This is a genomic window from Pseudomonas sp. NFR16 (genome assembly GCF_900108875.1).
Lineage (GTDB): Bacteria > Pseudomonadota > Gammaproteobacteria > Pseudomonadales > Pseudomonadaceae > Aquipseudomonas.
In genome coordinates, this window is the sequence record NZ_FNYJ01000001.1 from 1625574 (window position 1) to 1683244 (window position 57671).

General features: G+C 61.8%; 43 protein-coding genes and 2 pseudogenes (2 of these 45 cut by a window edge). 25 read left to right on the forward strand and 20 right to left on the reverse strand.

Annotated elements, in window-relative coordinates:
- Window positions 1-988: the 5' portion of a Si-specific NAD(P)(+) transhydrogenase gene (gene sthA / locus BMZ10_RS07280; protein WP_093459313.1), read on the reverse strand. 407 nt of this gene lie to the left of the window's left edge; the window shows 988 of its 1395 coding nt (coding positions 1-988); the start codon lies at window positions 986-988; the stop codon falls past the left edge of the window.
- A 400-nt stretch (window positions 989-1388) separates the two neighbouring features.
- A complete protein-coding gene (locus BMZ10_RS07285) occupies window positions 1389-5945 on the reverse strand; it encodes a dermonecrotic toxin domain-containing protein (protein WP_093459314.1) in 4557 nt (1518 codons plus the stop codon).
- A 289-nt stretch (window positions 5946-6234) separates the two neighbouring features.
- Here BMZ10_RS07285 and BMZ10_RS07290 point away from each other — a divergent pair, with 289 nt between their 5' ends.
- Window positions 6235-7524, forward strand: a complete 1290-nt coding sequence (locus tag BMZ10_RS07290; protein WP_093459315.1) for an MFS transporter — start codon at window positions 6235-6237, stop codon at window positions 7522-7524.
- 251 nt (window positions 7525-7775) lie between these two features.
- On the opposite strand, the gene BMZ10_RS07295 is transcribed toward BMZ10_RS07290, so the two are convergent.
- Entirely contained in the window at window positions 7776-9239 is a 1464-nt protein-coding gene (locus BMZ10_RS07295) for a glyceraldehyde-3-phosphate dehydrogenase (RefSeq protein WP_093459316.1), read from the reverse strand.
- 169 nt (window positions 9240-9408) lie between these two features.
- On the opposite strand from BMZ10_RS07295, the gene mfd reads away from it, so the two are divergent.
- Genes mfd through BMZ10_RS07310 form a run of 3 tightly spaced genes read left to right on the forward strand, consistent with a single transcriptional unit; the run spans window position 9409 to window position 16135 of the window.
- Window positions 9409-12870, forward strand: a complete 3462-nt coding sequence (gene mfd, locus BMZ10_RS07300; RefSeq protein WP_093459317.1) for a transcription-repair coupling factor — start codon at window positions 9409-9411, stop codon at window positions 12868-12870.
- Window positions 12871-12879: 9 nt separating this feature from the next.
- Window positions 12880-13416, forward strand: a complete 537-nt coding sequence (locus BMZ10_RS07305) for a CsiV family protein (protein WP_093459318.1) — start codon at window positions 12880-12882, stop codon at window positions 13414-13416.
- Between the two features lie 13 nt (window positions 13417-13429).
- Entirely contained in the window at window positions 13430-16135 is a 2706-nt protein-coding gene (locus BMZ10_RS07310; RefSeq protein WP_093459319.1) for a DEAD/DEAH box helicase, read from the forward strand.
- A gap of 251 nt (window positions 16136-16386) precedes the next feature.
- On the opposite strand, the pseudogene BMZ10_RS07315 reads toward BMZ10_RS07310, so the two are convergent.
- A pseudogene (locus tag BMZ10_RS07315) lies at window positions 16387-18060 on the reverse strand (VRR-NUC domain-containing protein); the annotation flags it as partial.
- A 153-nt stretch (window positions 18061-18213) separates the two neighbouring features.
- Here BMZ10_RS07315 and BMZ10_RS07320 point away from each other — a divergent pair.
- On the forward strand, window positions 18214-18735 hold the full coding sequence (locus tag BMZ10_RS07320) for a nucleoside 2-deoxyribosyltransferase (RefSeq protein ID WP_093459320.1): 522 nt from the start codon (window positions 18214-18216) through the stop codon (window positions 18733-18735).
- 83 nt (window positions 18736-18818) lie between these two features.
- Here BMZ10_RS07320 and BMZ10_RS07325 read toward each other — a convergent pair whose 3' ends face one another.
- Together BMZ10_RS07325 and BMZ10_RS07330 are read right to left on the reverse strand one after the other, a co-directional pair.
- On the reverse strand, window positions 18819-19031 hold the full coding sequence (locus tag BMZ10_RS07325; RefSeq protein WP_093459321.1) for a hypothetical protein: 213 nt from the start codon (window positions 19029-19031) through the stop codon (window positions 18819-18821).
- A 67-nt stretch (window positions 19032-19098) separates the two neighbouring features.
- Entirely contained in the window at window positions 19099-20001 is a 903-nt protein-coding gene (locus BMZ10_RS07330; protein WP_093459322.1) for a LysR family transcriptional regulator, read from the reverse strand.
- A gap of 104 nt (window positions 20002-20105) precedes the next feature.
- On the opposite strand from BMZ10_RS07330, the gene BMZ10_RS07335 reads away from it, so the two are divergent.
- Together BMZ10_RS07335 and BMZ10_RS07340 are read left to right on the forward strand one after the other, a co-directional pair.
- Window positions 20106-21203 (forward strand): AbrB family transcriptional regulator, encoded by a 1098-nt coding sequence (locus BMZ10_RS07335; RefSeq protein WP_093459323.1) that lies wholly within the window; start codon window positions 20106-20108, stop codon window positions 21201-21203.
- 129 nt (window positions 21204-21332) lie between these two features.
- Window positions 21333-22115 carry an exodeoxyribonuclease III gene (locus tag BMZ10_RS07340; protein WP_093459324.1) on the forward strand — a complete coding sequence of 261 codons (783 nt, stop codon included), beginning with the start codon at window positions 21333-21335 and terminating at the stop codon, window positions 22113-22115.
- An 11-nt stretch (window positions 22116-22126) separates the two neighbouring features.
- Here the strand turns inward: BMZ10_RS07340 and BMZ10_RS07345 are convergent, their stop codons facing one another.
- From BMZ10_RS07345 to BMZ10_RS28260, 3 genes and pseudogenes are all read right to left on the reverse strand, one after another.
- Window positions 22127-23371, reverse strand: coding sequence for a D-mannose isomerase (locus BMZ10_RS07345; RefSeq protein WP_093459325.1), 1245 nt, complete (start codon window positions 23369-23371; stop codon window positions 22127-22129).
- A 151-nt stretch (window positions 23372-23522) separates the two neighbouring features.
- Window positions 23523-24386 carry a methyl-accepting chemotaxis protein gene (locus BMZ10_RS28255; protein WP_371265952.1) on the reverse strand — a complete coding sequence of 288 codons (864 nt, stop codon included), beginning with the start codon at window positions 24384-24386 and terminating at the stop codon, window positions 23523-23525.
- Window positions 24381-25148: pseudogene (locus BMZ10_RS28260) on the reverse strand (MCP four helix bundle domain-containing protein); the annotation flags it as partial. The gene BMZ10_RS28255 and the pseudogene BMZ10_RS28260, both read right to left, overlap by 6 nt.
- A gap of 193 nt (window positions 25149-25341) precedes the next feature.
- Here BMZ10_RS28260 and BMZ10_RS07355 point away from each other — a divergent pair.
- From BMZ10_RS07355 to BMZ10_RS27700, 3 genes are all read left to right on the forward strand, one after another.
- Window positions 25342-25830, forward strand: a complete 489-nt coding sequence (locus tag BMZ10_RS07355) for a GFA family protein (RefSeq protein WP_093459327.1) — start codon at window positions 25342-25344, stop codon at window positions 25828-25830.
- A 95-nt stretch (window positions 25831-25925) separates the two neighbouring features.
- On the forward strand, window positions 25926-27473 hold the full coding sequence (locus BMZ10_RS07360) for an FAD-dependent oxidoreductase (RefSeq protein WP_093459328.1): 1548 nt from the start codon (window positions 25926-25928) through the stop codon (window positions 27471-27473).
- Between the two features lie 43 nt (window positions 27474-27516).
- On the forward strand, window positions 27517-27672 hold the full coding sequence (locus BMZ10_RS27700) for a hypothetical protein (protein ID WP_093459329.1): 156 nt from the start codon (window positions 27517-27519) through the stop codon (window positions 27670-27672).
- Window positions 27673-27714: 42 nt separating this feature from the next.
- Here the strand turns inward: BMZ10_RS27700 and BMZ10_RS07370 are convergent, their stop codons facing one another.
- On the reverse strand, window positions 27715-28851 hold the full coding sequence (locus tag BMZ10_RS07370; RefSeq protein ID WP_093459330.1) for an MBL fold metallo-hydrolase: 1137 nt from the start codon (window positions 28849-28851) through the stop codon (window positions 27715-27717).
- Window positions 28852-29079: 228 nt separating this feature from the next.
- Here BMZ10_RS07370 and BMZ10_RS07375 point away from each other — a divergent pair, with 228 nt between their 5' ends.
- Complete coding sequence (locus BMZ10_RS07375) at window positions 29080-29706, forward strand: TetR/AcrR family transcriptional regulator (RefSeq protein WP_093459331.1); 627 nt, start codon at window positions 29080-29082, stop codon at window positions 29704-29706.
- Here the strand turns inward: BMZ10_RS07375 and BMZ10_RS07380 are convergent.
- Window positions 29703-30380 (reverse strand): DJ-1/PfpI family protein, encoded by a 678-nt coding sequence (locus BMZ10_RS07380; RefSeq protein ID WP_093459332.1) that lies wholly within the window; start codon window positions 30378-30380, stop codon window positions 29703-29705. The genes BMZ10_RS07375 and BMZ10_RS07380 overlap by 4 nt on opposite strands.
- A 147-nt stretch (window positions 30381-30527) precedes the next feature.
- Here BMZ10_RS07380 and BMZ10_RS07385 point away from each other — a divergent pair, with 147 nt between their 5' ends.
- The 4 genes from BMZ10_RS07385 (at window position 30528) to BMZ10_RS07400 (ending at window position 35584) form a co-directional block, all read left to right on the forward strand.
- Window positions 30528-31508 carry a GlxA family transcriptional regulator gene (locus tag BMZ10_RS07385; protein WP_093459333.1) on the forward strand — a complete coding sequence of 327 codons (981 nt, stop codon included), beginning with the start codon at window positions 30528-30530 and terminating at the stop codon, window positions 31506-31508.
- 392 nt (window positions 31509-31900) lie between these two features.
- Entirely contained in the window at window positions 31901-33250 is a 1350-nt protein-coding gene (locus BMZ10_RS07390; RefSeq protein WP_093459334.1) for a GntT/GntP/DsdX family permease, read from the forward strand.
- Window positions 33251-34111, forward strand: coding sequence for a MurR/RpiR family transcriptional regulator (locus BMZ10_RS07395; protein ID WP_093459335.1), 861 nt, complete (start codon window positions 33251-33253; stop codon window positions 34109-34111).
- A 3-nt stretch (window positions 34112-34114) separates the two neighbouring features.
- On the forward strand, window positions 34115-35584 hold the full coding sequence (locus tag BMZ10_RS07400; protein ID WP_093459336.1) for an N-acyl-D-amino-acid deacylase family protein: 1470 nt from the start codon (window positions 34115-34117) through the stop codon (window positions 35582-35584).
- Between the two features lie 160 nt (window positions 35585-35744).
- Here the strand turns inward: BMZ10_RS07400 and fahA are convergent, their stop codons facing one another.
- Both fahA and hmgA read right to left on the reverse strand, forming a co-directional pair.
- Window positions 35745-37043, reverse strand: a complete 1299-nt coding sequence (gene fahA, locus BMZ10_RS07405; RefSeq protein WP_093459337.1) for a fumarylacetoacetase — start codon at window positions 37041-37043, stop codon at window positions 35745-35747.
- Complete coding sequence (gene hmgA / locus BMZ10_RS07410; RefSeq protein WP_093459338.1) at window positions 37040-38356, reverse strand: homogentisate 1,2-dioxygenase; 1317 nt, start codon at window positions 38354-38356, stop codon at window positions 37040-37042. Before hmgA ends, fahA begins: the two co-directional genes overlap by 4 nt.
- Before the next feature lie 110 nt (window positions 38357-38466).
- Between hmgA and BMZ10_RS07415 the strand changes: the two genes are divergently transcribed.
- A complete protein-coding gene (locus BMZ10_RS07415; protein ID WP_093459339.1) occupies window positions 38467-39258 on the forward strand; it encodes an IclR family transcriptional regulator in 792 nt (263 codons plus the stop codon).
- A gap of 101 nt (window positions 39259-39359) precedes the next feature.
- Here the strand turns inward: BMZ10_RS07415 and hppD are convergent, their stop codons facing one another.
- The 3 genes from hppD to glcC form a co-directional block, all read right to left on the reverse strand.
- The gene (gene hppD / locus BMZ10_RS07420; RefSeq protein ID WP_093459340.1) at window positions 39360-40436 is read right to left on the reverse strand and encodes a 4-hydroxyphenylpyruvate dioxygenase; all 1077 of its coding nucleotides are present in this window, start codon (window positions 40434-40436) and stop codon (window positions 39360-39362) included.
- A gap of 142 nt (window positions 40437-40578) precedes the next feature.
- Entirely contained in the window at window positions 40579-41211 is a 633-nt protein-coding gene (maiA, locus tag BMZ10_RS07425) for a maleylacetoacetate isomerase (protein ID WP_093459341.1), read from the reverse strand.
- A gap of 80 nt (window positions 41212-41291) precedes the next feature.
- Window positions 41292-42065, reverse strand: a complete 774-nt coding sequence (gene glcC, locus BMZ10_RS07430) for a transcriptional regulator GlcC (protein ID WP_093459342.1) — start codon at window positions 42063-42065, stop codon at window positions 41292-41294.
- A 299-nt stretch (window positions 42066-42364) separates the two neighbouring features.
- Here glcC and glcD point away from each other — a divergent pair, with 299 nt between their 5' ends.
- The 5 genes from glcD to BMZ10_RS07455 all read left to right on the forward strand — a co-directional run bounded on the left by glcD (window position 42365) and on the right by BMZ10_RS07455 (window position 48963).
- Window positions 42365-43864, forward strand: coding sequence for a glycolate oxidase subunit GlcD (gene glcD / locus BMZ10_RS07435; RefSeq protein ID WP_093459343.1), 1500 nt, complete (start codon window positions 42365-42367; stop codon window positions 43862-43864).
- Complete coding sequence (gene glcE, locus BMZ10_RS07440) at window positions 43864-44961, forward strand: glycolate oxidase subunit GlcE (RefSeq protein ID WP_093459344.1); 1098 nt, start codon at window positions 43864-43866, stop codon at window positions 44959-44961. Before glcD ends, glcE begins: the two co-directional genes overlap by 1 nt.
- A gap of 2 nt (window positions 44962-44963) precedes the next feature.
- Window positions 44964-46187 carry a glycolate oxidase subunit GlcF gene (gene glcF, locus BMZ10_RS07445; protein WP_093459345.1) on the forward strand — a complete coding sequence of 408 codons (1224 nt, stop codon included), beginning with the start codon at window positions 44964-44966 and terminating at the stop codon, window positions 46185-46187.
- Window positions 46188-46236: 49 nt separating this feature from the next.
- The gene (locus tag BMZ10_RS07450) at window positions 46237-46644 is read left to right on the forward strand and encodes a heme-binding protein (protein WP_093459346.1); all 408 of its coding nucleotides are present in this window, start codon (window positions 46237-46239) and stop codon (window positions 46642-46644) included.
- 141 nt (window positions 46645-46785) lie between these two features.
- Window positions 46786-48963: a malate synthase G gene (locus tag BMZ10_RS07455; protein WP_093459347.1), complete on the forward strand. Its 2178-nt coding sequence runs from the start codon at window positions 46786-46788 to the stop codon at window positions 48961-48963.
- Between the two features lie 266 nt (window positions 48964-49229).
- On the opposite strand, the gene BMZ10_RS07460 is transcribed toward BMZ10_RS07455, so the two are convergent.
- Window positions 49230-50246, reverse strand: a complete 1017-nt coding sequence (locus BMZ10_RS07460; RefSeq protein ID WP_093459348.1) for an HTH-type transcriptional regulator GntR — start codon at window positions 50244-50246, stop codon at window positions 49230-49232.
- Between the two features lie 273 nt (window positions 50247-50519).
- On the opposite strand from BMZ10_RS07460, the gene BMZ10_RS07465 reads away from it, so the two are divergent.
- The 3 genes from BMZ10_RS07465 to csrA all read left to right on the forward strand — a co-directional run bounded on the left by BMZ10_RS07465 (window position 50520) and on the right by csrA (window position 53265).
- Window positions 50520-51035, forward strand: coding sequence for a gluconokinase (locus BMZ10_RS07465; RefSeq protein ID WP_177182083.1), 516 nt, complete (start codon window positions 50520-50522; stop codon window positions 51033-51035).
- Window positions 51036-51149: 114 nt separating this feature from the next.
- Window positions 51150-52502, forward strand: a complete 1353-nt coding sequence (locus BMZ10_RS07470) for a GntP family permease (protein ID WP_093459350.1) — start codon at window positions 51150-51152, stop codon at window positions 52500-52502.
- Window positions 52503-53076: 574 nt separating this feature from the next.
- Window positions 53077-53265 carry a carbon storage regulator CsrA gene (gene csrA, locus BMZ10_RS07475; RefSeq protein ID WP_093460134.1) on the forward strand — a complete coding sequence of 63 codons (189 nt, stop codon included), beginning with the start codon at window positions 53077-53079 and terminating at the stop codon, window positions 53263-53265.
- A 292-nt stretch (window positions 53266-53557) separates the two neighbouring features.
- On the opposite strand, the gene BMZ10_RS07480 is transcribed toward csrA, so the two are convergent.
- Window positions 53558-53800 (reverse strand): DUF465 domain-containing protein, encoded by a 243-nt coding sequence (locus tag BMZ10_RS07480; protein ID WP_093459351.1) that lies wholly within the window; start codon window positions 53798-53800, stop codon window positions 53558-53560.
- A gap of 202 nt (window positions 53801-54002) precedes the next feature.
- Here BMZ10_RS07480 and BMZ10_RS07485 point away from each other — a divergent pair, with 202 nt between their 5' ends.
- Entirely contained in the window at window positions 54003-55250 is a 1248-nt protein-coding gene (locus BMZ10_RS07485) for a M20/M25/M40 family metallo-hydrolase (RefSeq protein WP_093459352.1), read from the forward strand.
- Between the two features lie 123 nt (window positions 55251-55373).
- Here the strand turns inward: BMZ10_RS07485 and BMZ10_RS07490 are convergent, their stop codons facing one another.
- A complete protein-coding gene (locus BMZ10_RS07490) occupies window positions 55374-56315 on the reverse strand; it encodes a ketopantoate reductase family protein (protein ID WP_093459353.1) in 942 nt (313 codons plus the stop codon).
- Window positions 56316-56489: 174 nt separating this feature from the next.
- On the reverse strand, window positions 56490-57671 hold the 3' portion of the coding sequence (locus BMZ10_RS07495; RefSeq protein WP_093459354.1) for a pyridine nucleotide-disulfide oxidoreductase. 255 nt of this gene lie beyond the right edge of the window; the window shows 1182 of its 1437 coding nt (coding positions 256-1437); its start codon lies beyond the right edge, outside the window — the gene reads right to left on this strand; it ends in the stop codon at window positions 56490-56492.

The window sequence follows — 57671 nt, forward strand, 5'->3', positions numbered from 1 at the left end:
CCGACGCCGAACGCCCCTGGTCATACGCGGCACTGGCCAGACTCGGCCAGCCGATCACGTCGCCGGCGCCATAAATATTCGGCTTGCTGGTGCGGTAGGTTTCATCGACCTCGATCTGCCCACGGCCATTGGCCTTGATGCCGACGTTTTCCAGGCCGAGCTTGTCGGTGTTGCCGGTGCGGCCGTTGCACCACAGCAAGGCGTCGGCCTTGACCTTCTTGCCCGACTTGAGGTGCAGGATCACGCCGTTTTCCAGGCATTCGACGCGCTCGTATTCCTCGTTGTGCCGCACCATCACGTTGTTGTTGCTGAAGTGATAGCTCAAGCCCTGGGAGATTTCAGAGTCGAGGAAACTCAGCAACTGGTCGCGGTTGTCGATCAGCTCGATGTCCACACCCAGGCCACTGAAGATCGACGCATATTCGCAGCCGATCACGCCAGCGCCGTAGATGATGAGCTTACGCGGAGTGTGGTTGAGGCTGAGAATGGTGTCGCTGTCGTAGATGCGCTTGTGGGAAAAGTCGATATCGGCAGGACGATAAGGACGCGAGCCGGTGGCGATGATGATCTGATTGGCGACCAGTTTTTCCACGACGCCGGTGTTGCAGACCACGTCGATGGTGCGCTCGTCGGCAAAGCTGCCGGTGCCGAAGAACACGTCGACGCGATTGCGGGCGTAGTAACCGGTGCGCGAGGCCACCTGCTTGTTGATGACCTTCTCGGCGTTCTTCAGCACGTCAGGGAAGGAAAACCAGCGCGGCTCGCCAATGGCCCGGAACATCGGGTTGGTGTTGAACTGGATGATCTGCTTGACCGAGTGACGCAGCGCCTTGGACGGAATCGTGCCTAGGTGAGTGCAGTTGCCGCCGACCTGCCGGCGGCTGTCGACCATGGCCACCTTGCGCCCAGCCTTGGCGGCGTTCATTGCCGCGCCTTCACCTGCCGGACCCGAACCCAGCACCACTACGTCGTAGTTGTAGACAGCCATGCGTACTCCTCAGAACAGGCCGAGACACCACTCTGGCGTCTCCGGCTAACTCACACCGCAGCCGGCGGCATGAAGAATCGATATTCGCGGCGCAGTCTAAACGCCCGGCGGCGGAGCGAACATTAACCCTTGGTCGCGTCCCGGGCCAAACGTGTGTGCGCCACAGTGCGCGGAACGCTGGAAAAGCCGTCGCGCGACAAACTGCAGCGGATGATAAATCCGTTGGCGTGACGGCGCATGAAAAAAGCTGAGAATTTGTGCGATTGCGCGAAAACCCGTGCGTTTTTTCGCCCATGACAAAAACCGCCAGCCCGATCAGGGGCTGGCGGTCTTGCCTGCGGCGAGCCTCGAACTGCACGGCTGCGGAATGCAACAGGCTGCGGCTCAACCCTGCCGACGCTTAGTCGTTGGGCTGCACCGGACTTCCGGCCGGCTGCAGAAACAGGCGCGTGGCCAGGTCCTTGCCGATCGCGCTGCGATAAATGCTGACCACCTCTTTATTGTCTCTGGCGGCCTTCACCAGCGCCTTGTAGCCGAGAAAGCGCTGGTCGGGCAGTTTCAGGTGCGCCGCCGTAAACGCAACGTCCGCGTCGGCCTCACTGGCATAGTGAAAGTGCGCCCACCACAGCACGCTGTGATCCTTGTCGCGAATGACGTACTCCTGCATGAAGTCATTACGTCGAGCCCCCGACATGTTTTTGCGTCCGTCGACACGGGCGATGTCGACTTCCCGCTGCCGGTACAGGTAATTGACCCGCGCCGCGGTCGGCGGCTGACGCTTGATCATGGCGATGCGCAGACTGCGGCCCTGTTCACGCAGTCGCGCCTCACCGGCCCGCAAATCCTTCAATACAGTCGCGAGAGTGGCACGGGTTTCGTCGGTCAGTTGCTCATCCCCCTCATGCATGCCCAGCCTGCCGGCCAGATCCCGCAGCCTGTCGGCCTTCTGCACAAGAATGTCTTCCATGTCTTCAGGCTCGCTGACACGCTTGGCCTGACGCTGAGCGCTGGCGATATCAGGCTCCACGCGTTCGAGCAGCGCCCGGCCGCGACGCAGAAGCTCCGAGAGCGCTACAACGCTTTCCTTCACGGCGGGCAGCGGACGCTGTGTCTCGAGTTCGACCCATTCGCCTTCGGCATGTTGGTGATAGGAACCGATGACCCGCTTGCCGACCGTATCCTTGACCTCGACCACTTCGCCGTGCAGCGGCTCCTCACCCTCACGCAGACGACCGATCAACGTCCGCTGGCCCTGCGTTTTGATCACCCGGCGGCATGGCTGCTTGACCCGCGGGGCGTATTCCGATGGTTTCAGCGCCGGCTCCTGCGTTTCACGAATCAGGTCCGACAGGCGTGCCTCGGCGTTATCGCTGATGGCGCTGAGATCGTCCAGAAAGGCGCTGAAACGGGCTTTCTCGACCGCAGCAGGCTCGCTCTCGAAGACCGACATGGCGATGATCGACGCGCGGTTGTATTCCCTGAGCGAACTTTCGAGCACGCCGATCTGCTCGTCGATCGAATAGTCGTTGGGCTTCTCCAGCTCCACGTGCGACGTCAGCGCGGCATGCAATGGCTCGTCGAGCCGCAGGGCTTTCAGGGCGAGCGCCTCGCGTCGCTGCAGAATGCTTTCTCGACTGAAACACAGCTCAAGGTACGACCACATGCGGCTGATTTTCCATTCCAGCGCGGTGAACATGTTGCTGTCGTGCAGCTCAATGACCTCCTCGCGCCAGTAGGCCTCGCCGACCTTGGGCACTTCACGCAGTTGCTGCCAGAGCTTTTCCCGGACGCCGGACCAGTGCACGCCGTTCTCCTGCAGTGCCAGCACTTTCTCGAACAGGCCCAGGTAGATGTCGACGTTACTGGCGGTGACCGAATCGCCAGACATCGCGCTCATGCGCTCCGAATCTTCTCGGGCTGACTCAAGCATGTCGTTCAGCAGGATGCCTTCAAACAGGCACACCCGACGGCTGATGCCTTGCAGGTCCTTGCCGTAGGCCTTCTCGCCCATTCGGTCCGCCGGCCTGAGCTCCTGGTCCAGCGCCTGTTTTTTCTCGATGATCTCGATGGTTTCGCGCAGCGCCGCTTCGAACATCGTGGTCACTTGCCCGCGCATCGGCGCGGGGACGGTTTGCAGGGACTTGTCGTAGTCGGCGATCTCTTTGATCAGTGCCGCCTGACGTTTCACCAACGCGGTTTTCTGCGCAACGACGCGCTTGAGGGTGGCAGCGTTGTCCAAAGCCATCTGGCGTACATTGCGCTTGGGCGCGCCGCCACGCAGGCGCAGTGAAAGATCAAGGCGCCACGCGGCGCCGTCGCGCACCAGGCGCGGACCGGTTACCTTTGCGTCCAGGGGATCGACGACGAACAGCTCTTCACCACGCCTGTGAACCTGAAAAAGATCGTCGCCCACCGACGCATACCAGGCGTCGGCACCACGACAAAGGCCCTCGAATTCCGGCGCGTCGGAAGGCGGCTCAAGCGCGGGACGATCCGTGACTTTGAATCGCTGCAGGGCCGCAGACTGGGACGGGGTCAGCCTGTTGTTCATGCTGGTCCAGGAAAAATCGAGCACCGTCCCCGCTGTTGTCGGCTCGAACTGAGCGACGGGATGCGCAACGACTGGCGTGCGCTGAGTTTCACCCTGTGGTCGTCGAACGACAGGCGTACGGGCGCCTGGCGACAGGCCTTGATGCAGCAGGATCATGGAGAGGCTTAGCAGCAATTCGCCCATTTGCACCGAGCGCTGATGACCGTCATCGCCTGGCGCCTGGGCCAGCACCGCTTGCACATCGCTCATCAGCTGCACCAGCCAGAGCGCCGTGCCCGCTGTCCCGGAGATGAACGGCATGACGGCGTTCAACGCCAGCCATCCGCCGCGTTTGAGCATTGTCCAGCGACTTTCCGAATCGGACACCGACTGCCGGTCTGCGAGCTCCACCAGTGCTTGTGCATTGGCGTCATACAAAATCGTCATCAGGTCACCGGCAACTGCCTCGTGCACCAGTTGCGCTGGCTGGGGCGTTTCGATTGGTGCGAAGTCCGAGCCCAGGCCGAAGCGCAGCAGATGCGGCTCGTCGAATCCGCCGTTGGCATAGATCGACCGTGCCTGCTCGCTCATCCACGCCAGCACTTCATTTTGCAGGTCGCCCGGCGCTGCAATCGCCGCTCGCAGGGCGCCCCAGGATTCGAACTCGGTCAGGCCGTGGCTCGACAAGGGTCGATACAGCACCACCGGGCCCACGGTGGGATCACGGTCCGCGATCACGAACATATCGACGACCCTGTCGGCAGCACGCCCGGCCGAGGCACGAAATGCCAGCGGCATGACCACGGTATGCCGCGATTCGCTGTCGCGCTGACCGACCGTTTGCATGATGGCCGCGACGCGGCGATAGCCTTTCTTGCTGATGCCCTCGCCGCGCAGCTTTTGTTCCAGCGCTTTGAGCGGCAGTTGGATGCTCAACTGGCGAGCGAACAATGCCTGACGACGCGTACGCTGTGCCTGATCGTCAATCAACACACGCTGAACCAGCGCAGGATAGGTGCGGCCGATGTCGACATGGCAGACCAGCAATTTCAGGTAATCGGACGTGAACCAGTCCGGCACCTGCGAGCCGTCACGGCTCACCACCGAAAGCGTGCCGCTCGGTAGGCTGGACAGGTTGCCGAGGGCGAACTCGGCCACGCTCGTTCGCTCCGGCTCGACGCGGCCAAGCGCAACGACTTGTCCGCCGGACGCCACGGCAGCGCCTGTCACCTTATTGATCAGCACATCCAGACTGGCGACCGACAGGTCGCGGCCCTCTGGATGGTCGAGGTCGATTTTCTTCTGCAGTTGCTCGTTGGCATAGGCCAGCAACGACGGCAGACCGTCGCTGAAACTTTGCCCGCCGCTCTGCGCCTGAGCACTGGCGAGCGCAGCGGTTCTGCGACTGAATTCCAGCCGGTCGCCCGGGCGTGCATCACGCAACCACTGGGGCAGATGCTGCCACTGGGCGACACCCGGCTGCCGGGCATACAGCACGTGGGTGATGTCCAGAATGCTGCTCAGACGCAGTTCGAGTTCCGCAGCGGTGTTGGCTTGCGCAAGATCAACGCTGCGCAGTGCCTGCAACTGGTTCTCCAAAACCACCTGGGCGAGCACATCGAAGATGTCATCTTCGGTTTCGCGCAGGCAACCGCCCGGGGCTTGCCCAGTCTCGGCAGCGGTCAGGCTCAGGGCGTCTTCAAGCGCGAGCAGCGAAGCATGAGTTTGCAAATCGCCAGCGGGTTGCCAGCTCATAAACACCTCCACGCCTTGCCACTTCCCGGTCACCGCCAGCCACGGCGCCGGCAGCTGCCAGGGTTGCGGCTGCGGCGCGCGATCGACAACACAGGCACGGATGACATCGCCCTGACCCTTGTCAGTGATCTTGAGCATGAAATCTCGCTGACTTTTCTCGCCAAACGAGGTAATCGCGGTTATCAGTGCGCGCTGTGCGTCGCTCAGAACAGGATGGCTCGACACAGTGCTCGCCAGATTTTGTCTGAGCGTGGCGGACACAAGCGCCCAAGGGCTTTTCCCGCCCGCTTGCGACCGACGCCAGAATTCCACCATTGCCCGCTCGAAATCGTCAGCCAGCGCCAGTGCAACACTGTCCACAATGACCCCGAGCTGCTCGAAGTCGATCGGGATCACGACCGGCACAGTCGCCGATGGATTGACCACTAACTGGTTTTTTTCGCTGCTCCAGCGCGGCGTGCGCTTTTTCGCGAAGACGTACAGCAAGTTGGCCAGCAGCGTCTCAGACTTTTTCTCGCCATCTGCCGCTGTTCGGGTAATCACGCAGACGTCAGGAAGCAGGCCTTTGCCGGGAAATCGTTGATCGAGGGCCGCGGACAGGCGCTCGAGCGCCACACTTGAAACGGTTGGACGCAGTGAAAAGGCGTCGATCAGGTCAAACTTTGTACTCATTTTGGATTCAACTCGCAGTTATTGCTCATTTTTCTCACCCATAGGGCAGTGAGAATCAGTAGCGGCGAGTTAATGCATGAGCCGGCTGACAGGTGGGATACATAAATATTGTTTCCGACGACACGGGGCGAACGGTGCAATGGCCGCGATGGTCTTCTGATTGCCAACCCACTTGTTTACACATATCGTTACAAATCTGCGCTGCGCGAGATGACCGGCGAGCCGCGCAGCAGAGGACGCATAAATACAACGGATCCCCAAGCTAGACAGCCTAAGTGAGTAATTCCAGATGGCCTCGACCACAGGCAAAGGCAAGGCGATTTTTCGCGTTGTCAGCGGTAACTTTCTTGAAATGTTCGACTTTATGGTCTATGGCTTCTACGCCACGGCCATCGCCAAAACCTTCTTTCCTGCCGACAGCGAATTCGCCTCACTGATGCTGTCGCTGGCCACCTTCGGTGCCGGCTTCCTCATGCGCCCGCTGGGTGCGATTTTCCTCGGCGCGTACATCGACCACCACGGCCGTAAAAAAGGCCTGATCATTACCCTGGCCATGATGGCGATGGGTACGATCCTGATTGCCTGCGTGCCGGGCTACGCCACGCTGGGCGTCGCTGCGCCGCTGCTGGTGCTGATCGGCCGATTGCTGCAAGGCTTCTCCGCGGGCGTGGAACTGGGCGGCGTTTCGGTGTATCTCGCTGAAATCTCCACGCCGGGCCGTAAAGGCTTCTTCGTCAGCTGGCAGTCCGCCAGTCAGCAGGCCGCAGTAGTCTTCGCCGGTCTGCTGGGCGTTGCGCTCAACCATTGGCTGAGTCCTGAAGACATGGGTCAGTGGGGCTGGCGCGTTCCGTTCCTGGTCGGCTGCATGATCGTTCCGGCAATCTTCGTCATCCGCCGCTCGCTGGAAGAAACCCCAGAGTTCGAAGCCCGCGCCCAGCATCACCGCCCGAGCCTGGGCGAAGTGGTCAAGTCCATCGGCCAGAACTTCGGCCTGGTCATCGCGGGTATGGCGCTGGTGGTGATGACCACGGTGTCGTTCTACCTGATCACGGCGTACACCCCGACGTTCGGTAAAAACGAGCTGCACTTGTCCGATCTGGACAGCTTGCTGGTGACCGTATGCGTGGGTATTTCGAACTTCATCTGGCTGCCGGTGATGGGCGCGGTGTCTGACAAGATCGGTCGCAAACCCTTGCTGCTGGCGGCGACCATTCTCGCAATCGTCACGGCTTACCCTGCCCTGTCCTGGCTGACCTCGAACCCGAGCTTCGCCAACTTGCTGATGGTCGAGCTGTGGTTGTCGTTTCTTTATGGCTCCTACAACGGCGCAATGGTTGTCTCGCTGACTGAGATCATGCCGGTTGAAGTGCGCACGACAGGGTTCTCGCTGGCTTATAGCCTGGCAACCGCAACGTTCGGTGGTTTTACCCCGGCGGCCTGTACGTATCTGATTCATGTGCTGGATAACAAGGCAGCGCCGGGCATCTGGCTCAGCGGCGCGGCGGTGCTGGGTCTGATCGCGACGCTGGTGCTGTTCCGCAAAGGTGGTCAGGCACGGATGGAAGCAGTCGCCGGCTAAGGGCTAGACGCTTCACACTGGATACGCGAAAACGCCTCGACATAGTCGGGGCGTTTTTTGTTGTCCCACGCCTGCGGCAGCATCGACAGCAAACGCCCGCGTCGTTCACGGCAGGCGAGACGAGTCCGGCACCCACCAGCACTCGATTTCCACTCGATAGAGCCCCCCCAAAAAAAACGCCCCGAACCATCGGAGCGTTTCTTTCGACACAGCGTGCGGCGTGCGGCCAATCGCCTGCTTGCGCGTCTACCTTACTTCGGGAAAGCCGGTGGGTTCACGCCCGCCATGTCTTCCATCACGCGAACCACCTGACAGCTGTAACCGAACTCGTTGTCGTACCAGACATACAGCACGACGCGGTTGTCGTTGCAGATGGTCGCTTCGGCGTCGACCACACCCGCGTGACGGGAGCCCACGAAGTCGGTGGACACCACTTCCTGGGAGTTCACGAAATCGATCTGCTTGTGCAGGTCCGAGTACAGCGCGGTGTGGCGCAGGTATTCGTTGATTTCTTCGCGGGTGGTCGCGGTGCCCAGGTTCAGGTTGAGGATCGCCATCGACACGTTCGGCGTCGGAACGCGGATCGCGTTACCGGTCAGCTTGCCGGCCAGTTCCGGCAACGCCTTGGCAGCAGCGGTGGCCGCGCCGGTTTCGGTGATGACCATGTTCAACGCAGCGCTACGGCCACGGCGATCGCCCTTGTGGAAGTTGTCGATCAGGTTCTGGTCGTTGGTGTACGAGTGCACCGTTTCGACGTGACCGTTGACGATACCGAATTTGTCGTTGACGGCCTTGAGCACCGGCACGATGGCGTTGGTGGTGCAGGACGCCGCCGAGATGATCTTGTCATCGGACGTGATGTCCTGATGGTTGATACCGTGAACGATGTTCTTCAGCTTGCCCTTGCCCGGCGCGGTCAGCACCACGCGGTCGACGCCAGGACACTGCAGGTGCTGGCCCAGACCGTCGGCATCGCGCCAGACACCGGTGTTGTCGACCAGCAGCGCGTCCTTGATACCGTACTGGGTGTAATCCACCTCGGTCGGGTTCTTGGCGTAGATCACCTGAATCAGGTTGCCGTTGGCGCTGATGGTGTTGTTCGCTTCGTCGATGGTGATGGTGCCGTCGAACGGGCCGTGGACTGAGTCGCGGCGCAGCAGGCTGGCGCGCTTGACGAGGTCGTTTTCAGCGCCCTTGCGGACCACGATGGCACGCAGACGCAGGCCGTCGCCGCCACCGGTTTTCTCGATCAGGATGCGCGCCAGCAGACGACCGATGCGGCCGAAACCGTACAGTACGACGTCAGTGCCCTTGCGCGCGCCGGAGCTCTGCTGGCCGACGATCTCGGCCATTTCGTCACGGACGAACTGCTCGGCGGTGCGGCCGTTGCTCTCGGCCTTGTACTTGACGGCCAGCTTGCCCAGGTCCACCGAAGCGGCACCCAGCTTGAGCTCGCTCATCGCTTTGATGAGCGGGAAAGTTTCGTGTACGGACAACTCGGTGGCGTCAGCTTGACGATGACGCGCAAAGCGGTGGGCTTTGAGAATCGCGATCACTGAACGGTTGATCAGGGTGCGGCCATAGATCGAGCTCACCACGTTATTATTGCGGTAGAGCTGACCGATAAGCGGGATCATCGCCTCGGCGAGGGCTTCACGATCAATCCATTCACCAAGACACTGGTCGGGCTTCTGAGTCACGGTAACCTTCCACATGTAGGGGCTGAAAAAAGGGACTACATTATGCCCAAGCCTTTGTTTATGAGCAATCCAGTGTTTTGAACACACCGGGCACTACATAAATGCGTGAGCACAAAACTGACAGCGGATTCCCGATTTAGTTACAATCCCCGGCTTTGCCGCAACGCCTGGAGCTTTATCTTCCGTGCCCGTTCTGCGCCTACCGATTCTTCCTGCCGCCGCAGGCAAACAACATTGGGGCAATCTGCCCGGTGCCGCTCAAAGCCTTGCCATCGCCGAGGCTGCCAGCGCCGCGAAACGCTTCACCCTGCTTTTGACCGCCGACAGCCAGAGTGCCGAGCGACTGGAGCAGGAACTGAAGTTTTTCGCCCCCGATCTTCCGGTGTTGCATTTCCCGGATTGGGAAACCCTGCCCTACGATCTGTTCTCGCCGCATCAGGACATCATCTCGCAGCGCATCGCCAGCCTGTACCGGCTGCCTGAGCTGGAGCATGGCGTGCTGGTGGTGCCGATCACCACGGCGCTGCACCGTCTGGCGCCGACCCGGTTCCTGCTGGGCAGCAGCCTGGTCCTCGATGTCGGCCAGAAACTCGACGTCGAAGCGATGCGCACGCGGCTTGAAGCCAGCGGCTATCGCTACGTCGACACGGTGTACGAACACGGCGAATTCACGGTGCGCGGCGCGTTGATCGACCTCTTCCCGATGGGCAGCAAACTGCCCTACCGGATCGACCTGTTCGACGATGAGATCGAAACCCTGCGCACCTTCGAGCCGGAAACCCAGCGTTCGATCGACAAGGTCGATTCGGTGCGATTGCTGCCAGCCAGGGAATTCCCGCTGCAGAAAGAAGCCGTCACCCGCTTCAAGGCACGTTTTCGTGAGCGCTTCGATGTCGACTTCCGTCGCAGCCCGATCTTTCAGGACTTGAACAGCGGTATCACGCCCGCCGGCATCGAGTACTACATTCCGCTGTTTTTCGAGGAAACCTCCACGCTGTTCGACTACCTGCCGCAGGACACGCAAGTGTTTTCGCTGCCGGGCATCGAACAGGCCGCCGAGACGTTCTGGAAAGACGTGCGCAACCGCTACGAAGAGCGCCGCGTCGACCCCGACCGGCCGCTGCTGCCGCCTGACGAACTGTTCCTGCCCGTGGAGGACTGTTTCGGTCGGCTGAAGAGCTGGCCGCGTGTGGTCACCAGTCAGGACGACATCGAGTCCGGCGTCGGCCGCGAGCGTTTCCCGGCGCAGGCGTTGCCGAACCTGGCCATTGAAGCCAAAGCCAACGAACCGCTCGCCGCGCTGGCGCACTTTCTCGACGACTTCCCGGGCCGCGTGCTGTTCACCGCCGAGTCCGCCGGTCGCCGCGAAGTGCTGCTGGAACTGCTCGAGCGCCTGAAACTGCGTCCGAAAACCCTCGACAGCTGGCAGGAATTCGTCGACAGCAAGGAACGGCTGGCGATCACCATCGCACCGCTGGACGAAGGCCTGATGCTGGAGCAACCGGCGCTGGCGCTGGTCGCCGAAAGCCCGCTGTTCGGTCAGCGGGTCATGCAGCGCCGTCGCCGCGAGAAGCGCATCGATGGCCATTCCAGCGACGCGGTCATCAAAAATCTCGCCGAGCTGCGCGAAGGCGCACCAGTGGTCCACATCGACCATGGCGTCGGTCGCTATCTCGGGCTGGCAACGCTTGAGGTGGAAAATCAGGTCGCCGAGTTCCTGATGCTCGCCTACGCCGAGGATGCCAAGCTGTACGTGCCCGTCGCCAACCTGCACCTCATCGCACGCTATACCGGCAGCGATGACGAGTTGGCGCCGCTGCATCGGCTGGGCTCCGAGGCCTGGCAGAAAGCCAAGCGCAAGGCCGCCGAACAGGTGCGCGACGTGGCCGCCGAGCTGCTCGACATCTATGCACGCCGCGCCGCGCGGGAAGGCTACGCGTTCGCCGATCCGAAGCTGGACTACGAAACCTTCAGCGCCGGGTTCCCGTTCGAGGAAACCCCTGACCAGCAGACCACCATCGAAGCCGTGCGCGCGGACATGCTGGCGCCCAGACCGATGGACCGGCTGGTGTGTGGCGACGTGGGCTTCGGCAAGACCGAAGTCGCCATGCGCGCCGCGTTCATTGCCGTGCATGGCGGCAGGCAGGTGGCGATTCTGGTGCCGACCACCCTGCTCGCCCAGCAGCACTACAACAGCTTCCGCGACCGCTTCGCCGACTGGCCGGTGAAGGTCGAGGTGATGAGCCGCTTCAAGTCCGCCAAGGAAGTCAGCGCGGCCGTCGCGGAGCTGGCCGAGGGCAAGATCGACATCGTCATCGGCACACACAAGCTGTTGCAGGATGACGTCAAGATCAAGAACCTGGGCCTTGTAATCATCGACGAAGAACACCGTTTCGGTGTGCGTCAGAAGGAGCAGCTCAAAGCGTTGCGCAGTGAGGTGGACATCCTGACCCTGACCGCCACACCGATTCCGCGGACCCTGAACATGGCCGTGGCCGGTATGCGCGACCTGTCGATCATCGCCACGCCGCCGGCGCGTCGCCTCTCGGTGCGTACCTTCGTCATGGAGCAGAACAAGCCGACGGTCAAAGAAGCGCTGCTGCGCGAATTGCTGCGCGGCGGCCAGGTGTATTACCTGCACAACGACGTCAAGACCATCGAGAAATGCGCTGCCGACCTCGCCGAACTGGTGCCCGAGGCGCGCATCGGTATCGGCCACGGCCAGATGCACGAGCGCGACCTCGAACAGGTGATGAGCGACTTCTACCACAAGCGCTTCAACGTGCTCATCGCCTCGACCATCATCGAGACCGGGATCGACGTGCCGAGCGCCAACACCATCATCATCGAACGCGCCGACAAGTTCGGCCTGGCCCAGTTGCACCAGCTGCGCGGACGCGTCGGGCGCAGTCACCACCAGGCCTATGCCTACCTGCTCACGCCGCCGCGCAAGCAGATCACGGCGGATGCCGAGAAGCGTCTGGAGGCCATCGCCAACACGCAAGACCTGGGCGCAGGCTTCGTGCTGGCGACCAACGATCTGGAAATTCGCGGTGCCGGCGAACTGCTGGGCGAAGGTCAGAGCGGGCAGATTCAGGCGGTCGGTTTCACGCTGTACATGGAGATGCTCGAGCGCGCGGTGAAATCGATCCGCAAAGGCGAGCAACCGAATCTGGAGCAACCGCTTGGCGGCGGTCCGGAAATCAATCTGCGCGTGCCGGGGTTGATTCCCGAGGATTACCTGCCGGACGTTCATGCCCGCCTGATCCTCTACAAACGCATCGCCAATGCCGCCGATGAGGAAGGCCTTAAGGACTTGCAGGTAGAAATGATCGACCGCTTCGGCCTGCTCCCGGAGCCGACCAAGAATCTGGTGCGCATGACCTCGCTCAAGCTCAAGGCCGAGCAACTGGGGATCAAGAAGGTCGATGCGGGTCCGCAGGGTGGACGGATCGAATTCGCTGCCGATACTTCAGTAGACCCGCTGACGCTGATCAAGCTGATTCAGGGGCAACCCAAGCGTTACAAGTTCGAAGGCGCCACGCTGTTCAAGTTCATGGTGCCCATGGAGCGCCCCGAGGAACGCTTCAATACGCTGGAAGCGCTGTTCGAGCGTCTGACCCCGCAGTCCACAAAATCGGCTTAAGGATTCACCATGCGTCTGATTCGCGCGTTCACCCTGCTGCTGGTGCTGGTTGCCCCTGCGGCCTTAGCCGATGGCACCTATCAGGTCGAACTGATCCTGTTCCGCCAGAACGGCGAGCCGGCGGCGACCAACCAGCCTGCGCCGGAGAACTGGGCTGCCGACGCCCGGCGTCTGGGCGCGGACAACCAGACCTCGACCAGCCTGGACGCGCTGGTGAGCAAGCTGGAAACCAGCACCGGCTACGCCGTATTGCTGCACCGCGCCTGGCAGCAGGACCTGAGCGCGACGCCAGACAAGGTGGCGATCAGCAGCGGCGAGGAACAGTTCGGCCATTTCCCGATCGAGGGCACGGTGAGCCTGAGCCTGGCCCGATTCACCGACATCGACGCAAATTTCTGGGTGAACCAGCTCGACGAACACGGCGTGCTGGTGACCAGCGAGCGCATGCGTCAGGCCACCCGGGTCCGCAATGGCGAACTGACTTACCTGGACAACGGGAGCCTGGCCATGTTGATCAAGGTCTCCCCGCTTCCAGCGCCGCGTTGACGTAGGGCAAGACGTGTCATCCCTATTGGAAAAAGCCCTCGCCCTGCCATGGGAGCCCTTGTTCAAAGCGCAGAGCGTTGAGCGAGGGCTTGAATACGCGCGTCAGAAACGGGTGATGCTGGAACACCTGAGCGCCGACGTGGTGCGCACGGTGTGCCGCGGCTCGAGCCTGGAAATCTACACCCAGACGTTACAGTTCAAGGACCCCGAGCGCACGCGGCATTTCGTCGTCGGCAAGTGCACCTGTCCGGTCAGAAACAACTGCAAACACTGTGCGGCGGCGCTGTTCTTCCTGCAGGATCCGGACAACCGTTCGGGCATTCTGGCCGCCGTTGAGCGGCAAGGCGTCGCGCGCGCGGCCAAGGCCGAGGAAAAACCCGCGTTGCCCGAGCGCATCATTGAGGATGTGGCGCCCGAGCCGCGCCTGATCCTCGCCAGCTTCGAGTTCAGCGCCTACGAGCCACGCAACGGCAAGATGCAGCGGCACATTCAGCACCGCGCCGCGCTGGCGTTTCGTTACAACGAGTTCTACGCCTCGGGGTTGCCGGGACCCGGTCGTTCCAGCGATATCGTGCGCCACCTGAGCGATGAAACCCTGCGCCTGCGCCGCCATCTGGAGCAGGAGGCGCAGTACCGCAGGCAGCTGCAGGACCTCGGCTTTCGCATCGCCACGCGCCAGAGCAAGGCACTGCCGGACAGCGCCGGCGAAATGTTCGAGCTGCCCAACGACAAAGCCTGGCTGAGTTTCATGCTCGACCAGTTGCCAGTGCTGCGCGAACAGGGCTGGCAGGTCGAGATGAACGACGATTTCGGCTTCGACGTCACGCCGGTGGACGACTGGTACGCAGTGGTCGACGAAGAGCCGGAGCGCGACTGGTTCGATCTGGAGCTGGGCATCATCGTCAACGGCGAACGCCTGAGCCTGCTGCCGATTCTGATCAACCTGCTGCGCACGCATCCCGAATTGATGACCCTGGCCGGTATCGCCAAACGTCGCGACGACGAGCAGTTGCTGGTCCAGCTCAATCATTTCACCCAGCGCGGTGGCGGACCGATTCAGGTCGCCCTGCCCTATGGCCGACTGAAAACCGTGCTGGCGACGCTCGGCGATTTCTATTGGCGCGAAGAAGGCAACGATGCCATTCGCCTGAACACTGCCGACGCCACGCGCCTCAAGCAACTCGATGACATGCCGCTGGTGTGGCAAGGCGGAGATCGGCTTCGGCAGTTTTCCGAGCGCCTGGTCAACATCAAAAATGCCAGCGTCAAAGCGCCAAAAGGATTGAACGCGAAGCTGCGGCCGTATCAGCTTGAGGGCTTGAGCTGGATGCAGGCGCTGCGCGAGCTCGAAGTCGGCGGCGTGCTGGCGGACGACATGGGCCTGGGCAAAACATTGCAGACCCTGGCGCATTTGCTGCTGGAGAAGCAGGCCGGGCGTCTGGATCGTCCTGCCCTGGCGGTCATGCCGACCAGTCTGATACCCAACTGGATGGACGAGGCGAAACACTTTACCCCGCAGCTCAATGTGCTGGCACTGTACGGGGCCAGTCGGCATCAGGATTACCAGGACTTGCAAGACTACGACCTGATCCTGACCACCTATGCGCTGCTGCCACGGGACGTGGAACTGCTCAGTAAACAGTTACTCCACGTGCTGGTGCTCGACGAGGCCCAATACATCAAAAACCCCAACAGCAAAGCTGCCCAGGCGGCGCGCCAACTGAACGCGCGACAGCGCCTGTGCCTGAGCGGCACGCCGCTGGAAAACCATCTGGGCGAGCTCTGGTCGCTGTTTCATTTCCTGATGCCGGGCTGGCTCGGCGACGCCAAACAGTTCACCAGCAACTACCGCACCCCCATCGAAAAGCTCGGCAACGAGGCGCGCCTTCAGCACTTGAACGCGCGAATCAAGCCTTTCCTGCTACGCCGCACCAAGGAACAGGTTGCCACCGAATTGCCGCCCAAGACCGAGATCGTGCACTGGGTCGAGCTCAGCGATGCGCAGCGCGATGTGTACGAAACCATGCGGCTGGCGATGGACAAGAAGGTGCGCGACGAAATCACCCGCAAAGGCGTGGCGCGCAGCCAGATCATCATTCTCGAGGCACTGCTCAAGCTGCGCCAGGTGTGTTGTGACCTGCGCCTGGTCAACAGCGCACCGGCCGGGCCGCGCCCGTCCAGTTCAGCCAAGCTGGAAAGCCTGATGGACATGCTGGACGAACTGCTGGCGGAGAACCGCAAGATTCTGTTGTTCTCGCAGTTCACCTCGATGCTGGAACTGATCGAAGCCGAACTGCAACAGCGCGGCATCGAGTACGCGATCCTCACCGGGCGAACCAAGGATCGCCGTACGCCGGTGCAGGATTTCCAGAGCGGCAAGCGCTCGATCTTTCTGATCAGCCTGAAAGCCGGCGGCACCGGCCTGAACCTGACCGCCGCCGACACCGTGATCCATTACGACCCGTGGTGGAACCCGGCGGCCGAAAACCAGGCCACCGACCGCGCCTATCGCATTGGTCAGGAGAAGCCGGTGTTCGTGTACAAAATGATCGCGCGCGGCACCGTCGAGGAAAAGATCCAGCACTTGCAGCAGGAGAAATCCGCACTGGCATCAGGCGTGCTGGACGGCAGAACCGCCGGTGACTGGAAGTTGCAGGATGAAGACATCGAGGCACTGTTTGCGCCGCTGCCGTTGCCGCCGAAGAAGGTCAAACGCTGACGTCTGGAAGGGATTTCGGCACGTTTACCCAGGGTGATGGATGACCTGTGGGGGTAGGCGTGCTCACGAAGGCTGATTTCCGACCACTGCATCTCCACAGCCTGCACCGGCCTCTTCCCGGCTAAAGCCGCTCCTACAGACGCTGCAAATGTTGCGCAGGACCGGTTTCAGCCGGGAACGTGTTGGGTCTCACGCGTCTGATCGAAGGGGGCGTCAAAGACCGTTGGCGCACTACCACAAGCATCCGGTCCACCGGGCAAGTGAATTTCTTTCTGGCCGTCCTCTTGCTCCGCCCATTGCACATAACAGACCACGACCGGCATCTCATGCTCGGCGCAGAAGTCCAGCCAGCGCAGCTGATTGTCCTGCAGCCGATCACCCGGCCCCTTGACTTCGATCATCCGGTAACGGCGCTGCTCGGGGTAGAACTGGATCAGGTCGGGCATACCGGTGCGATTGGCTTTGATGTCCTGCAACAGCCGCCGGAACCAGCGCTGAAGGTGCTGCGCGGGCAGACAATGCAGCGCCTGTTCCAGCAGTTGCGGCGTCAGCGTGCCCCAGAACACGAACGGCGATTGCAGCCCGAACTTGTTCACGTACGTGTCGCGAATGGCACTCAGGTAACGCTCATCATCCAGCAACGCCAGGCGCTCATCGAACAACGCAGCGCGACGCTGATAGAAGTCGGGGCTGTACAGATCACTCGGCGCGCTGTGGAACGGGTGGAAGAACGCTCCCGGCAACGGCGCGAAAATCACCGGCCAGCACAGCAGCCCAAACAGCGAGTTGACCAGGGCATTTTCGACGTAATGCACTTCGCTGCCCTCTTCGGCCAAGTGCGCCTGAATCAATCGCTCGACGCTGTGATCCGGCAGCGGCATCACACTCAGATCCAGCCGGCTGACCACGCGCCTGGCTCGTCGCTGAACCCCGCCCTCGCCCAACTTGCGCTTGAGCCGCGGCTCGATTCGCAGCAGGTGCTGGGTTTCTTCGTCGTTTTCCGGGGCGGCCTGCGCTTGCAGCAGCAGCGCCATTGCTTCAGCGAAGCGCTCCGCGCGCTCGAGGACGCGAATCCGGCGCACGCGGGCGCCGGGATAGCTCGATGAGCCGTAGACGCTCAGCGCCAGAGCGGCGTCCTGCTCGCGCTCGGCCTGCTGACCGATCCGGAACAGCAATTTGGCGCGTCGCATCGCCAGCCAGGGGTTGTCGGTCTGAACCGCCAGCGCCTGAGCCGCCAGCTCGCCCAGTGCGGCGCCTTCATCGAGCGCCTGACGACACGCGTGCAGGTGCAGGCAGATGTCGATGTCCGTGCGCTGGTTGATGCCCCGCGACTCGAGGGAAAATTCGACCTTCTCGTAGCGATAAATGCCCAGGTCCGCCAACACGAATTCGGACCATTCCTGATACAGATTGCCGAAATACAGCAAGCGCAGCCGGTCGCACAGCGGCATCACCTGAAGGGAGAAAATCACCTCGTTGAAACCGGCAAACCATTCCTCGAGCGGCCGGGCCGTGGGATAGGAAGGCAGCAGACGCTCGAGCAACGTCGATTTGTTTTCCGCACGCTTGATCCCGTGCGCCTTGAAGCAAGCGCACAATTCTTCCTTGCGCAGCAGCGCGAACAGGGCTTGAAGATCAAGGTGCGGCCTGCCTTCGAGCCATCCGTTATCCAGCAGTGGCGCGGCGGCGAGGCGTACGTCGCCGATTTCCGGGTATTCCAGTTTACTCGCCCTGAACAGCGTGCCCTTGCGCATGACCATTCTCACCAGCAACGCCTGCGCCGGCTGCGGCAGGGACGTGAAGTCGGCAATGAACCGGCGCTCGTCGTCATCCAGCAAGTCTTCGTAGCGCTGGGCGATCCAGCTCAGGACCTGGCGGAAGTTCTCCAGGTAATAAAACGGGTTGTCGAGGGGCGAAGTGCTCACGGCGAATTCACGTAACGGCTGGTCCAAAGGCGTCAGGATACTGTTTATCCGTACAGATTCCAGCCTCTTTCTGCCGTACAAGGGCGCTGGCCTGATCAACGGCACCCTGACGGCACGTTAGAATGCCCGCACTCACTCTGGCAGGAACCGCTCATGTCTTTTTCATCGCCGCCACGCATTTATCTGGCAGGCTTCGACGTGTTTCGCGCCGACGCTGTCGAACATGGCCGCTATCTCAAAGCGTTGTGCCAGGCTCACGGGCTCAAAGGGCTCTACCCGTTCGATAATGAAGTGACGCAGGATCTTGCGCCGGAACAGACCGCGGCGCTGATCTGCCATGCCAATATCGAGATGATCAGGGGTTGTGACGCGGTGCTGGCCAATCTGAACGCGTTCCGTGGCGTAGAGCCGGATTCGGGCACAGCGTTCGAAGTGGGCATGGCGGTCGCGATGGGCAAACCGGTCTGGGCTTATTTCAGCGCCGAAGGCTCGCTGCGCGATCAGATCGAGCACGATGCCCAAGGGTTCGATGCGCAAGGATTTCAGGTGGAAGATTTCCGGCTGCCAAAGAACCTGATGCTGGCGTGCACCTGGGCAGGCAGCAGCGAGACGGCGGAAGCCGGAATTGAGGCGTTGAGCAGTTATCTCGAAGCTCATCACGCCGGCCAGTCCTGATACGCCCCGCTGCTGACCGGCAGGCGCTGCCTAAGTCGGTATGCTCAGCCCCGCGGCTCGCCTGGCAGGTATTCGAGCCTGGTTCAGCCGAGCGTCGAGGAGCCGATGTCCAGTTTGTCGGCGTCGGCAAATTCGTCCAGACCCAATTCGCCCAGGTCGAGTTCGCCTTCCGGATCGCTGTCTTCGTCGGCGTCGGCGTCATTGAGCGGCGAACGGTCGCCGCCGAAATGCTGATCTTCGGTGTTGAACAGAAACGGTGTGCGGTGCAGAAGTGAAGGGTCGGACTGTGCATGCATCGTGAGGTTCTCCCGCTGAAGAAAGGTCAGGCTCAGGCTAACCCAGTTCGCCTGAAAAAAGCATCGGTCATGACCAACTCAGGAACGACCCGCCGTTGTCGCGCAGCATCTGCACCATCGCATGAGCGGCGGGTGACAGATAGCCTTCGCGACGCAGCATGACGCAGATGGTGCGCGCCATCGTCGTCTGCTCCAGCGGCACCTCGCGCAACTCTTGCATGTTCTTGCCGAACTCCAGGGTTTCCCGGGCGATGAAGCTCAGCAGGCTGGTCTGGGCGATCAGGCGCGGCAGCAAGGAGATCGAATTGGCTTCGATCTGCACCACCGGCAGCGGCAGATCATGACGGGCGAAGGCTTCGTCGACCCAGATCCGCGCCGACACCCCCTGCGGCGGCAGCACCCAACGATAGCGACACAGGTCGCTCATCTGGAACGCCTTCTCGAATATCGGGTGGTTGCGACTGGCGATCACCACGGCCTCATCGGTGAGGATCGGGTAGCCGGTGAATTCGTCTTCATTGCTGCGCTGCGCGCAGATGATCATGTCCAGATGCCCTGAGCGCAGGTGCTCGCGCAACATGTCGTCTTGGCCGATCACCAGCTTCAGGGTGATCGCCGGGGAGCGCCTGAGCAGAGCGTTGGTCAATTCGGGCAGCAGGTATTCGGCCATGGTGGCCGCGCAGCCCAGGCGAATCTCGCCGACCGCGCCACTGGCGAAATCCCTCACCTCGCGCTGGGCCTGGGCGATGCTCTGCTGCAGCACCCTGCCGCGCGCCTGCAGCAACTCACCCACCGGGGTCAGCTTGATCCTGCGCCCGTCGCGCTGGAACAGCTTGGTGCCGAACGACTCCTCAAGGCGCTGAATGCTCTTGGTCAGCGCGGGCTGGCTTCGGTTGAGTTTTTCAGCTGCGCGTCCGAGGTGGCCCAGCTCGGCAATGGTTTCAAAATAGGTCAGGTCACGCAGGTCCATATATCAACCAAAGTTATCAATTCATGATTATTAGAAAATAGACTTGATCGGTTGGACTGTCGATACTGCCCGGCATTGGATGAAATTCCACCTGGAAAAAGCCAATGTTCTGGAGACCTGCGTTGTCGCGCCCCTCATCGTTTTCCCTCGATCACCTGCACCCGCTGTTGCAATGGTCGCTGCTCATCCTGCTGGCAGGCAGTGCCGGTCAGGTGTTCAAGTACTTTCACGTTCCAGCCGCCCTGTTTCTCGGTCCCATGCTGGTCGCCATCGGCTTCGGCGTCTGCGGGGCTTCGGTGCGCCTGAACAAGCATGTCTTTCGCCTCGGTCAGGGCACGGTCGGTGTGCTGGTCGCCCATTCGATGACGATGGGTGTGTTGCTGGCCGCCGTCCACTCGTGGCATGTCATGGTGTTCGCCACCTTGCTGACGGTCGCCCTGAGCGCGGTGGTGGGCATTGGCATGGCGCGCTGGGGCGGCATTCAGAGCAGCACGGCGGCATGGGGCACCTCGCCCGGCGCGGCCTCGGCGATGGTGGCGATGTCCGAGGACTACGGCGCCGATTCGCGAGTGGTGGCAACCATGCAATACGTGCGGGTGGTCTGCGTGGTGATGATCGGTGCGCTGGTCAGCCGCCTGATCGGTGCCGATGCGGGCGGCACGGACGCCCATAGCAATGACGCACTGCTGCAGGGCGTGAATCTGCTGAACCTGAGCCTGAGTCTACTGGTCATCGTGGTGGGTGTCGCGTTCAGCGGGCGGATCCCGGCAGGCGCGCTGCTGGTGCCGCTGCTGCTCGGCGGTGCATTGCAACTCAGTGGCCTGCTGCAGATCACTATGCCCACCTGGTTGCTGGCGATTGCCTACGGCGCAATCGGCAGTTACATCGGGCTGCGCTTCGACCGCGCGACCATCCATTACGTCTGGCGCAGACTGCCGGCGATGATCGTCGGTGCCCTGCTGCTGATTTTGTTGTGCGCGATTTCTGCCTGGTTCATCGCACAGATGATGGATAAGGATTTCCTCTCCGTGTATCTGGCGACCAGCCCTGGCGGCCTCGATGCCATGGCCATCATCGCCATCGACACCCATTCGGACGTTGGCTTCGTGCTGGCGATGCAAACCCTGCGCCTGTTCGGCGTCATCGTCACCGGCGCCTACATTGCGCGGCAGGTCATCCGCGTGACCCAACGTCTGGCTTGAGCCAGCCAAAGCCGCCACGGGCGCTGCAGTCACTGAGTTGATCCGGGCTGGCATCGGCGCTTGGCAAATCGTTGAATCTTCTGCGCCTGCCACGCCTCCAACGCATCACACCCTTGTGAGCGAACCGCCATGGCCACGCTGAAAATAGCCACGTTCAACATCAACGGCATCCGCGCACGCTTGCCGATTCTGCTGCAATGGCTGGAAACCGAAGCGCCGGACATCGTCTGCCTTCAGGAATTGAAAGCCACGGACATCGCCTTCCCCGCCGACGACATTCGCAAGGCCGGCTACCAGCCCCTCTGGCACGGCCAGTCGTCCTGGAACGGTGTCGCCATTCTGTCCCGCGACAGCGAGCCGCTGGAAATTCGTCGCGGTCTGCCGGGTAATGAAAAGGACAGCCACAGCCGTTACCTGGAAGCGGCGGTTCAAGGGGTCATCGTGGGTTGCCTGTATTTGCCGAACGGCAACCCGCAGCCGGGGCCGAAGTTCGATTACAAACTGGACTGGTTCGAACACCTGATCAGGCACGCCGACACGCTGTTCAAGAGCGCCCATCCGGTGGTGCTGGCCGGCGACTACAACGTCATCCCCACCGACGAAGACATTTACAACACCCGCTCATGGCTCAAGGATGCGCTGCTGCAACCGGAAAGCCGGGCCTGCTATAGCCGCCTGCTCGAACAGGGCTGGACGGATGCGATACGCGCGCACTTCCCCGACGAGCGCATCTATACGTTCTGGGATTACTTCCGCAATCACTGGAAAACCAATTCGGGCTTGCGCATCGATCACCTGCTGTTGAGCGAAGACCTGGCTCCCAGGCTGCGCAACGCGGGCGTGGACCGCTGGGTGCGCGACCTGCCCCACGCCAGCGACCATGCGCCGACGTGGATCGAGATCGAGGTCTAAGCCGGACGGGCTCAGCGCAAGCACGCGAGTGCCGTGGCAAGGCTCTGCGCCAGCGGTAACACCGGCAGCAGCGTGGCCTGCAAGGCATGGTAAAGATCCGGTTTGCCGGGCCAGATGTCAGCGCTTGGCTGGTTCTGCGGGTTCAGCTCATGCCGCCAGCTGCCATGCTCGCGATCGATGAAGCGGGTTTCGTTGAACTCCCAGAACGTGCGATACCAGTCTTCGTAGGTTTGCTCGTTGGTGCGTTGCAGAAGTGCCGCCGCTGCCGCCGCCGCTTCGGCGTGGGTCCAGTGCAGGCGATGGCGCACGACCGGTTTGTTTTCCCAGTCCAGGGTGTAAACAATCCCCGCTGCACCGTCGACGTCCCAGCCGTAGCGACAGGCGTTTTCGAACAAACCACGCGCGTCTTCCAGCAACCACGAGGGGGTGTCGAGCCGGGCTTTCTGCCTGGCTGCTTCAAGGTGCAGCACCAGCCGCGCCCATTCGAAAGCGTGACCGGGCGTCGTGCCATACGGACGGAAACCGTCATCGGGCTTGTCGACGTTGTACTCGCGCAGCGGTTGCCACTGCAGGTCGAAGTGCTCGATCACCTGATGGTTGTTGGCCGCCGCATGCTGATGAATGACCCGTTCGACGATGCGCAGCGCACGGTCCAGCCAGCGCGCATCGCCCGTGACATCGGCCAGCGCGAGGAAGGCTTCGGTGCTGTGCATGTTGCTGTTGGCGCCGCGATAGTGCTCTTCATGGCTCCAGTCGCGGTCGAAAGACTCCCGCATGGCGCCTTCTTCTTCGCTCCAGAACCGCTGGGAAATGACTTGAATCGCCTGATCAAGCAATGCCTGCGCGCCGGGTCGCCGCGCCACCACTGCGGAACTTGCGGCCAGCGCAACGAAGGCATGCAGGTAGGCCGCTTTACCGGTGTCGGCGCCCTGTTCCAGGGGCTTGGCGAACCAGCCGCCATGCTCGGCATCGCGCAGGGGACCGGCCAGTGCCGCGACGCCGTGATCGACCCATTCAGCGCAGCCCGGGATGCCATTGATGTGGGCCAGCGCGAAACTGTGGGTCATGCGCGCGGTGTTCATGGTTTCGGCCACCGCATCGGCCGGCAGGCGCCCGTGATCATCGAGGTTGCCAAACCCCTGAGGCATCCGTGCCGCCCTGGCAAATGCCAGCAGCCGGTTTCCCTCTTGCGCCAACCAGGCCTTGTGGCCGGGAGAACGCAGCCAGCTGCTGAACTCGTGATTCAGATCATCCATTGCCTTTCACCCTGTCTGTTCGGCAGGTTCGGCCCGCCAGGAATTATTAGTCGTGGCGAATCATGCAAGCCTTGGACGGCGACAGGCAAGTGAATGAGATGAAACGTTTGCGCAGGACCGGGTCGTCGCCTCGACAACCCGGACCGGATCATCAGACCCTGAAGCGTGCCACCACCTGATTCAGCTCGCCGGCCAGGCGCGACAGTTCATTGCTGGACGCGCTGATCTGGTTGGCACCCGAAGACGATTGCAGCGACAGGTCGCGGATGTTGACGATGTTGCGGTCCACTTCCCGGGCCACTTGCGCTTGCTCCTCGGCGGCGCTGGCGATGACCAGGTTGCGTTCGGAGATTTCATTGATCGACGAGGTGATCCGGTACAGCGATTCGCCCGCGCCCTGCGCCAGCTCCAGGGTTTCGCTGGCGCGTGAACGACTGACCAGCATCGATTGCAGCGCATCACTGGAGCCGCTGCGCATGGTCGACACCATCTTGTCGATTTCCAGTGTCGATTGCTGCGTGCGATGGGCCAGCGCACGAACCTCGTCCGCCACGACCGCAAAACCACGGCCGGACTCACCGGCGCGGGCCGCTTCGATGGCCGCGTTGAGCGCCAGCAGATTGGTCTGTTCGGCGATGGAGCGAATCACGTCCAGCACTTTGCCGATGTCCTGGGACCGATCGGCCAGGTTCTGCACCAGCTCGGAGGTGTGCTGCACGTTGCCGGACAGCGTCTGAATCGAATTGACCGTGTCGATGACGCGAGCCTGTCCGTCCTTGGCTGCGCTGTTGGACTCACTGGAGGCCTGCGAGGTGGACACTGCGTTGCGCGCCACTTCCTCGACCGCCGAGGTCATCTCGTTGACAGCGGTGGCCGCCTGCTCGATCTCGGCGTTCTGCTGATGCAGACCGCGATGGCTGTCCTCGGTGACCGAATTGAGTTCGGTCGCCGCTGAGGCCAGTTGACTGGCCGAGCTGCCGATCAGGCTCAAGGTCGAACGCAGATTGTTCTGCATCGCCTGCAAGGCTTTGAGCAATCGGGTCACTTCATCCTTGCCCTCGACGCGGATGTCGTGGGTCAGGTCGCCTTTGGCGACGTATTCGGCGGCGCCTACCGCCTCTTCCAGCGGGCGAATGATGCTGCGCGTCAGCCACAGCGCCAGGACAATGGTCGCCAGCGCGGCAATCAACACGAACACCAGCACGATGTCACGGGAATGGTCGTATTGCGCCTGGGCCGCAGCCCCTTCGAGCTCGACCTGGCGGGAGTAGAAATCACCCAGATCGCCCAGTTGCGTGCCAGAGTTGTCGACCACGGTTTTCATGTCGACCAGCAGCAGCGTATTGAGGGCCTTCAGATCGCCGCTCTCGGCCAGCACGAAAGACTGCGCCAGTGCGCGCTGGTAGTCGGCCAGGGTCGCGCGGAATTTGTCGTAGAGGACTTTTTCCTGAGGCGTATCGACGAACGTGTCCAGGCTTGCCAGTTTGTCGGCCAGCACCTTGGCGCGGGCATCCATCTGCCCCTTGTACGTGCTGACGTTTTTCGGGTCGGTGTCCAGGGCCATGCGCAGTGAGATCGTGCGGATGCGCAGCATGGCTTCACGGATATCGTTCACCAGCCGCATGCTCGGCATCCAGTTGCTCTCGACCGCCACTTCGCTCTGGCGAATGGTGGACATCTGGCTGAGGGCAAACCAGCCCAGCAACGCGACAAGCAGGGAAATCAGGGTAAACCCAAGGCCCGCGCGACGGGCGATGGTCAGGTTGCGTAGGTTCATGACCGTTTGCTCATTGTTATCAGGGACAGCGAATGTCGTCGTATGACTATCGCTTATCGACGCTGCCCAGCGCTTCTTGAGGGCCCGGACGATGAAGAATCCGAACGCCTGTTCGAGAAAACTTCGAACTACAACCCACGGGACGGTCTAGACGAAGGATGTCGACGATCCGACCGATCAAGGAGGTAACAGCATGCATCTTGAAGGTTCCTGCCATTGCGGCGCGGTGGAGTTCAGCCTGACCAGCGTTCACCCCTACCCCTATCAACGTTGCTATTGCTCGATCTGCCGCAAGACACAAGGCGGCGGAGGCTATTCGATCAACCTGGGCGGAGATGCCAAAAGCCTGAAAGTCAAAGGCAAGAACAGCATCGCCATCTATCACGCCAAGATGCGCGATGAGGCTCACCATCACGTTCACACCAGCAGCGCCGAGCGGCATTTCTGCAAGCAGTGCGGCAGCGGCCTGTGGTTGTTCAGCCCTGAATGGCCCGAGCTGATCCACCCGTTTGCATCGGCCATCGACACCCCGCTGCCGACGCCGCCCGAGCACACTCACCTGCTGCTGGATTCGAAGGCTTCGTGGGTCGACGTTCAGGCGGGCCCGAACGACCAGCTGTTCGAGCAGTACCCGCAAGAATCGATCGCCGACTGGCACGAGCGGCTGGGTCTGGTGCGCTGATGCCGGCTGATGGGTGACCGGCGCTGACTTGCCAAATTGTCTGAACCTCTGCACAGGCGCCCCACTCCCAACAGAAAGCCCGGGAGGAACATCAAATGCCTATGCATCGAGTCGCTAGCCTGGCCGATCTTCGTCGAGATCGGGGCCTTCAGGTTGAAGTTGGCGAGAAAAAGGTCGTATTGCTGCGCCATGGCGATGAGGTTCGCGCCTATCAGGGCGAATGCCCTCATGCAGGCGCACCGCTGGCCGAGGGGGCGGTCTGTAATGGGCATCTGATTTGCCCGTGGCACAAAGCAGAATTCGCCGTCGAAGATGGCCACTTGTGTGAGCCGCCTGCCCTGGATGCGCTGACTCGCTATACGACGCAGGTGATCGAAGGGCAGGTTCATGTCGATGATCAAGCGATCGTTGCCGAGCCACGATCGCTGCCCGACGATTCGCGCTGCTTCATCGTCATCGGTGCGGGAGCGGCGGGCACCGCGGCGGTGTGCGCACTGAGGGAGAAAGGCTTCAACGGACGCCTGTTGCTGGTTGATCGCGAGCGCGACCCGGGTTACGACCGCACCGCGTTGAGCAAATTTGTCCTGTCCGCCGACATGCAGCCTGACGATACGCCGCCGCTTCGAGACGAAGCGTTCTACGAGGCCAACGGTATCGAGCGGATTCAGGGTGAGGTAATGAAGCTGGACGTCGTCAACAAGCGGCTGACGCTGGCAGATGGTCGGCGTTTCGCCTATGACGCCGCCCTGATCACCACCGGCGGTGAGCCGCGCGCGCTGCCGCTGATCGGCGCCGACCTGCCGCAGGTTCTGACCCTGCGCAGCCGCGAGGATGCGAAGAAGATCCTGGCCGCTGCACAGCCCGGTCGTCACGCGTTGATCGTCGGCGACAGTTTCATCGGTCTGGAGGCAGCCTCGGCGTTGCGCAAGCACGGCGTCGAGGTGACCATTCTGGCGCGCCACGAAGTGCCCTTCGCCGCACAACTGGGCGAGCGCATCGGCAAAGCGATCCGCAGCCTGCACGAACGCAACGGCGTGCTGTTCCGTACCCATGTCGAGATCAGTCGCTTTCAGGGCGATGGCGTGAACGGCAAGAAACAGTTGCAGACGGCGGTGCTGAACAATGGAGAACGATTGCCCGTCGATCTGGCGTTGATCGGCATCGGCGTGTCGCCGGCCACGCATTACATTGACGGACTGCAGCTCGAGAAGGACGGCTCGCTCGCCGTCGACGATGGCATGCATGCCGGAAAGGATGTATGGGCAGCAGGTGATCTGGCCACCTTTCCGTACGATCAAAAACCCCAGCGCATCGAGCACTGGCGACTGGCGCAACAACAGGCACGCATCGCCGCCGGCAACATGCTGGGCGGCGACCGGCATTACACCGACGTTCCGTTCTTCTGGACGTATCACTTCGAGAAGCGACTGGACTACCTTGGTCATGCCGACGAATGGGATGAGATCGTCTATCTTGGCGAACCCGAAACGTTCGAGTTTCTGGCGCTGATGTGCAAAGAGGGCGTGGTCGCGGCTGCGGTGGGCTGTGAGCGAGAGCGGCAGATGGCGCTGCTCGCCGAGCGCCTCAAGCAACCACTGTTCAAGGACGAAGCATTGATGCTGATTCGCCAGATGGACGAGTAATGGTCAGACCTGCAATGACAACAACAGGCAAGTGGAGAGTGAAATGAGCAAAGAATCCAACCGTGACGACCTTGATCACAAGCCCGAGAACGCCGGCAAGGTCGGCGAAGAGCACAAGCAGCTGAATCAGCAAGGAGAGCAGGACCGTCACCCTGGCACGCCTGCGGATCCGAAAGAGCAGAATCGCAGCAAACCGTGAACGCGCAGGGCCGCAACGACTCGGTTGCGGCCCTTTCATGGCTCAGCCTCGACCGACTGCCTGTTGGCGCTGGCAGCGCCGACCGCGGTGCTGCTGAACCTGAGGCTGGGGCTGCTGTAGCTGCGGCGCGGCTGTCTCGTCCACGTCTGACGCCTTCTCCACCTTTATCCACCATGCCTGACCCCGGCTGGGGTACTGCAGGTAAAACGGCTGGCCCATCTCGGGTGTGGTGATGGAAATGCTGCGATCCCAAGCCAACGCGAGAATCCGGTCAAACGGCTCGTGCCAGGCGTGCATCGCCAGGTCGAAGGTTCCATTGTGAATCGGCAACAGCCATTTTCCGCGCAGATCGACGTGCGCCTGCAATGTCTCCTCCGGCTGCATGTGCACGTCGGGCCACTCAACGTTGTAAGCGCCGGTCTCCATCAGGGTCAGGTCGAATGGCCCGTACTGTTCGCCGATCAGCTTGAAGCCGTCGTGGTACCCGGTGTCACCACTGAAGAAAATGCGTTGCTCGCCATCGAGCATTACCCATGAACACCACAGCGTGCGGTTGCCGTCGCTCAAGCTGCGGCCGGAAAAATGCTGCGCTGGCGTGGCGACGAAGCGGATGCCGTGGATCTCGGTGGACTGCCACCAGTTCAGTTGCCGGACCTTCTCGGCCGGCACACCCCACTCGATCAGCGTGTCCCCGACGCCCAGCGGCGCAATGAAATGCTCGGCCTTGTCCTTGAGCACCTGGATGGTCATATGGTCCAGATGGTCATAATGGTTGTGCGAAAGGATCACCGCTTTGAGCGGCGGCAGGTCGGCCAGGCTGATCGGCGGCTGGTGAAAACGTCGAGGGCCGGCCCATTGGATCGGCGAGGCGCGCTCGGCAAACACCGGATCGGTGAGGAAGTACTGATTGCGCAGTTTGAGCAGCACCGTCGAATGGCCCAGGCGGTAGACCGTGTTGTCCGGCGCCGCGAGCAATTGCTGGCGAGACAGGGGCTGCACCGGAATTTCGCCGACCGGGCGGGTGTGACGGGGTTTGTTGAAGGTCGCGTTCCAGAAAATGCGCAGGGTCTTGAGAAATCCGGAGCGCTTCATCGGCTTGTGATTGAGATAGCGGCCCTCAGACCGGGACAGAACAGGCAGTGAGGAAGCGGTATCGAGGTTTTTTTCGGTCGAGGCCATGATGTGCTGACTCCATGGAACGGGTGGAGGTTTCCGCGACAGCAAACGCTGTGCAGAATGTTGCAAACGACGGAAAGAAGTAAGCGGGAAGTTGTAACAGCGCTTTACACTACACAGTGTAGTTTCAAGCTTGCACGATCTTCAAATGGAAGTAAACTGTTCAGTGTAATTTTATTGCTGGGGTGCTTTGCCAGTACGGCCCCTGCACAACCTCTTAGAAGCGAAGCCATGACCGCCCCCTTGCGACTGACCGACCGAAAACGTGAATCTATCGTGCAGGCAGCGATTGCCGAATTCCGCGACAACGGTTTCGAGGTCACCAGCATGGACCGCATCGCGGCCCGCGCCGAGGTGTCCAAACGCACGGTGTACAACCACTTCCCGAGCAAGGAAGAGCTTTTTTCCGAGATGCTTCACCGTCTGTGGGCCAGTGCCGCGGCTCAGCCCGATGCTGCCTATCGGCCGGGTGTCCCGTTGCGGGCGCAATTGCGCGACTTGCTCAACGCCAAGATGGCACTTCTGGGCGACAGCAATTTTCTCGACCTGGCGCGCGTGGCCATCGGCGCGACGATACATTCTCCCGAGCGCGCGCAGGCGTGGGTCAACCGGCTCAACCAGCGCGAGGAAACCTTCACAGTCTGGGTGCGCGGCGCCCAGCAGGACGGCCGCTTGAAAGCCGTCGAACCGGGTTTTGCCGCCTCGCAGATTCACGCCTTGCTCAAAGCGTTTGCCTTCTGGCCGCAGGTGACGCTCAACGAGCCCATGCTGACGCCTGAAAAGCAGGAGGCCGTGGTCGAGTCGGCGCTGGACCTCTTCCTCTGCTGGTACGAACTGCCCGCCAGCCCTTGCGCTTAACGGCTGGCCAACACACGCTCGACGATCTGCCGACGGGCCAGCAACCCCGCTGAGGCGCGCTCACTGGCGACAGCCAGGACATGGGCTGGCGCGGTTTCGGGACGGCCGGAGTCAAACGGCGGCGCAGGGGCGTACTCCAGTTGCAGCTGAATGACCTGGGATTTTTCCGGATCGAAGATCTCTGCGATCAGGGTCAGGGCAAAGTCGATACCCGCCGTCACGCCGCCGCCAGTCATCAGATTGCCATCGCGCACGACCCGCTCCTTGACCGGGATCGCGCCAAACGACTCAAGCAACGAATGAGACGCCCAATGCGTGGTGGCGCGTTTGCCCTGCAGCAGGCCGGCAGCGCCCAGCACCAAGGCACCAGTGCAGACCGACGTGACGTATTGCGCGGTCGTGGCTTGCGCCTTGATGAAAGCCAGCGTCTCGGCGTCTTCCAGCAAGGCATCGATACCGACCCCGCCCGGGATGCAGATCACGTCCAGATCCGGGCAATCGGCGAACGTGCGGGTGGGCACCAGCGTCAGCCCGGTGCTGGACTGCAATGGTTCAAGGTTTTTCCACACCAGATGCACGGTGACACCCGGCATCGTGGCGAACACTTCATAAGGGCCAGTGAGATCCAGTTGCTGGACCTTCGGGAACACCAGCAGACCGATGTGCAATGTCATGGAGTTTCTCCTGAATGGATGAGCGCAGGCGTCACCCGAAAAAGACGCGACTTCCGCTGATGGGTGGACGAGCCCACTGTAGCCAGATACGCTCTGGCGGATACGCCATATCACCCACATTTCACGCCACGCCATAGCGAGTTTGCCATGCCCGAGCCATCAAGACCGGTGCACATTCTGGCCTTTCCCAATGTTCAACTGCTGGACGTCACCGGCCCCTTGCAGGTCTTTGCGTCGGCGAACGTGCAGCTGCAGGAAAACGGCCAGACGGCGCATTACTCCCCGCGCGTCGTCGCCGCTCAGGACGGCAGCGTGGTGTCCTCATCCGGGCTCGGCCTGCTCACGGATCCGCTGCCGGAAACGGCATCCGACACGCTGATCGTCGCCGGAGGCAAGGGCGTGCACACGGCCCTGACGGATCAGCGCCTGTTGCAGTGGGTGCGCGCTCAGGCTGCCGGCGCCCGGCGCGTAGCCTCGGTGTGCACCGGCACATTCATGCTTGCCGAGGCGGGCGTGATCGACGGACAGCGGGTGGTCACTCACTGGGATAGCTGCGCAAGGCTCGCCGAGCGCTATCCACAGTTGCAGGTCGACCCGGAACCGATTTTCATCAATCGGGGCAAACTCTGGACATCAGCAGGCGTCACGGCCGGTATCGACCTGGCACTGGCGATGGTGGAAGCGGACCTGGGCCGCGCCGTGGCACTGGCGGTGGCCCGGGATCTGGTGGTGTTCCTCAAGCGGCCGGGCGGTCAGTCGCAGTTCAGCACCGCGCTGTCGATGCAACACGCCACGCGCAGTCAGGACAGTCGGTTTGGCGATCTGCACGCCTGGATCCTCGATAACCTGGCCAGCGATCTGTCGGTGCCTACCCTCGCCGCACAAGTCGGCATGAGCGAACGCAGCTTCGTGCGCCACTACCGCGCCCACACCGGCAACACCCCGGCGCGGGCCATTGAGCAACTGCGCGTGGAGGCCGCCAGGCGCTTGCTCGGCGACAGTGCGATGCCGATCAAACGCATCGCCGATCGTTGCGGCTTCGGCAGCGAAGAGACCTTACGCCGCAGCTTCATGCGCGCAGTGTCCGTCACCCCTCAAGCCTATCGGGAACGCTTCAGCGCAAGGTGACGCGTCTGCCCGCAGGGACATTCTTCACGAATGAATTCACGCCCTTGGCGTCATCGCCGGTTACAGACATGTGCATCGCCGCGCTGCCAATCGTAACCCTGGCAATCAGGCCGGCCCCGTGCGCAGCGGCTTGCGTCCGTCAGCAGTGGTCGCGCAAGAAATTAATTTTCATAAATTGATATCTTTATCGTTTTTCGTGTAATTTAATTTTCATCACGAAACCAGAGATAACAATAATGCCTGCCTGTGATCGTCTCAGCTTTGCCCTTTTCTCGCCCTGTGAGCCTTTGCAACATCTACTGCCGAGCGTTTTTTCAACGCCTGAAATCGCCGCGCCAGAACGCCGCCGGTGCCAGGCCTGACATCCCCTCTTCTCAGCAAGGAACCGTTGCATGCCCCCTTCTACCGGCCTGTCTCTGTTGGCCTACGCCGCTGTCGCGATCATTGCGCTGATCGTCCTCATCGCGCGCTTCCGGCTCAATCCATTCGTCGTCATCACCCTGGTTTCCGTGGGCCTGGCACTGGTGGCGGGGATGCCCGCCAATGCCGTGGTCGCCTCTTACGAGGGCGGCGTCGGTAAAACCCTGGGCCACATTGCGCTGGTCGTGGCGCTGGGCACCATGCTGGGCAAGATGATGGCCGAATCCGGGGGCGCCGAACGGGTGGCCCGAACGCTGATCGACCGTTTTGGTGAGCGAAACGCGCACTGGGCAATGGTCTGCATTGCCTTTCTGGTCGGCCTGCCGCTGTTTTTCGAAGTCGGCTTCGTGCTGCTGGTGCCGATCGCATTTACCGTCGCCCGTCGGGTCGGCGTGTCGATTCTGATGGTCGGCCTGCCAATGGTCGCCGGCCTGTCGGTGGTGCATGCGCTGGTGCCGCCGCACCCGGCGGCAATGCTGGCCGTCCAGGCGTATCAGGCGTCGGTGGGCCAGACGCTGTTTTATGCCATTCTCATCGGCATTCCCACCGCGATCATCGCCGGCCCCATCTACGCGCGCTTCATCGTGCCGCGCATTCACTTGCCCGTGGAAAACCCGCTCGCCAGACAATTCCTCGAACGCGAGCCACGCGAACAGCTGCCCGGCTTTGCCATCACCATGGCGACCATCCTGCTGCCGGTCGTTCTGATGCTGCTGGGCGGCTGGGCCAATCTGATCTCGACGCCCGGCAGCGCGTTCAACAGTTTCCTGGCCTTCATCGGCAACTCGGTCATCGCCCTGTTGCTGGCCACCTTGCTAAGCTTCTGGACACTGGGCATCGCCCAAGGCTTCAACCGCGACGCGATCCTCAGATTCACTCAGGAATGCCTCGCTCCAACGGCGAGCATCACGCTTCTGGTCGGCGCAGGTGGCGGGCTGAACCGGATTCTTGTCGACAGCGGGGTGACCCAGGAAATCGTCGGTCTGGCTCAGGACTTTCACCTCTCGCCGCTGCTGATGGGCTGGCTGTTCGCAGCGCTGATGCGCGTCGCGACAGGTTCGGCCACGGTGGCCATGACCACGGCATCAGGGATCGTCGCACCGGTTGCGCTGGGCCTGGAGTATCCGCACCCTGAACTGCTGGTGCTGGCCACCGGCGCGGGTTCAGTGATCTTCTCCCACGTCAATGACGGCGGTTTCTGGCTGATCAAGGAGTATTTCAACATGACCGTGGCGCAGACCTTCAAAACCTGGACAGTGCTGGAAACGCTCATTTCGGTGATCGCCTTCGCCCTGACCCTCGGGCTGGCGCAGGTGCTCTGAGTGGACATTCTTTACCAGATCCGCGCCCGCCAGGACTCCTTCAGCGCCGGCGAAGGTCGCATCGCCCGGCTGATTCTCAGCGATGTTGCCTTCTGCGCCAGCGCCAGCCTGGACGAACTCGCCGCCCGCGCCGAAGTGAGCAGCGCCACGCTGTCGCGCTTCGCCCGCACGGTGGGCTGCAAGGATCTGCGTGACCTGCGTCTGCAACTGGCCCAGGCCAGCGGCGTTGGCAGCCGCTTTCTCAAGCCGGAGCAGGCGCCGGAGCAATCGGCGTTCTTCACCCGGATCGTCGGGGACATCGAGTCGACCCTGCGTCAGCATCTGGCGGGCTTTGACGAGGCGCGTTTCAAGGCGGCGGTCGCCCTGCTGACGCCCGCACGCATGATCCACAGCTTCGGCATGGGGGGTGCTTCCAGCCTGTGCAGCGAAGAACTGCAGACCCGTCTGGTGCGCCTGGGTTACCCCATTGCCGCCAGCCGCGATCCGGTGATGATGCGCCTGATCGCCGCGACCCTCGGCCCGGATCACAGCCTTATCGTCTGCTCGCTCAGCGGACGTACGCCCGAGTTGCTCGATGCCACGCGGCTGGCGCGCAGCTATGGCGCGAAGGTCCTGGCGATCACCCTGCCCGGCTCACCCCTGGCGGAACTCGCCGATGTGTTGCTGCCGCTGCAGATTGCCGAAACCAACTTCATCTATAAACCCACGGCGGCGCGTTACGGCCTGCTGCTGACCATCGATGTGCTTGCCACGGAACTCGCGCTCACGGCCCCGGATGACAATCAGGAACGCCTGCGCCGGATCAAACTGGCGCTCGATGACTACCGCGGCGGTGACGACGGCCTGCCGCTTGGAGACTGAACCATGCTTTACGATCTGATCATTCGCGACGCGCTGGTGATCGACGGCAGCGACACGCCGGGTTACCGCGCCGATGTGGCGATTCGCGAAGGCCGCATCCAGCGCATCGGCGAGCTGAGCGATGTCTCGGCGAACGAAGAAATCAATGCGGCGGGTCGAGTATTGGCGCCCGGTTTCATCGACGTGCACACCCACGACGATACGGTGGTTATCCGCCAGCCGGACATGTTGCCGAAGATCACCCAGGGCGTGACGACCGTGATCGTCGGCAACTGCGGCATCAGCGCATCACCCGTGACGCTGGCGGGCGATCCGCCTGATCCGATGAATCTGCTGGGCCCGGCAAGCGCGTTCGTCTACCCGCGCTTCAGCGACTATCGCGCGGCGGTCGACAAGGCGCGACCTGCAGTCAATGTCGCCGCCTTGATCGGCCATACGGCGCTGCGCAGCAATCACCTGGACGAGCTGTTGCGCACGGCGCGCCCCGAGGAGATCGGCGCCATGCGCGAGCAACTGCGCGACAGCCTGGAACACGGCGCGCTGGGGCTTTCCACCGGTCTGGCCTACGCATCGGCCAACGCGGCGGACACGGACGAGGTCAAGCAGCTGGCCGAAGAGCTGACCGCGTTTGGCGCGGTCTACACCACGCATTTGCGCAGCGAGTTCGAGCCGGTGCTGGAGGCGATGGATGAAGCGTTCGATATCGGCCGGCACGCGCAATCGCCTGTGGTGATCTCCCACCTGAAATGCGCGGGCGCCGGCAACTGGGGGCGAAGCCCACAACTGCTGGCCGCGCTGGAGAACGCCGCGCGGAATCACCCGGTCGGTTGCGATTGCTACCCCTACGCGGCCAGCTCTTCGACGCTTGACCTCAAGCAGGTGACCGACGCTTTCCGCATCACCATCACCTGGTCCACGCCGCACCCGGATCAGGGCGGCCGCGATCTGAAGGACATCGCCGCAGACTGGGGCCTGTCCCTGCTGGACGCCGCGCGCCAGTTGCAACCGGCGGGCGCGGTGTACTACGGCATGGACGAACAGGACGTCCAGCGCATCATGAAACATCCGCTGTCGATGATCGGCTCCGACGGGCTGCCTGAGGATCCGTTTCCGCACCCGCGTCTGTGGGGCGCCTTTCCTCGGGTGTTAGGGCATTTCAGTCGCGATCTCGGGCTGTTTGCGCTGCACACTGCCGTGCACAAGATGACCGGCCTGACCGCCACCCGCTTTGGCCTGCATGAGCGTGGCTTCGTGAGGGAGGGTTATTGGGCCGATCTGGTGCTGTTCGATGCCGAAACCGTGCAGGATGTCGCCGACTTCAAGGAGCCCAAGCGTGCTGCGCAAGGAATCGACGGGGTTTGGGTCAATGGCCGCCTGAGCTACGCGAACGGCCAGCCGCAAGGTGAGCGACACGGGCGTTTTCTGCCCCGCAGCGGCTCACTGGTGTCAGGGTTCGGACAGCCCCGAACCTGACTCGGACCCTGACTTGGCCGCTATTACCTGCTCGTGATGAACATCCCACAGAGAAGACGCGATCTGCCTGCAAGCCCGGATCAACCGGGCGTTCCAGCTCAAACGCCATCGACCTGTGGGCGCGAAGCATCGCAATGCGGCCGATTGATTCAGCGAGCCATCAACCCACGATCACGCCTCGGCATTCGCCGAAGCCGATGCTCACTTCGCCGTCTCTGCGGCAGCGCGCTTTGAGGATCACCTCGTCGCCTGCCTCGAGAAACCTGCGGGTCTCGCCGCCCGGCAGTTGCACTTCCTGTTTTCCCCCTTCGGTCATTTCCAGCAGGCTTCCGAACTGTCCCGCCTGTGGGCCGGACAATGTGCCGGTGCCGAACAGATCACCAGGTTGCAGAGTACAACCGTTGACACTGTGGTGCGCGACCATCTGCGCCACGGTCCAGTACATGTTCAAGGTATTGCTCAGCGCCAGACGAACCGGTGCGACGCCCTGCTCGCGCATGGTTGCCGTTGCGAGCAGCACCTCAAGCTCGATGTCCAGCGCGCCGCTCTGCTGATCCTGTGCGTCGAGCAGGTACGCCAGCGGCTGCGGATCGCCTGCGGCCCGTACGGGCTGAGCGCTGCGAAACGGCGCAAGCGCCTCGGCGGTCACCACCCACGGGGAAATGCTGGTGGCGAAACTCTTGGACAGAAAGGGTCCCAGCGGCTGGTACTCCCACGCCTGCAGATCCCGCGCCGACCAATCGTTGAGCAGGCAGAAACCCGCAATGTGCCGGCCTGCATCGGCAATCCCGATGGCTTCGCCCTGCGCATTGCCCGGGCCCATCCAGACCCCGACTTCCAGTTCGTAATCCAGCCGCTTGCTTGGTCCGAAGGTCGGCTGGTCTGCGCCCGGTGCCAGGGTCTGACCATTCGGGCGTCTGACGGGCGTGCCCGATACGCACAACGTCGAAGCACGACCGTGATAGGCGATCGGCACATACTTGTAGTTCGGCAACAATGGATTGTCGGGGCGGAACAGCTTGCCAACGTTCGTCGCGTGATGAATACCGACATAAAAGTCGGTGTAATCGCCGACCTGCGCAGGCAGGTGCATCCGACACTCGCTCATTGGCAGCAGCAATCGCTCGCCCATGGTTTGCAGGCGCTCACGCTGGGGATTCGCTTCGTCCAGCAGATGAAGCAGTTCGTTGCGCAGGGCCTGTCGCGCTGACGCACCGAGCGCAAAAAAATCATTGAGCTGAGCGCGACTCGCGGCCTCGGCCGCCAGACGCGCGGCCCCTTGGAACAGGCTGGCATCCAGTGCCGCCTGAAGGTCGAAGATGAAGTCGCCAATGGCGACGCCGCCGCGCCGGTTCGAATTCGCCTGGCTGAACACCCCGAACGGCAGGTTTTGCAGCGGGAAATCCGGGTGATCGTTGGCGCTCGTTACCCAACTGCGCGGGTGTGTGGGAATGCTCATCGTGGGCTGTCCATATCGAAGGGTTTGAAGGTTCGGGCAATGCCGTCCCAACACGCGTCGTAATCGCTCTGCAGCTGCGGGCACTCGAGAGCCTGTCGGCTGGGACGCAGGACGCGGCCGGTCTCGAACATGAACGCCATGGTCTGTTCGATCTTGTGCGGTTTGAGGTCGGCGGCGATGGCCTTTTCAGCGCTGGCATTGTCGGGCCCGTGAGCACTCATGCAGTTGTGCAGGGACGCGCCGCCAGGCATGAAGCCTTGCGCCTTGGCGTCGTAGGCGCCGTCGATGAGGCCCATGAATTCATTCATCAGATTGCGGTGAAACCACGGTGGCCGGAAGGTTTTTTCGGCAACCATCCAGCGCGGCGGGAAGATCACGAAATCGACGTTGGCCTGACCATGGACCGCACCCGGCGAGGTCAGCACCGTGAAAATCGACGGGTCCGGATGGTCGTAGCTGACAGTGCCGAGGGTGTTGAACCGGCGCAGGTCGTATTTGTACGGCACGTTGTTTCCGTGCCAGGCGACGACGTCGAAAGGTGAATGCGTCAGCGTAGTCGACCACAGTTCACCGAGAAACTTCTGCACCAGTAAGGTAGGCCGGGTGCTGTCTTCGAACTGCGCCACCGGCACCTGAAAATCCCGAGGATTGGCCAGGCCATTGCTGCCGATCGGCCCAAGATCCGGCAGCCGCAGCGCACAACCATGGTTTTCGCAGACATAGCCCCGCGCCGACCCGTCGAGCAACTGGACACAGAATTTCAACCCGCGAGGCAGAACGGCGATCTCCTGAGGCTCGACGTCGAGCACGCCCAGTTCGGTGACGATACGCAAGCGACCCTGCTGCGGGACGACCAGCCATTCACCGTCAGCGTTGAAAAAAGCCCGCTGCATGGACTGGTTGGCGGCGTATACGTACACGCTGACGCCATCGGCCTGATCGGCGGACGAAGTGCGGGCCAGCGCGATAAGGCCGTCGATGAAATCGGCAGGCGTGGCGGGAATGTCGAACGCGTTCCAGCGCAGGCGATTGGGCGTGACAGGGCCCTGCTCCTGACCACGAATCTGCCGCTCCAGCCGGCAGTAACGTGGATGAGCCGCCGACGGCGCGATACGGTAGAGCCAGGTCCGTCGGGCTTCCGCGCGGGGCACCGTGAACGCCGTGCCCGAGAATTGCTCGGCGTAGAGTCCGAGCGGATGGCGCTGCGGCGAGTTCTGCCCTGTCGGCAAGCCGCCGGGCAAAGCCTCGCTGCTGAACTGATTGCCGAAGCCGGATTGATACTTCAAAGCGTCGGACACAGGTGCTGTGAACATCTCGACCTCTTGTTTTTATTTTACGTAAGCGGATTACGCATAACGTAATTTGAGTTTGCCGGACGGTCAAGCTATAAAGCAGCCTTTCCAGACCGGCGCACGCCCCGCTCATGACTGAACAATCCGCAAGCCCCGCAGGCCCGCGCCAACAGAAAGTGCAGTCTGCCGAAGTCGGCGTCGGCATTCTCAAGGCGCTGGCCGAACTCGCGCCCGCCACCTCGTTGTCCAGGCTCGCCGAATACGTGGGCATGCCCGCCAGCAAGGTGCATCGGTATTTGCAGGCGCTGGTCGACAGCGGCTTTGCCGAGCAGGACCCGGTGACCAACCACTATCGTCTGGGCCGCTCGGCGTTGCAGGTTGGCCTTGCTGCGCTAAGCCAACTGGACGTGCTGAAGATTGCTGCACCCGAACTCAGTGCACTGCGTGACGGGCTCAATGAAACGTGCTTCCTCGCGGTGTGGGGCAACAAAGGCCCCACGGTTGTGTATGTTGAGCAATCGCTGGGCGCGGTGACGCTGGTCACGCAGATCGGCTCGGTCCTGCCGCTGCTCGGTTCCTCGACAGGTCTGGTGTTCGACACCTTTCTCTCCCCCGCCGAAACGGCAGCGCTCAGGCAAGCGGAAGCGGCTGCACTGAACGCAAAACAGCTGAAGGACATCGACCGCCATATCGAAGAAATCCGCAGCACCGGCGTGCATCAGATTCATGGCCTGCTCATGGCGGGCGTCAACGCTGTGTCATCGCCGGTGTTCGCCATGGGCAGCAAGTTGATGGGCGTGGTGACGGTGGTGGGTTCGGCATCGGTGCTCACCGGCGAACGTCAGGCGCTGGCGGCGCAGCAGCTGCTGAAGACCGCCCGGGCAATCAGCGCCCGGATGGGCGGTGACATGCCGAAGCTCTGAGCGCTGTCGGATCAAACGTGCCGGAATGAGCCCGGCCTCGGCGGCGGTGCAGCGCAGACGTCCTGTCAGTCACCACCGGCGCGAGCCGAGCAATCAGGTGATCAATCCGCCGTCAAAACCCCACGTCGCAACTGGTCGCGCTCGATCGATTCGAACAGCGCCTTGAAATTGCCCTCGCCAAAGCCGTCGTCGCCTTTGCGCTGAATGAATTCGAAGAATACCGGCCCCATCAGCGTTTCCGAAAAGATCTGCAGCAGCAGGCGCCGATTGCCGCCTTCCGCGTTCCCGTCGAGCAGGATGCCCCGCGCCTTGAGCTCGTGCTCGGGCTCGCCGTGGTTCGGCAGACGGCCTTCGAGCATTTCGTAGTAAGTGTCCGGCGGCGCGGTCATGAACCGCATGCCCAGCGCTTTGAGCCGATCCCAGGTGTCGATCAGGTCTTCGGTGAAAAAGGCCACGTGCTGAATGCCTTCGCCGTTGAACTTCATCAGGAATTCTTCGATCTGCCCGGCCCCTTTGGAGGATTCCTCATTGAGCGGGATGCGAATCATGCCGTCCGGCGCCGTCATCGCCTTGGACGTCAGACCGGTGTACTCGCCTTTGATATCGAAGTAACGAATCTCCCGGAAATTGAACAGCTTCTCGTAGAAATTCGCCCAATACGCCATGCGACCGCGATAGACGTTGTGGGTCAGGTGATCGATGAATTGCAGCCCTGCACCCGCGGGATGACGATCGACACCTTCGATGAACACGAAGTCGATGTCGTAGATGGACGTGCCCTCGCCGAAGCGGTCGATCAGGTACAGCGGCGCGCCGCCGATGCCCTTGATGGCCGGCAATCGCAGCTCCATCGGGCCGGTTGCGATTTCAACCGGTTGAGCGCCGAGCTCCAGCGCACGTTTGTAGGCCTGCTGCGAATCCTTGACCCGGAATGCCATCCCGCACAGGGAAGGACCGTGCTCGGCAGCGAAGTAGGACGCTTCGCTGTGAGGTTCATTGTTGAGGATGATGTTGATGGCGCCCTGACGGTACAGCGCCACGTTCTTGGATCGGTGATGGGCGACCTTGGTAAAGCCCATCATCTGAAACACGGGCTCAAGGACATCTGGAACCGGCGAGGCAAATTCGATGAATTCGAAGCCCATCAGGCCCATCGGGTTTTCGTAGAGATCGGTCACGGTCTTGCTCCTGCTGAAAAGTGGAATGCACAACGGCGGGCATTACCGTTCAGCGGGAGGCGCACAGGAAATTCCCCGTACACTGCGGGCGAGGAAGTCGCCGAATATCAACTGCAGACCGAAGATTTTCATGTAGGAAAGGTTACTCCGGCTTGTCCGATTGCGCATCAGGATGGGCTTGCTGAAAAGCCGGATGCTGCAACGCCAGCGCTTCCACCCGACAGATGCGCGGGAAGGCGCTCAGGTCGACATTGAAACGTCGGGCGGCGTACAGCTGCGGCAGCAGGTACGCATCTGCCAGGCCGACCTGGCCGAAACAGAAGCCTTCATCGTCGATCAAGGCTTCGACGGCAGCGAAACCCTGAGTGATCCAGTGCCCGATCCACGCGCCGACATCCCCTTCATCATGCCCCAGACCGCGCAGCCGGTTGAGCACCGCCACGTTGTGCAAGGGATGAATGTCACAGCCGATCAGCGCGGCGACCTCGCGATGCCGTGCCCGGGCCAGAAGGTCAGTCGGCAACAACGCAGGTTCCGGTGAGTGTTCTTCAAGGTATTCGATGATTGCCATGGACTGGATGACAACCTGACCGCTGTCGAGCCTGAGGGCGGGCACGCGGCCTTGCGGATTGATTGCCAGATATTCCGGCTCGTGGTGCTCGCCGCCGTCCCGGATCAGATTGACCGGAATCGCGGTGACTTCGAGCCCCTTCAGCGCCAGGGCGATACGCACCCTGTAGCTGGAGGTAGATCGGTAGTAAGTGAAGAGATCCACGGGAAGGCCTGTCTTGTTGTTATTGTCGTAAACCGTTTACGCATTGCGTAAATTGCGACATTGGCCTGCGGCTGTCAAGGTCAGGTCCAGCCCTCCAGTCGCAAAGTCGCGCGGACCAGCCGCTGCTCCTCGTTTTCGATCTCCCGCAGGTTGTCGCAGATGCTCTGAATGTGCGCGACGGCGGCCTTGCGCGCCTGTTCCGGCAAGCGTCCGGTGACGGCGTTGTAAAGCCGCGCATGGTGCCGGTCGATCTGGCGTTTCTGCGCTTCACGGTGGTAGAGGTTGTTGACCGAGGCAAATACCGTGTTGAGCAACAGATCGGTGAGCGAGCGCAACGTCTGGACCAGCACCGGGTTGTGCGATGCCTCGCAGATCGCCAGATGGAATGCGTGATCCAGCCGCGCGTGTTCGGACGCCGAGAGCGTGTGGCCATGGGCCTGCACCAGCGCGTCATAGGCGCGCGTAATCAGCACAAAATCGGCGTCAGTGCCGCGCAAGGCCGCCAGCCGCGCCGATTCGCCCTCCAGCAGGCTTCGCACCTCGAACAGGTCGTAGAGCGTGCGCGGTTGTGAGGCGAACAAGTGCATCAGCGGTGAAGACGCACTCAGGCCCAGCCCGCCCATCTGCGCGACGAACGAGCCCTTGCCCTGCTGCGTTTCGATGATGCCGCGGGCACGGAGCAGCTTGAGGCCCTCACGCAGCGCGGTTCGGGAAACCCCCAGTTTTTCGGTCAGACGACGCTCGGACGGTAACAGCTCACCGACCTTGAGCACGCCATCCACAATCAACCGCTCGATGCGCTCACTGACGACATCGGCCACTTGAGGCGCGCGGGTGCTGGTACTGCCTTCCATCCCTCTCTCCCTGCATGACGACCGGACCCCAGCGCTGCAAAACTAACTGGCCGCAGCCAAGATCACTGGTATGACCAGCAGCATCGAACAAATATCTGCAAAATCCTTAACGACCTATCCGACTGATTTGCATGATCTTTTCAAAATAAAACGGTGCAAACGCCCAGAAAAACTGGTTCGACCAGTGCGTTCTGACATGGACAGTAGCGATCGCAAGGCCAATGATGCAAGTCAGCCGTGGAAACGTTCTGCATCAGAACAGGCCTCAAATAAAAACAAGACGGGGTTGCGAACCCATCATGAATATTCTGTACGACGAACGCGTCGATGGCGCGTTGCCTGCCATCGACAAGGCGCAGCTGCTGCAAGCACTGCAGACGCGACTGCCCGACATGGACCTCCTTCACCGAGAGGAAGAACTGCGGCCCTACGAATGCGACGGGCTTTCGGCTTATCGCACCACGCCGATGCTGGTAGCGCTTCCCGAGCGCGTCGAGCAAGTGCAGACGCTGCTCAAGGTCTGCCACGAGCGCGGCGTTCCGGTGGTCGCACGCGGTGCCGGCACGGGATTATCCGGCGGTGCCCTGCCACTGGAGAAAGGCGTGCTGCTGGTCATGGCACGCTTCAACAAAATTCTGCACATCGACCCGGCAGGACGCTTTGCCCGCGTGCAGCCGGGCGTGCGCAATCTGGCGATTTCTCAGGCCGCCGCGCCTTCCGACCTTTATTACGCGCCCGACCCGTCCTCGCAGATCGCCTGCTCGATCGGTGGCAATGTCGCTGAAAACGCCGGCGGCGTGCATTGCCTGAAATATGGCCTGACCGTGCATAACCTGCTCAAGGTCGACATCCTCACCGTCGAAGGCGAACGCATGGTGCTCGGGTCGGATGCGCTCGACTCGCCGGGCTTCGACCTGCTGGCGCTGTTCACAGGTTCAGAAGGCATGCTCGGGGTCATCACCGAAGTGACCGTCAAACTGTTGCCCAAGCCGCAGGTGGCCCGCGTGCTGCTGGCGGCATTCGATTCGGTTGAAAAAGCCGGTCGCGCGGTGGCCGACATCATCGCAGAGGGCATCATCCCCGGTGGTCTGGAAATGATGGACAACCTGGCCATCCGCGCCGCCGAAGACTTCATCCACGCAGGCTACCCGGTGGACGCAGAAGCGATTCTGCTGTGCGAACTGGACGGTGTCGAAGCCGACGTTCACGACGATTGCGACCGCGTCCGCGCGGTCCTGCAAAAGGCCGGCGCCACCGAGGTGCGGCAGGCGAAGGACGAGGCCGAGCGCGTGCGTTTCTGGGCGGGCCGGAAAAATGCGTTTCCTGCGGTGGGCCGATTGTCGCCGGACTATTACTGCATGGACGGGACCATTCCACGTCGGGAGTTGCCGGGCGTATTGAAGGGCATCTCCGCGCTGTCCGAAGAGTACGGCCTGCGCGTGGCGAACGTGTTCCACGCCGGCGACGGCAATATGCACCCGCTGATTCTGTTCGATGCCAACCAGGCGGGCGAACTAGACCGCGCCGAAGCGTTGGGCGGGAAAATTCTGGAACTGTGCGTCAAAGTCGGCGGCAGCATCACCGGTGAGCATGGTGTCGGGCGAGAGAAAATCAATCAGATGTGCGCGCAGTTCAACAGCGACGAACTGACCCTGTTCCACGCCGTTAAAGCGGCGTTCGACCCCAGTGGCATGCTCAATCCCGGCAAGAACATTCCGACGCTCCATCGCTGTGCGGAGTTCGGCGCAATGCACGTGCACATGGGCAAGCTGCCCTTCCCTGAACTGGAGCGTTTCTGATGAGTGCCGAACGCCAACCACAGGCCCGCACGCCGGACCGCGATGCCAGCGACGCGTTGCTGGAGCAAGTCAGACAGGCCATCGACCTCAGCTTGCCGCTGCGCATCCAGGGCGCGAACAGCAAGGCGTTCCTCGGCCGCGAGGTGGCCGGCGAGGTGCTCGACACCCGCGCGCATCGCGGCATCGTCACCTATGACCCGACGGAGCTGGTGATCACCGCACGCGCCGGCACCCCGCTCAGCGAACTGAACGCCGCGCTCGACGAGGCCGGGCAGATGCTCCCGTGCGAACCCCCGACCTACAGCGACAGCGGCATCGGCGACGCCACAGTCGGCGGGATGATTGCAGCCGGGCTCTCCGGGCCGCGGCGCCCATGGGCGGGCTCGGTGCGCGACTTCGTCTTGGGCACGCGAGTGATCACCGGCCTGGGCAAGCACCTGAAATTCGGCGGGGAAGTGATGAAAAACGTCGCAGGCTATGATCTGTCGCGCCTGATGGCGGGCAGCTTTGGCTGCCTTGGGCTGATCACCGAAGTCTCGCTGAAAGTCCTGCCCAAGCCGCGCCTGTGCACCAGCATTGCGCTGGAAATGGACAGCGCACGCGCCCTCGCCCGCCTCGCCGAATGGGGGCAGCAGCCGTTGCCGATCAGCGCCGCAAGCCATGATGGACGGGTGCTGCGGTTGCGCCTTGAAGGTGGTGAAGGTTCGGTGGCCGCCGCCCATGATCGTCTCGGCGGCGAGTCGATCGACCCGGCTTACTGGCGAGACCTGAACGCCCACCGGCTGGATTTCTTCACCGACGGCCGACCGTTATGGCGCCTTTCGCTGCCCACCCACACCGCGCTGCTGGCCGTACCGGGCGAGCAGCTGATCGATTGGGGCGGCGCACAACGCTGGCTGAAATCCGACGCGGGCGGCGAAGACATCCGACGCATCGTCAGCGCAGTGGGCGGTCACGCCGTCTGCTACAGCCATGGCCTGGACGACAGCCCCTTCCAGCCTCTGGCGGAGCCGCTTCTGCGCTATCACCGCCAGCTCAAGGCGCAACTCGATCCGCACGGGATATTCAACCCCGGCCGAATGTACGCGGAGATCTGATCATGCAGACGACCCTGAGCGAATACGCCAAAAGCCTGCCCCGTGGCGAAGAAGCCGAGAGCATCCTGCGCAGCTGCGTGCACTGCGGATTCTGCAACGCCACCTGCCCGACCTATCAACTGCTGGGCGATGAACTCGACGGCCCACGCGGCCGGATCTACTTGATCAAGCAAGTGCTGGAGGGCAAGGAAGTCACTGAAAAAACCCAGTTGCACCTGGACCGTTGCCTGTCCTGCCGCAACTGCGAAACCACCTGCCCGTCCGGCGTCGACTATCACAACCTGCTGGACATCGGCCGGGCGGTAGTCGATGCAGCCGTGCCGCGCCCGATGGGTCAGCGCGTGCTGCGAGAAAGCCTGCGCGCGGTGGTGCCCAATGCCGGGCTGTTCAAGGCGCTGACGCAGATGGGTAATTCGTTTCGCCCGCTGCTGCCGAACCGCCTGAAGGACAAGCTGCCGGACCACCTTCGCGCCCCCGGGTTGCGCCCGACACGGCAACATCCAAGGCAGATGCTGATCCTGGAAGGCTGCGTGCAACCAGGCCTGTCCCCCAACACCAACGCTGCCACGGCGCGGGTGCTGGATCGGCTGGGTATCACCGTGAAATCCGTCGCCCAGGCGGGTTGCTGCGGCGCGGTGGATTACCACCTCAATGCCCAGGAGCAAGGCCTGCAGCGCGCGCGTCGGAACATTGATGCGTGGTGGCCCGCCGTGCAGGCCGGTGCCGAAGCGATCGTGCAGACGGCCAGCGGTTGCGGGGCGTTCGTCAAAGACTATGGGCACTTGTTGCGTGACGACCCGGCATACGCCGAGAAAGCCGCCCGGGTCAGCGCGCTGACCAAGGATCTGGTTGAAATCATGCGGGCCGAGCCGCTGGAAAACCTTGGCGCCTGCACCAGCCAGAAACTCGCTTTCCACTGTCCGTGCACGTTGCAGCATGCGCAAAAACTGGGGGGCGCCGTGGAAGCGGTGCTTACCCGGCTGGGTTTCAATCTGACCGCCGTGCCCGACAGTCACTTATGCTGTGGCTCGGCCGGGACGTACTCGATCACCCAGCCCGAATTGTCGAAACGGCTGCGCGACAACAAGATGAATGCCCTGGAAAGCGGCAGCCCGGACGTTATCGCGACCGCCAACATCGGCTGCCAGACCCACTTGGCCGGTGCCGGCCGGACACCCGTCAAACACTGGATCGAACTCATCGAGGACGCGCTGCATCGAACCTGATCGCGCGCAGCCTCGACCCTCTCACCCCGTTCTTGCTCAGGAGAGCTGCATGAAAACCAAATCCGTACTGACCCAGACCGAAGTCACCCAGATCCTTGCCGCGGCGCGCGCCGAGGCACAGGACAACGGCTGGGCGGTTGCCATCGCTGTGACCGACGACGGCGGCCATTTGCTGGGCTTCGAGCGTCTGGACGGCTGCGCGCCGATCGGTGGCTACATTGCCATCGAAAAAGCCCGCACCGCTGCGCTTGGCCGACGCGAATCCAAAGGCTACGAAGAAATGGTCAACGGTGGCCGCACGGCCTTCGTCACGGCCCCGCTGCTGACATCGCTGGAAGGTGGCGTGCCGGTCATCGTTGCGGGCGAAACCGTTGGCGCGGTGGGCGTTTCCGGCGTCAAGGCCGATCAGGATGCGCAGGTCGCCAAGGCCGGGGTTGCTGCGGTCAATGCCGGTTAACAGCAACAGATAACTTCTGTAGGAGTGAGCTTGCTCGCGACAGGGGTGGACCAGACACCCTTTTTACAAACAGATTGCGATCGCGAGCAAGCTCACGCCTACAGGGTCGCATGACACACAATTCATGATGGAGAGCCCGAGATGACCGAATTCGTCAACTGCCACAACCTCAAGGTTGCGGCCAATCTGAAACGCTTCGTCGACGAGGACGTGCTTCCCGGAACAGGGCTGAACCCGGACGTGTTCTGGGCCGATTTCGATTCGCTGGTGCATGACCTCGCTCCGATCAACCGTGAGTTGCTGGCCGAGCGCGAGCGCATTCAGGCGCAACTGGACAAGTGGCATAAATCCAATCCGGGCCCGGTCACCGACATGCCCGCGTACATCGCCTTTCTCGACTCCATCGGCTACTTGCAGCCGGTGCCCGCCGAGGTCAAGGCCACCACCAGCAAAGTCGACATCGAGGTCAGCGAACAGGCCGGTCCGCAGCTCGTGGTGCCCGCAGCCAATGCCCGCTATGCCCTGAACGCCGCGAATGCGCGCTGGGGTTCGCTGTATGACGCGTTGTACGGCACCGACGCGATTTCCAGCGCCAACGGCGCCGAGATCAAGGCCGGTTACAATCCGCTGCGCGGCGCCAAGGTCATTGCCTTTGCCCGCGCTCTGCTCGATGAAGCCGCGCCACTGGCGTCCGGTTCTCACGTTCAGGCCCAGGCCTATGCCGTCGACAGTGGCGAGCTGCTGGTGACTCTCGCCGACGGCAGCCAGTCGCGACTGGCGCAACCGGAAAAGTACGTCGGATATCAGGGCGAGCCGCGGCAGCCGACCGCCATTCTGCTGAAGAATCACGGCCTGCACATCGAGATCCAGATTGACCCCGCCAGCGCCATCGGCAGCACCGACGCGGCAGGCATCAAGGACCTGCTGCTCGAAGCCGCGCTGTCGACCATCATCGACTGTGAAGACTCGGTCGCGGCGGTGGACGCCGACGACAAGCTGGTGATCTACCGCAACTGGCTCGGCCTGATGAAGGGCGATCTCACCGAAGAACTGGTCAAGGGCGGCAAGCCCCTCACTCGCCGCCTGAATGCCGACCGCGAATACACCGCCGCCGATGGCAGCCACATCACGCTGCACGGCCGTTCGCTGCTGTTCATCCGCAACGTCGGTCACCTGATGACCAACCCGGCAATCGTGTATGACGGCAACAAGGAAATTCCCGAAGGCATTCTCGATGGCGTGATCACCAGCCTGATCGCGCTCCATGATCTGCATAATCGCGGCAACTCCCGCGCGGGCAGCGTGTACATCGTCAAGCCGAAGATGCATGGTCCGGACGAAGTCGCTTTCGCCGATCAGCTGTTTGCACGCATTGAAGACGTCCTGAAGATTCCGCGCAACACCCTGAAAATGGGCATCATGGATGAAGAACGGCGTACCAGCGTCAACCTCAAGGCGTGCATTCACGCCGCGTCGGCGCGGGTGGCGTTCATCAATACCGGGTTCCTGGATCGCACCGGCGACGAGATGCACACCTCCATGGAAGCCGGCCCGATGCTGCGCAAAGGCGACATGAAGGCCACGCCGTGGATCAAGGCGTACGAGCGCAGCAACGTGTTGGTCGGTCTGGCCTGCGGCTTGCGCGGTCGGGCGCAGATCGGCAAGGGCATGTGGGCGATGCCGGACCAGATGGCCGAGATGCTGGAGCAGAAGATCGGCCATCCGAAGTCCGGCGCGACAACCGCCTGGGTGCCTTCGCCGACTGCCGCGACCCTGCATGCGCTGCATTACCACAAGGTCGATGTGAAAGCCGTGCAGCAGGAACTGGAAAAAGTCGATCTGGACAGCGTCAGCGAGGAAATCCTGCTGGATCTGCTGAGCATTCCGGTCGTGACGGAAGCAAAATGGACCGACGATCAGATCCGCGAAGAAGTCGAGAACAATGCGCAAGGGCTGCTCGGTTACGTGGTGCGCTGGGTCGAGCAAGGCGTCGGCTGTTCGAAGGTGCCGGACATCCATAACGTCGGCTTGATGGAGGACCGTGCGACCTTGCGTATTTCAAGCCAGCACATCGCCAACTGGTTGCGCCATAAGGTGATCGACGATCATTACGCGCTGGAAACCCTCAAGCGCATGGCCAAAGTGGTGGACAAGCAGAATGCGGGGGATGCGGCATACAAACCGATGGCCGAGAACTTCGACAAGTCGGTGGCGTTCCAGGCCGCGTGCGCGCTGGTGTTCAAGGGTCGGGAGCAACCAAGCGGCTACACCGAACCGTTGTTGCACGAATTCAGGCTGGCGTTCAAGAAACAGGCCTGATCGACATAGAACCGTCCCGACTGACGCCATTCGGTGAGAGCCTTATTAGATGATCGTTCCCACGCTCTGCGTGGGCGTGCATCATGTGACGCTGCGTCACCACGGCTGGACGCAGAGCGTCTAGGGCGGCGTTACCACGCGGAGCGTGGGAACGATCAGATGCGGTGTTACTGACTCACCGCTTTCGCCACCGTCGTACCCCCCCCCCCAGAAGCTTCCACAGAGTTGTGCCCCCCCTTGAAATCCGGGCGGTCAGGTGATCAGAGTCAGGTACTCTCCCGCACCACCAACTCAAAGCCCAGGTCTACCTGCGCGTCCTGCACATTGCCATCGAGCAGACCGAGCAGCAATTGCGCGGCGCGTTGGCCGACCTGTTCACGCGGGGTGCGGATGGAGGTCAGGCGCGGGACCATGTGTGCCGAGCCCGGCAGGTCGTTGAAGCCGATCAGCGACACCTGCTGCGGAACCTTGATGCCGCGACGCAACGCTTCCAGCGCCGCGCCCTGAGCCAGGTCGTCGTTACAGAAAAATACCCCGTCGACGTCCGGATGCTCGGACAGCAGCCGGGCGAACAGCTCGCCTCCCAGTCCGATCGACGAAGGCAACGGCGAAGCCATCTGCAGCGTCTCGTCGTACAGCCCTTCCTCTAGCAGGGCGCTGCGGAAACCCGCACCGCGCTGAATCACCCGTGGATCAAGCTGCGCCGACACATAAGCCAGGCGCCGGCGCCCGCGGCTCAGCAAGTGGCGTGCGGCCTCAGCGCCCGCTTGCTGTTGCGAGAAGCCCACGCAAGGTTCCGCACGTTCGGGATCAAGTTCCATCATGTGCACGCAGGGCACACCACTGGCAGCGAGCAGCTGTTGCGCGGCGACGCTGCGATCGAATCCGGTGAGTAGAATGCCCCGAGGCCGGTTGGCCAAGTGGCTGCGCAGCAGGTTTTCTTCTTCCACGGGCGAGTAGTGATAGTTGCCGATCACCACTTCCAGCCCGCGAGGGCGCAACACATCCTGAATGGCTTCCAGGGTTTCGATGAACAACTGGTTCGACAGCGACGGCACCAGTACCACCACCGACTGACTTTGCGAGGAAGCCAATGCGCGGGCGGCAGGGTTGGCGACATAGCCTAGACTCTGCGCAGCGGCACGCACTTTCTCCACCAGTTCCGGCGCCACCGTAGCCACGCCACGCAGTGCTCTGGAGGCCGTGATAGGCGATACGGCGGCCAGTCTGGCGACTTCGTTGAGCGTGGGACGACCGGTGGAGCGGGAACCAATACGTGTCATGCGTTGCCAACTGATTGGAAGGAAAAGCCGAAGGGGTTGCGATTGTGTCAGATGGGCTCTAAGGTAGCGCTATCTCACGGAGGCCCGCAACTTTCTTCGGCCATTTCAAAGGCTGGGGTCGATGCATCTCATGGATCAGCGAGATACCCATAACAATGACTACACCCGGAAACAGACGTGCCGGACTTGCACACCATTCGGCAAAGACAGCGCTGTCTTCGGGACGAGGTTTTTATGACTACTGCTCCACATGCTATTTCCGCCGTCGTGGTAATGGGTGTTTCCGGCTGCGGCAAGAGCGCCGTCGGCGCTGAGATTGCCAAAAACAGCGGCGGCCGCCTCATCGAAGGCGACGCGTTTCATCCACAGGCCAACATCGACAAGATGAGCGCTGGTCATCCCCTCAATGATGAAGACCGTGCCGGTTGGCTGACTCGCCTGGGCGAAGAAGTTGCCAGCGCACTGCGCAATGGCGAAAAGCCGATTCTGACGTGCTCCTCCCTCAAGCTGATTTACCGTGACCGCCTGCGCGCGGCCGTGCCGGGCCTGGGTTTCGTGTTTCTGGAGCTGACCAAAGAGCTGGCCACCGAACGCTGCTCGCATCGCCCGGGACATTTCATGCCGGCAAGCCTGGTGGACAGTCAGTTCGCCACGCTCGAACCGCCTTATGGCGAAGACCGCACGCTGGTCGTGGACGCCACCAAGTCCATCGAACAGATCGGCATCGACGCGGCTTCCTGGTGGAAGTCTTCACACACCCCATCTGCCACCGCCCTCACCGGCTCCTGATCCTGGATCCGGCGTGAGCGACAAAGATAGCGCTGTCTTATTTGTACACAAGGCAGTGAACAACAGCGCTGAGCAGTAGCTCCAAAAAAACAAAATACAACGGAGAGACACCCCATGTTCGGTATGACTCAAGACACGTATCTGCTGGTCGATGCGTTGGTGACCATCGTCGGCCTCGTGCTGCTGATCACCAAGTTCAAAGTCCACCCTTTTATTGCACTGACCATCGCTGCAGGTTTTCTCGGGCTGACCTCCGGAATGCCCGTCGATAAAGTCATGAAATCGTTCCAGGACGGCTTCGGCGGCGTGCTTGGCTTCGTCGGTATCATCCTCGGCCTGGGCACCATGCTCGGCAAGCTGATGGCTGACTCGGGCGGCGCTGACCAGATCGCACAGACGCTCATCCGTCGCTTCGGCAAGGAACGCGTTCACTGGGCCATGATGTTTTCGGCGTTTCTGGTGGGTATCCCGCTGTTCTTCGAAATCGGCTTCGTGCTGCTGATCCCGCTGGTGTTCATCGTCGCGCGTCGCAGCGGCGTGTCCATCGTCAAGATCGGCATCCCGCTGCTGGCCGGCCTGTCCGCGGTTCACGGTCTGGTGCCTCCGCACCCGGGCCCGCTGCTGGCCATCGGCATCTTCAACGCTGACATCGGCAAGACCATTTTTTACGGTCTGATCGTTGCGTTTCCGACCGCGATCATTGCAGGTCCCATCTTCGGCAAATGGATTGCGAAGCACATTCCCGGCAACCCGTCCAAAGAGCTGATGGATCAGATCGCGAAGGAGTCGACCAACGAGAACCTGCCCAGCTTCGCCATCACCCTGGTGACGATCCTGCTGCCGGTATTCCTGATGCTGCTCAAGACCTTTGCCGACGTAGCGCTGCCTAACGGCCACATCTTCCGCATCTGGATGGACTTCATCGGTCACCCGATCGCGGCCCTGCTGTTTGCATTGCTGCTGGCGTTCTACACCTTCGGCTCGGCGCGTGGTTTCAGCCGCGAGCAGATCATCAAGCTGCTGGACCAGAGCCTGGCGCCTGTGGCTGCGATCGTGCTGATCGTCGGTGCTGGCGGCGGCTTCAAGCAAATGCTGGTGGACAGCGGCGTCGGCAACCTCATCGGCCACATGGCCGTGCAGGCGCAGATTTCGCCGATTCTGCTGGCATGGCTGGTCGCTGCGGTGATTCGCGTTGCCACCGGTTCCGCCACCGTGGCCACCATCACCGGTGCAGGTATCGTGGCGCCGGTCGTCGCGATGGTGCCGGGCGTCAACCGCGAACTGCTGGTGCTGGCGACGGGCGCAGGCTCGTTGATTCTGTCCCACGTCAACGACGCAGGGTTCTGGCTGGTCAAGCAGTACTTCAACATGACCGTCGTTGAAACCCTGAAAACCTGGACGGTGATGGAGACCATCCTGTCGGTCGTCGGCATCATCCTGATCATGCTGTTGTCGCTGGTGGTCTGATTCTCTGACCGCTGCACCCATGCCCACCCTCGCGGTGGGCATGTCGTTTAAGGGGCCCGCGAACGCCTCGCTGCCTTGCCTGCGCTCATCCCCCCGCCTCGACGCCTCGTCGCCCCAGCACGCTTTGTACGCATCCGGATACACGCCTTTGCGGGCAGTCTGTCGAAGATTCGACTAAAGTTATGCCACTTTGCCTCTACACAATTCGGAACTCTCCTACACTGCATGAAGAGATGTCGGACTGGGCAATCTAAGAAAAATTTCATCACCGCCCGGCACGAGTTCTTTGCAATAAATGCGAAAGGAGTGTGCAATAGGCGCCGCCCCGGATCTGGCTATCAGAGTCATAGCCAATTCCGACGGGATTTATAGCCACAAACAGGCAAAATTCGCATGCCGGTTGGCCTTGGGAGAAACCCTATCAATGACAAGAAGATGATCCTGGGGAATTAAATTCGTACCAATGGCGTCATACTGATGGACGCATTTGGATGCACTCGGCAATTACCACCACCCAAAGGCTAACGCCAGCCTCCTGGTAGAGGCGCTTCAAGAGGCCATCAAGGAAAAGATTATGTTGATACTCACCCGCAAAGTCGGCGAAAGCATAAACATTGGTGACGAAATCACCGTTACCATTCTGGGCGTACAGGGTCTGCAAGTCCGGCTCGGGATTAACGCTCCGAAAGATGTTTCGGTTCACCGTGAAGAAATCTACAAACGCATCAAGGCCGAGACCGCACCTGATCAGGACCCCCAATGAACCACCCGGTTCATACTATTCCGACACTGCCAGCAGCCCGCAGCTGCTGACACTCAAAAAACGGCGCCCAACACGGCGCCTTTTTTTGCCACTAAGTTGGATCCACCCGACTGTTCTTCTGGCAACTAACGATGCAATCACAAACGCACTTCGCCAACCAGGACGACTGCTCTGAATCGCACTTTGCAGCCCGTCTAGTTCGCACTAAAGGGCGGCGTCGTGTGGGTGCGCCCGAAAAAAAACGGCCGGCTCCCTATGGAAGCCAGCCGCACTGTGTATGCGAAAATCCTGATTAACCCGGATATTCCAGCTGTTTGACGATCTTGTCCTTGGCCAGCAAGCGCTTCTCTTTCAGCTTCTTGAGCTCGTCATCGGAAATGCTGCCCGAAGGCCCCTTCTCCGCCTTGACGATGTCGGCGTCGAGCTCCTCGTAATCGTTGACCAATTGATTGAGCTTAGGGTCACTGCCGCGTTTTTTGACTAACTCTTCTTTGTCGATTTTCAGATCTGCGAGCAAATCGTGCTTGACCGGCATGGGACTCTCCTGCGCTTGGCTGATGTTGAGTTATTGAGGGTAGCCCAGCACAAAGGTTCGGCGTTTTTCGTCCGCGAACGATCCGCGCGCCTAGCATGCCCATGCATCATTGGGCTTCGCGTCGCATTTTGACATGCACAATCCTGTTCAAGCGGCTACGGTGTGATCCACAACAATCAGAAATGACATCAAGGATCGACACATGACTTTCCCTTTCTCTCGCTCCCTTATCGCCAGCGCTTTGACACTGGGCATTGCCATCAGCATGGCGACACCCGCGCTGGCGGAACCGGACAAAAAGGTGCAGGCCGACGCTGAACAGTATAAGGACGAGGCGCTCAAGCTGCTGGAACGGCTGGTCAATATCGACACAGGCTCCGGGTACGAGCCTGGCTTGACCCAGGTGCGCGGCATCGTCGTCGACGAGCTGAAAAAACTCGGCGCCAGCATCGAGACCTTCCCCAACACCGCGCCGGACAAAAGCAGCCACGTCGTCGCCACGCTCAAGGGCACCGGCAAAGCGAAGATTCTGCTGATGGCCCACATGGACACGGTCTTCAAGGAAGGCGCGGCCGCTGCCCGCCCCTTCCATATCAAAGACGGTCGCGCGTATGGGCCAGGCGTCATGGACGACAAGGGCGGGATCGTCGCCGGCCTGTATGCGCTGAAAATCCTCAAGAACCTCGACTTCAAGGACTACGCGCAAATCACTTTCCTGCTCGATGCCAGCGAAGAGACCGGTTCGACCGCCGCCACCGAGTTGATCCAGAAAGTCGCCCGGCAGCACGATGTCACGCTGAACCTTGAGCCGGGCCGTCCCGCTGACGGCCTGGTGGTGTGGCGCAAAGGCAGCGCGACCGCGGTGGTCGAGGTCAAAGGCAAGGCGGCCCATGCCGGCGTCGCTCCGGAGCTGGGGCGCAACGCGGCGATGGAAGTCGCCCACCAGATTCTGCAGCTGGGCAAGCTGGGCGACGCCGAGAAAAAGACCACGATCAATTTCACCGTGCTAAACGCCGGCGACCGGGTCAACGTGATTCCGGATCAGGCCACCGCCAAAGGCGATGTGCGCGCTGCGGTGCCCGAAGAGTTCGACCGTATCGAGAAGGACCTGGCGCGGGTCTCGGCCGACAAGCTGATCCCGGAAACCGAGGTGACGACGCGCCTGGAGCGTGGATTACCGCCGATGCCACAAACGGCCGAATCCGACCGGCTGGTCGACATCGCGCAGAACATCTATGGCGAGATCGGCCGCAAGCTGACGATCGAAGGCAGCGGCGGCGCAGCGGATGCCAGCCTGTCGGCGGGCGTCGGCGTGCCCACCCTCGATGGCTTCGGCATCGTCGGCGGCAACATTCATACGCCTGAGGAGTACGCCGAGGTAGAAAGCGTGTCGCCGAGGATCTATCTGCTGACGCGGATGATCATGGAGCTGACGAAGCAGAAAGGCTGATGCTCCGCCCCGCCGACTGACGACGCGTTATTCGATCGCGCCGCGATCTTGCCAGAGAAGTCTGCGCGACAAGGCAAGGCGCGCCGCGAGAGAATGCGCGGCGCGCCAGCGTTGCGACGCGGCCTATGCGTGTTCCCGTTGCCGCCGCGCTTGGTATGCGCGCAGATGCAGATAGACCAGATCCAGAGCACTCAAGCCGCCGGGCGCAGGCGCGTCCTGCTGCGGACGCCGCGTAATCATGTCGCCGATTACGTGCTCAACCTCGATCGGCGCGTGGCGCTCTATGTCCCGGAGCATTGACGCGGTCATTTTTGAACCCGGCGTTGTCAGCATCTTCTGAAAACGTTGCAGCACTTCGCTGCGTATCGGGTAACCCGCGTTCTGCGCGATCTGTGCGCACTCCGTCAGCAGACCGACAATGAACCCTTCGCCGCCGCTGGCAACGACATCACCGATGCTTGCGCGCATCGACCCTGTGACGCCGGCACCTGTCGCGATGAAGCACCATTTTTCCCACATCTCCTGAACAATCTGTTCGCTCAGGCTGGAGTCAAATCCTGCGTTGGCCAGCGCCTCCGCAACCTTGAGAATGCGCGGGGTCTGAGTGCCATTCAACTCGCCGAACGATAATTGGTTGGTGTCGTTCAAATGCAGGATCACACCGGACGGATCACGGTCCAGCGAAATCAGGCACTGCCCGCCCAGCACGTTATCGGGCGTGAAACGTCTGCCCAGCCGGTCCAGATGAGCCATGCCGTTGAGCAGCGGCAAGATCAGCGTGTCCGGGCCTACCGCCGGCGCGAAGGCATCCATGGCGGCGTCCAGGTCCTGAGCCTTGCAACTGAGCAGAATCAGGTCGAATGTCTCATCCAGCAACGCCGCCAGACGATGCGGCGGCGAGGGGTAAAGAATGTTGCCCAGTGGACTGCGAACGATCAGGCCGTCACGGTCCAGCTCCTCCGATCGGCCCTGGCGCACCAGAAACGTCACGTCACGTCCGGCTTCGAGCAATCGCCCGCCGAAATAACCGCCTATTGCACCCGCGCCCACGATCAGAATACGCATGTCCTGTCAGCCCTTGTTGATGAACCGGAGAGGGTCGAGCCCCCAGAATAGATGACCCGACAGACTCTAGCCAAAAGCAGGATGACAACCAACATATAGATGAGATGGTCACGCCTCGGGCAAAAAAAATCCCGGAGCGCGAGGGGCGGTCCGGGAAAGCTACTGCAAGGAGAGTCAGGATTGCGCGTTGACCATCGCGGGCCACAGAAACGGTTGCCGTTCTTCGTTCCGGCTTGGCACTGCGACCAGCAGACGTCCAAGGCTGACCGGCTGGGCCAGGGGGACCTGCAAACGCTCAAGCACTGCATCGATCACGGCCCGGCTGGCGTCGTTGTGAAACTGCCAGACGCCATAGATCCGACCGTCGAACGACGCTTCGCTGCCTAGCCGGGGATCGACACCCAGGCCTGCGCCGAGCCCGAACAGATGCAACCCGTGCAGGCGCTGACCCGTGGCGTCCAGCGGACAGCCGCAAGGGTCTGAATCCAGTCCGCCTTTGACTTCCAGCAGATTGATCGGGCTGCCATTCGCATAGCTCAAGGCGGGCAGCAGGGGCTGATAACCGGTGCACTGGACGACGAATTCCGACTCCGCCAAGGCCTCGCGGGCGCGCTCGTAATGACCAGCAGGACCGTTGTCGGTCTGCAGCAGTTGCACGCGCACGCCGGTCTTGCCGATGTGCCCGTTCGCCAGCGCCTCGCGCCCGACATCCAGCGCACGATAGCGCAGGCCGCCCGAGCGATTGACCCTACCGGAAACAGGACACACATCGCGGCGGGGATCGAACGTATAACCGGCGTCCATTGCCGCCTGTGCGGTCTCGTAAAACAGACGGACCGGCGAGCGATGAACCAGTGTCACTTCCTTCAGCCCCGCGAATTCCAAGGCGTCGGCAAGGTTCTCGAGCACCGAAAACGCGCTGTGTGAGCCGCCCACGACGCTAATCCGCCCTTTTCGCGCGAGTGTCGAAGCGAACAGGTCGCGCAGTTGAACGGCGTTCATGCGCAACAAGGCATCAGCGCTTTGAATCCTGGCTGACGGCGCAATGGCCAGGCCCTGGTCCGCCAGGCCGTTCAGCAGGTGTTGAGGATCCTGACGACCGCCCAGATTAAGCACAACAGCGCGACAACGAATACGCCGCGTGCGCCCTTCCGACTCGACCCACACCTGATATTCATCGCCGTCGTGCACGACTTCAGTGATCGTGGTGCTGCTCCAGAGCTTGACGCCGTAATGCTCCACGATGAAATCCAGCACCAGGGTCGACGCTTCCGCCAGCAGTTGCGCCACGTCAGCCAACTGCGGGGCGCTCTGCGCCTGACGCCGGATCCGCCAGTACGCCGGTGAATGCTCCAA

Coding starts and splice junctions, on each gene's coding strand:
- BMZ10_RS07285 (WP_093459314.1), bottom strand. CDS start 5,945: ATGAGTACAAAGTTTGACCTGATCGACGCCTTTTCACTGCGTCCAACC.
- BMZ10_RS07290 (WP_093459315.1), top strand. CDS start 6,235: ATGGCCTCGACCACAGGCAAAGGCAAGGCGATTTTTCGCGTTGTCAGC.
- BMZ10_RS07295 (WP_093459316.1), bottom strand. CDS start 9,239: ATGTGGAAGGTTACCGTGACTCAGAAGCCCGACCAGTGTCTTGGTGAA.
- BMZ10_RS07305 (WP_093459318.1), top strand. CDS start 12,880: ATGCGTCTGATTCGCGCGTTCACCCTGCTGCTGGTGCTGGTTGCCCCT.
- BMZ10_RS07320 (WP_093459320.1), top strand. CDS start 18,214: ATGTCTTTTTCATCGCCGCCACGCATTTATCTGGCAGGCTTCGACGTG.
- BMZ10_RS07325 (WP_093459321.1), bottom strand. CDS start 19,031: ATGCATGCACAGTCCGACCCTTCACTTCTGCACCGCACACCGTTTCTG.
- BMZ10_RS07330 (WP_093459322.1), bottom strand. CDS start 20,001: ATGGACCTGCGTGACCTGACCTATTTTGAAACCATTGCCGAGCTGGGC.
- BMZ10_RS07335 (WP_093459323.1), top strand. CDS start 20,106: ATGTTCTGGAGACCTGCGTTGTCGCGCCCCTCATCGTTTTCCCTCGAT.
- BMZ10_RS07340 (WP_093459324.1), top strand. CDS start 21,333: ATGGCCACGCTGAAAATAGCCACGTTCAACATCAACGGCATCCGCGCA.
- BMZ10_RS07345 (WP_093459325.1), bottom strand. CDS start 23,371: ATGGATGATCTGAATCACGAGTTCAGCAGCTGGCTGCGTTCTCCCGGC.
- BMZ10_RS28255 (WP_371265952.1), bottom strand. CDS start 24,386: ATGCAGAACAATCTGCGTTCGACCTTGAGCCTGATCGGCAGCTCGGCC.
- BMZ10_RS07355 (WP_093459327.1), top strand. CDS start 25,342: ATGCATCTTGAAGGTTCCTGCCATTGCGGCGCGGTGGAGTTCAGCCTG.
- BMZ10_RS07360 (WP_093459328.1), top strand. CDS start 25,926: ATGCCTATGCATCGAGTCGCTAGCCTGGCCGATCTTCGTCGAGATCGG.
- BMZ10_RS27700 (WP_093459329.1), top strand. CDS start 27,517: ATGAGCAAAGAATCCAACCGTGACGACCTTGATCACAAGCCCGAGAAC.
- BMZ10_RS07370 (WP_093459330.1), bottom strand. CDS start 28,851: ATGGCCTCGACCGAAAAAAACCTCGATACCGCTTCCTCACTGCCTGTT.
- BMZ10_RS07375 (WP_093459331.1), top strand. CDS start 29,080: ATGACCGCCCCCTTGCGACTGACCGACCGAAAACGTGAATCTATCGTG.
- BMZ10_RS07380 (WP_093459332.1), bottom strand. CDS start 30,380: ATGACATTGCACATCGGTCTGCTGGTGTTCCCGAAGGTCCAGCAACTG.
- BMZ10_RS07385 (WP_093459333.1), top strand. CDS start 30,528: ATGCCCGAGCCATCAAGACCGGTGCACATTCTGGCCTTTCCCAATGTT.
- BMZ10_RS07390 (WP_093459334.1), top strand. CDS start 31,901: ATGCCCCCTTCTACCGGCCTGTCTCTGTTGGCCTACGCCGCTGTCGCG.
- BMZ10_RS07400 (WP_093459336.1), top strand. CDS start 34,115: ATGCTTTACGATCTGATCATTCGCGACGCGCTGGTGATCGACGGCAGC.
- fahA (WP_093459337.1), bottom strand. CDS start 37,043: ATGAGCATTCCCACACACCCGCGCAGTTGGGTAACGAGCGCCAACGAT.
- hmgA (WP_093459338.1), bottom strand. CDS start 38,356: ATGTTCACAGCACCTGTGTCCGACGCTTTGAAGTATCAATCCGGCTTC.
- BMZ10_RS07415 (WP_093459339.1), top strand. CDS start 38,467: ATGACTGAACAATCCGCAAGCCCCGCAGGCCCGCGCCAACAGAAAGTG.
- glcC (WP_093459342.1), bottom strand. CDS start 42,065: ATGGAAGGCAGTACCAGCACCCGCGCGCCTCAAGTGGCCGATGTCGTC.
- glcD (WP_093459343.1), top strand. CDS start 42,365: ATGAATATTCTGTACGACGAACGCGTCGATGGCGCGTTGCCTGCCATC.
- glcE (WP_093459344.1), top strand. CDS start 43,864: ATGAGTGCCGAACGCCAACCACAGGCCCGCACGCCGGACCGCGATGCC.
- glcF (WP_093459345.1), top strand. CDS start 44,964: ATGCAGACGACCCTGAGCGAATACGCCAAAAGCCTGCCCCGTGGCGAA.
- BMZ10_RS07450 (WP_093459346.1), top strand. CDS start 46,237: ATGAAAACCAAATCCGTACTGACCCAGACCGAAGTCACCCAGATCCTT.
- BMZ10_RS07455 (WP_093459347.1), top strand. CDS start 46,786: ATGACCGAATTCGTCAACTGCCACAACCTCAAGGTTGCGGCCAATCTG.
- BMZ10_RS07460 (WP_093459348.1), bottom strand. CDS start 50,246: ATGACACGTATTGGTTCCCGCTCCACCGGTCGTCCCACGCTCAACGAA.
- BMZ10_RS07465 (WP_177182083.1), top strand. CDS start 50,520: ATGGGTGTTTCCGGCTGCGGCAAGAGCGCCGTCGGCGCTGAGATTGCC.
- BMZ10_RS07470 (WP_093459350.1), top strand. CDS start 51,150: ATGTTCGGTATGACTCAAGACACGTATCTGCTGGTCGATGCGTTGGTG.
- csrA (WP_093460134.1), top strand. CDS start 53,077: ATGTTGATACTCACCCGCAAAGTCGGCGAAAGCATAAACATTGGTGAC.
- BMZ10_RS07480 (WP_093459351.1), bottom strand. CDS start 53,800: ATGCCGGTCAAGCACGATTTGCTCGCAGATCTGAAAATCGACAAAGAA.
- BMZ10_RS07485 (WP_093459352.1), top strand. CDS start 54,003: ATGACTTTCCCTTTCTCTCGCTCCCTTATCGCCAGCGCTTTGACACTG.
- BMZ10_RS07490 (WP_093459353.1), bottom strand. CDS start 56,315: ATGCGTATTCTGATCGTGGGCGCGGGTGCAATAGGCGGTTATTTCGGC.